Origin of the sequence: Acinetobacter sp. WCHA29 (genome assembly GCF_002165335.1) — a bacterium.
In the GTDB taxonomy this organism is placed as follows: Bacteria; Pseudomonadota; Gammaproteobacteria; order Pseudomonadales; family Moraxellaceae; genus Acinetobacter.
This window is the reverse complement of sequence record NZ_NHRQ01000008.1, coordinates 1-57671: the sequence shown is the minus strand read 5'-3', so window position 1 is coordinate 57671 and position 57671 is coordinate 1. Positions and strand designations below refer to the sequence as shown.

Annotated in this window: 48 protein-coding genes, 1 tRNA gene, 1 pseudogene and 1 riboswitch (1 of these 51 running past the window's edge); of the genes and pseudogenes, 28 read left to right on the top strand and 22 right to left on the bottom strand. The window is 38.2% G+C overall.

What is annotated here, in order from left to right; all coding sequences use genetic code 11:
• The 3 genes in view from CDG59_RS07720 to queA are tightly spaced (at most 31 nt apart) and all read right to left on the bottom strand, a layout consistent with a single transcriptional unit that may run on beyond the window.
• Positions 1–204 carry the 5' end (the start) of a LemA family protein gene (locus CDG59_RS07720; protein WP_005193124.1) on the bottom strand. It extends 366 nt beyond the left edge of the window, so the window shows 204 of its 570 coding nt (coding positions 1–204); its start codon is at positions 202–204; its stop codon lies beyond the left edge, outside the window.
• A 31-nt stretch (positions 205–235) separates the two neighbouring features.
• Positions 236–1264, bottom strand: coding sequence for a hypothetical protein (locus CDG59_RS07715; RefSeq protein WP_087544619.1), 1029 nt, complete (start codon positions 1262–1264; stop codon positions 236–238).
• Between the two features lie 13 nt (positions 1265–1277).
• On the bottom strand, positions 1278–2315 hold the full coding sequence (gene queA, locus CDG59_RS07710; protein WP_087544618.1) for a tRNA preQ1(34) S-adenosylmethionine ribosyltransferase-isomerase QueA: 1038 nt from the start codon (positions 2313–2315) through the stop codon (positions 1278–1280).
• Positions 2316–2496: 181 nt separating this feature from the next.
• Between queA and CDG59_RS07705 the strand changes: the two genes are divergently transcribed.
• The 9 genes from CDG59_RS07705 (at position 2497) to CDG59_RS07665 (ending at position 13135) form a co-directional block, all read left to right on the top strand.
• Positions 2497–2583: transfer RNA gene (locus CDG59_RS07705), tRNA-Leu, on the top strand.
• Between the two features lie 511 nt (positions 2584–3094).
• On the top strand, positions 3095–4366 hold the full coding sequence (locus CDG59_RS07700) for a sensor histidine kinase (RefSeq protein WP_087544616.1): 1272 nt from the start codon (positions 3095–3097) through the stop codon (positions 4364–4366).
• 73 nt (positions 4367–4439) lie between these two features.
• Positions 4440–7187 carry a bifunctional [glutamate--ammonia ligase]-adenylyl-L-tyrosine phosphorylase/[glutamate--ammonia-ligase] adenylyltransferase gene (glnE, locus tag CDG59_RS07695; RefSeq protein WP_087544614.1) on the top strand — a complete coding sequence of 916 codons (2748 nt, stop codon included), beginning with the start codon at positions 4440–4442 and terminating at the stop codon, positions 7185–7187.
• A 26-nt stretch (positions 7188–7213) separates the two neighbouring features.
• A complete protein-coding gene (locus CDG59_RS07690; protein WP_004664837.1) occupies positions 7214–8140 on the top strand; it encodes a branched-chain amino acid transaminase in 927 nt (308 codons plus the stop codon).
• Between the two features lie 143 nt (positions 8141–8283).
• Entirely contained in the window at positions 8284–9444 is a 1161-nt protein-coding gene (locus tag CDG59_RS07685; RefSeq protein ID WP_087544613.1) for a nucleotide sugar dehydrogenase, read from the top strand.
• Between the two features lie 173 nt (positions 9445–9617).
• On the top strand, positions 9618–10373 hold the full coding sequence (locus CDG59_RS07680) for a glycosyltransferase (RefSeq protein WP_087544611.1): 756 nt from the start codon (positions 9618–9620) through the stop codon (positions 10371–10373).
• A 27-nt stretch (positions 10374–10400) separates the two neighbouring features.
• Positions 10401–11396 carry a capsular polysaccharide biosynthesis protein gene (locus tag CDG59_RS07675; protein WP_087544610.1) on the top strand — a complete coding sequence of 332 codons (996 nt, stop codon included), beginning with the start codon at positions 10401–10403 and terminating at the stop codon, positions 11394–11396.
• Positions 11397–11410: 14 nt separating this feature from the next.
• A complete protein-coding gene (locus CDG59_RS07670) occupies positions 11411–12169 on the top strand; it encodes a glycosyltransferase family 25 protein (RefSeq protein ID WP_087544608.1) in 759 nt (252 codons plus the stop codon).
• A 54-nt stretch (positions 12170–12223) separates the two neighbouring features.
• Complete coding sequence (locus tag CDG59_RS07665; RefSeq protein WP_087544607.1) at positions 12224–13135, top strand: glycosyltransferase family 32 protein; 912 nt, start codon at positions 12224–12226, stop codon at positions 13133–13135.
• Positions 13136–13138: 3 nt separating this feature from the next.
• On the opposite strand, the gene CDG59_RS07660 is transcribed toward CDG59_RS07665, so the two are convergent.
• From CDG59_RS07660 to CDG59_RS07650, 3 genes are all read right to left on the bottom strand, one after another.
• On the bottom strand, positions 13139–15067 hold the full coding sequence (locus CDG59_RS07660; RefSeq protein WP_087544606.1) for an acyltransferase family protein: 1929 nt from the start codon (positions 15065–15067) through the stop codon (positions 13139–13141).
• Positions 15068–15105: 38 nt separating this feature from the next.
• A complete protein-coding gene (locus CDG59_RS07655; protein ID WP_087544604.1) occupies positions 15106–16011 on the bottom strand; it encodes a lipopolysaccharide biosynthesis protein in 906 nt (301 codons plus the stop codon).
• A 182-nt stretch (positions 16012–16193) separates the two neighbouring features.
• The gene (locus tag CDG59_RS07650; protein WP_087544672.1) at positions 16194–17102 is read right to left on the bottom strand and encodes a glycosyl transferase; all 909 of its coding nucleotides are present in this window, start codon (positions 17100–17102) and stop codon (positions 16194–16196) included.
• 239 nt (positions 17103–17341) lie between these two features.
• Between CDG59_RS07650 and CDG59_RS07645 the strand changes: the two genes are divergently transcribed.
• The gene (locus CDG59_RS07645; RefSeq protein WP_227519115.1) at positions 17342–18190 is read left to right on the top strand and encodes a glycosyltransferase family 25 protein; all 849 of its coding nucleotides are present in this window, start codon (positions 17342–17344) and stop codon (positions 18188–18190) included.
• Between the two features lie 5 nt (positions 18191–18195).
• Here CDG59_RS07645 and CDG59_RS07640 read toward each other — a convergent pair whose 3' ends face one another.
• From CDG59_RS07640 to CDG59_RS07625, 4 genes are all read right to left on the bottom strand, one after another.
• Positions 18196–19083, bottom strand: coding sequence for a lysophospholipid acyltransferase family protein (locus CDG59_RS07640; protein ID WP_087544601.1), 888 nt, complete (start codon positions 19081–19083; stop codon positions 18196–18198).
• A gap of 5 nt (positions 19084–19088) precedes the next feature.
• Positions 19089–19310, bottom strand: a complete 222-nt coding sequence (locus CDG59_RS07635; protein ID WP_004908914.1) for a hypothetical protein — start codon at positions 19308–19310, stop codon at positions 19089–19091.
• 159 nt (positions 19311–19469) lie between these two features.
• The gene (gene aspS, locus CDG59_RS07630) at positions 19470–21251 is read right to left on the bottom strand and encodes an aspartate--tRNA ligase (protein ID WP_005162225.1); all 1782 of its coding nucleotides are present in this window, start codon (positions 21249–21251) and stop codon (positions 19470–19472) included.
• Positions 21252–21391: 140 nt separating this feature from the next.
• Positions 21392–22165 carry a DUF4184 family protein gene (locus CDG59_RS07625; protein WP_087544600.1) on the bottom strand — a complete coding sequence of 258 codons (774 nt, stop codon included), beginning with the start codon at positions 22163–22165 and terminating at the stop codon, positions 21392–21394.
• 135 nt (positions 22166–22300) lie between these two features.
• Between CDG59_RS07625 and znuD the strand changes: the two genes are divergently transcribed.
• Positions 22301–24352, top strand: a complete 2052-nt coding sequence (gene znuD, locus CDG59_RS07620) for a zinc piracy TonB-dependent receptor ZnuD (protein ID WP_087544599.1) — start codon at positions 22301–22303, stop codon at positions 24350–24352.
• Between the two features lie 79 nt (positions 24353–24431).
• On the top strand, positions 24432–25895 hold the full coding sequence (locus CDG59_RS07615; RefSeq protein ID WP_171295010.1) for a phospholipase D family protein: 1464 nt from the start codon (positions 24432–24434) through the stop codon (positions 25893–25895).
• Between the two features lie 26 nt (positions 25896–25921).
• Here the strand turns inward: CDG59_RS07615 and CDG59_RS07610 are convergent, their stop codons facing one another.
• Positions 25922–26362 (bottom strand): hypothetical protein, encoded by a 441-nt coding sequence (locus CDG59_RS07610; RefSeq protein ID WP_087544668.1) that lies wholly within the window; start codon positions 26360–26362, stop codon positions 25922–25924.
• Positions 26363–26542: 180 nt separating this feature from the next.
• Between CDG59_RS07610 and CDG59_RS07605 the strand changes: the two genes are divergently transcribed.
• Both CDG59_RS07605 and CDG59_RS07600 read left to right on the top strand, forming a co-directional pair.
• Positions 26543–27034, top strand: a complete 492-nt coding sequence (locus CDG59_RS07605; protein ID WP_087544597.1) for an RcnB family protein — start codon at positions 26543–26545, stop codon at positions 27032–27034.
• 150 nt (positions 27035–27184) lie between these two features.
• Positions 27185–27547, top strand: coding sequence for an RcnB family protein (locus CDG59_RS07600; protein WP_087544596.1), 363 nt, complete (start codon positions 27185–27187; stop codon positions 27545–27547).
• Between the two features lie 41 nt (positions 27548–27588).
• On the opposite strand, the gene CDG59_RS07595 is transcribed toward CDG59_RS07600, so the two are convergent.
• The 4 genes from CDG59_RS07595 to CDG59_RS07580 form a co-directional block, all read right to left on the bottom strand.
• Positions 27589–28086, bottom strand: coding sequence for a phosphate-starvation-inducible protein PsiE (locus CDG59_RS07595; RefSeq protein ID WP_005162200.1), 498 nt, complete (start codon positions 28084–28086; stop codon positions 27589–27591).
• 122 nt (positions 28087–28208) lie between these two features.
• Entirely contained in the window at positions 28209–29990 is a 1782-nt protein-coding gene (locus CDG59_RS07590; protein ID WP_087544594.1) for an acyl-CoA dehydrogenase C-terminal domain-containing protein, read from the bottom strand.
• A gap of 161 nt (positions 29991–30151) precedes the next feature.
• Positions 30152–31954, bottom strand: coding sequence for an acyl-CoA dehydrogenase C-terminal domain-containing protein (locus CDG59_RS07585; RefSeq protein WP_087544593.1), 1803 nt, complete (start codon positions 31952–31954; stop codon positions 30152–30154).
• A gap of 330 nt (positions 31955–32284) precedes the next feature.
• Positions 32285–32638: a heavy-metal resistance gene (locus tag CDG59_RS07580; protein WP_087544592.1), complete on the bottom strand. Its 354-nt coding sequence runs from the start codon at positions 32636–32638 to the stop codon at positions 32285–32287.
• 131 nt (positions 32639–32769) lie between these two features.
• Between CDG59_RS07580 and baeS the strand changes: the two genes are divergently transcribed.
• The 4 genes from baeS to CDG59_RS15485 all read left to right on the top strand — a co-directional run bounded on the left by baeS (position 32770) and on the right by CDG59_RS15485 (position 37860).
• Positions 32770–34440, top strand: a complete 1671-nt coding sequence (gene baeS, locus CDG59_RS07575; RefSeq protein ID WP_087544590.1) for a sensor histidine kinase efflux regulator BaeS — start codon at positions 32770–32772, stop codon at positions 34438–34440.
• A 46-nt stretch (positions 34441–34486) separates the two neighbouring features.
• On the top strand, positions 34487–35173 hold the full coding sequence (locus CDG59_RS07570; protein ID WP_004664800.1) for a response regulator: 687 nt from the start codon (positions 34487–34489) through the stop codon (positions 35171–35173).
• A gap of 159 nt (positions 35174–35332) precedes the next feature.
• Complete coding sequence (locus tag CDG59_RS07565; RefSeq protein WP_087544589.1) at positions 35333–36748, top strand: hypothetical protein; 1416 nt, start codon at positions 35333–35335, stop codon at positions 36746–36748.
• Positions 36749–36786: 38 nt separating this feature from the next.
• Positions 36787–37860, top strand: a complete 1074-nt coding sequence (locus tag CDG59_RS15485) for a hypothetical protein (RefSeq protein WP_227519114.1) — start codon at positions 36787–36789, stop codon at positions 37858–37860.
• A gap of 206 nt (positions 37861–38066) precedes the next feature.
• On the opposite strand, the gene CDG59_RS07555 is transcribed toward CDG59_RS15485, so the two are convergent.
• Positions 38067–39509: a protein adenylyltransferase SelO gene (locus CDG59_RS07555; RefSeq protein WP_087544587.1), complete on the bottom strand. Its 1443-nt coding sequence runs from the start codon at positions 39507–39509 to the stop codon at positions 38067–38069.
• A gap of 136 nt (positions 39510–39645) precedes the next feature.
• Positions 39646–40815, bottom strand: coding sequence for an acyl-CoA desaturase (locus CDG59_RS07550; protein ID WP_087544586.1), 1170 nt, complete (start codon positions 40813–40815; stop codon positions 39646–39648).
• Between the two features lie 211 nt (positions 40816–41026).
• Here CDG59_RS07550 and CDG59_RS07545 point away from each other — a divergent pair, with 211 nt between their 5' ends.
• Positions 41027–41554 (top strand): META domain-containing protein, encoded by a 528-nt coding sequence (locus tag CDG59_RS07545; RefSeq protein ID WP_087544584.1) that lies wholly within the window; start codon positions 41027–41029, stop codon positions 41552–41554.
• A gap of 29 nt (positions 41555–41583) precedes the next feature.
• Here the strand turns inward: CDG59_RS07545 and CDG59_RS07540 are convergent, their stop codons facing one another.
• The 3 genes from CDG59_RS07540 to CDG59_RS07530 all read right to left on the bottom strand — a co-directional run bounded on the left by CDG59_RS07540 (position 41584) and on the right by CDG59_RS07530 (position 44881).
• A complete protein-coding gene (locus CDG59_RS07540; protein ID WP_087544582.1) occupies positions 41584–42303 on the bottom strand; it encodes a glycerophosphodiester phosphodiesterase in 720 nt (239 codons plus the stop codon).
• 20 nt (positions 42304–42323) lie between these two features.
• Entirely contained in the window at positions 42324–42911 is a 588-nt protein-coding gene (locus tag CDG59_RS07535) for a cob(I)yrinic acid a,c-diamide adenosyltransferase (protein ID WP_087544581.1), read from the bottom strand.
• 95 nt (positions 42912–43006) lie between these two features.
• The gene (locus CDG59_RS07530) at positions 43007–44881 is read right to left on the bottom strand and encodes a TonB-dependent receptor plug domain-containing protein (RefSeq protein WP_087544579.1); all 1875 of its coding nucleotides are present in this window, start codon (positions 44879–44881) and stop codon (positions 43007–43009) included.
• 36 nt (positions 44882–44917) lie between these two features.
• Positions 44918–45131, bottom strand: a riboswitch (cobalamin riboswitch).
• Between the two features lie 117 nt (positions 45132–45248).
• On the opposite strand from CDG59_RS07530, the gene CDG59_RS07525 reads away from it, so the two are divergent.
• The 4 genes from CDG59_RS07525 to CDG59_RS07510 all read left to right on the top strand — a co-directional run bounded on the left by CDG59_RS07525 (position 45249) and on the right by CDG59_RS07510 (position 49417).
• Positions 45249–45908, top strand: coding sequence for a phosphoribosylanthranilate isomerase (locus CDG59_RS07525; protein WP_087544578.1), 660 nt, complete (start codon positions 45249–45251; stop codon positions 45906–45908).
• Entirely contained in the window at positions 45889–47133 is a 1245-nt protein-coding gene (gene trpB, locus CDG59_RS07520; protein WP_087544576.1) for a tryptophan synthase subunit beta, read from the top strand. The genes CDG59_RS07525 and trpB overlap by 20 nt, the downstream gene beginning before the upstream one ends.
• 483 nt (positions 47134–47616) lie before the next feature.
• Complete coding sequence (locus CDG59_RS07515; RefSeq protein ID WP_227519113.1) at positions 47617–48402, top strand: GGDEF domain-containing protein; 786 nt, start codon at positions 47617–47619, stop codon at positions 48400–48402.
• A 19-nt stretch (positions 48403–48421) separates the two neighbouring features.
• A complete protein-coding gene (locus CDG59_RS07510; protein WP_005162156.1) occupies positions 48422–49417 on the top strand; it encodes a DUF2804 domain-containing protein in 996 nt (331 codons plus the stop codon).
• Positions 49418–49469: 52 nt separating this feature from the next.
• Here the strand turns inward: CDG59_RS07510 and CDG59_RS07505 are convergent, their stop codons facing one another.
• Positions 49470–50345 (bottom strand): metal-dependent hydrolase, encoded by an 876-nt coding sequence (locus tag CDG59_RS07505; protein WP_087544573.1) that lies wholly within the window; start codon positions 50343–50345, stop codon positions 49470–49472.
• A 118-nt stretch (positions 50346–50463) separates the two neighbouring features.
• Here CDG59_RS07505 and CDG59_RS07500 point away from each other — a divergent pair, with 118 nt between their 5' ends.
• The 5 genes from CDG59_RS07500 to CDG59_RS07480 all read left to right on the top strand — a co-directional run bounded on the left by CDG59_RS07500 (position 50464) and on the right by CDG59_RS07480 (position 57404).
• A complete protein-coding gene (locus CDG59_RS07500; protein ID WP_087544572.1) occupies positions 50464–51489 on the top strand; it encodes an AraC family transcriptional regulator in 1026 nt (341 codons plus the stop codon).
• A gap of 88 nt (positions 51490–51577) precedes the next feature.
• Positions 51578–53305, top strand: coding sequence for a caspase family protein (locus CDG59_RS07495; protein ID WP_087544570.1), 1728 nt, complete (start codon positions 51578–51580; stop codon positions 53303–53305).
• 23 nt (positions 53306–53328) lie between these two features.
• Positions 53329–54222, top strand: coding sequence for an OmpA family protein (locus CDG59_RS07490; protein WP_171295007.1), 894 nt, complete (start codon positions 53329–53331; stop codon positions 54220–54222).
• A gap of 31 nt (positions 54223–54253) precedes the next feature.
• On the top strand, positions 54254–55231 hold the full coding sequence (locus CDG59_RS07485) for a caspase family protein (RefSeq protein ID WP_087544567.1): 978 nt from the start codon (positions 54254–54256) through the stop codon (positions 55229–55231).
• A 127-nt stretch (positions 55232–55358) separates the two neighbouring features.
• The gene (locus CDG59_RS07480; RefSeq protein ID WP_087544566.1) at positions 55359–57404 is read left to right on the top strand and encodes a caspase family protein; all 2046 of its coding nucleotides are present in this window, start codon (positions 55359–55361) and stop codon (positions 57402–57404) included.
• A gap of 69 nt (positions 57405–57473) precedes the next feature.
• Here CDG59_RS07480 and CDG59_RS07475 read toward each other — a convergent pair.
• A pseudogene (locus CDG59_RS07475) lies at positions 57474–57671 on the bottom strand (IS701 family transposase); the annotation flags it as partial.

Here is a 57671-nt window from a genome sequence, read left to right as displayed (position 1 = left end):
CAAAGTTGATTTTTCAAACTGAGTATATTGATCTAATGTTGCTTCCAACGCCTCTAAAGTCTTTACTTTTTGACGCTCAAAGTTAGCAACTTCTGACCATGCCCGTTTGGTGGCATTAAAATACCGTACGATGTTGTTGCGAATAGAAACGCCCCATACGATCAGCACCACAAAAATCCCCAAAAAAATCAGTAAACCTGTCATCGCTATTCCCCTTATTGTTATCGCTAAATGATTAGCTAATTAAATTCAGCATGAGCTGTTGAAACTTTTGATATTGCGGCATGGTCATGGTACGTAAATGTCCACGTAATGCTGAAATATCATGGATTTCACTGCGTTTACTGGCAGTTTGGAAAAGGTTTTGTTCGCCGAGGTAACACAAAATTTGCTCTTCATGATGATAAATTAAATCCCCAGTAAAATGTTGAAAAAAATCATTGAGCTTCAAGGTCAGGCTGGGACTAATTTCTTTTGCTAATTGATGTTGATCGACCCCAAAAATATTTAACTCTTGGTTAATTAAAATATCGCTGCTTTGCCATGAACTTGTATATGGTTCAAAAAAACGAGAACGTTTATTGCTGACCGCTATTCCTGAAGCAGGCATTTGAAAAATAAAAGCGCCCCATAGATCTTTGTGAATTTCTTTGGCAATTTTCTGATTGCTATTTTCTTCCTGAAAAATGGGTAGTTCACTGACATAGTGATATTGAAACAATAAAACTTGATGTTCTGTCGTACCATCATGCCATGTAGTTGAAGCATATTGGGTGATTTCGTTAGATTCAGTGCCACGATTAAATAATGGGAAAAATTGCTTCAATCTACTGATCACCAATAATGGCTGTGCTTGAATCGGTAAATAAGCGGGTAGCTGTTGAAATTGCAGACCATAACGTAAGACGGTCATGCGTTGTTCAAGATATGTAATGACCTGTGTGAGTGGCTCTTTCGGCTCATACAGTAAATACGCTAAAAAGCCAGTCAAAAAGGCCGCGAGGAGGCTAAAGATATACTGAATATGTGGATGAAAAAAATAGCCAAATACTAATGTGCAAACGCTCACAATGCCTAAAATAAAAGGCAATACATTAAAAAAGCATAAGCTATGATCATCACGCCACGGATGTAAAGCATCTAGCAAATCTTGATCACTATGTGATTTTTGCCCTATATCCCAAAGCCGAGCAATATTGCGGAAAACCTGCGCATTTTTTTTTCGTCTTATATGTAAGGCTTGTTCTACAGTATCGATCGGCATCGTTCTATTTAAATCAGGTGTTTAATTGATCCACTAGCATAGCATCACCATAGCTAAAGAAACGATAGCGTTGTTCAACAGCATGTTGGTAAGCCGCTAAAATGTGGTCTCGATTTGATAATGCAGAAACTAGCATCAGTAGAGTTGATTCTGGTAAATGGAAATTCGTAATCAAACGATCTACGATACAGAATTGATAACCTGGATAAATAAAGATTTGCGTATCACCTGTCCAAGCTGCAATTTTACCTTGATTGGCTTGTGCAGCACTCTCTAAGGCACGAGTCGCAGTCGTTCCAACAGCTATCACTTTATTACCACGAGCTTTAGTTTCTAAAATGAGATCAATTGTGGCTTGCGGCACATCACACCATTCACTGTGCATAATATGATTGGTGATATCGGTGGTACGTACAGGCATAAAGGTGCCTGCACCTACGTGTAAGGTCACAAAAGTCTTTTGCACGCCTTTAGCGGCTAATTTTTCTAATAAGCCTTGGTCGAAATGTAGGCTTGCTGTCGGCGCTGCAACACTGGCAATTTTTTCAGGATCATGGAACACGGTTTGATAGCGTTCGGTATCAATCTCTTCTGCTTCACGATTGAAATAAGGTGGAATAGGGAGTTGACCGTATTGATCCAGTACCGACAAAATTGGTTGTGAAAACTTCACCACAAACAGATTTTCATGGCGACCTTGTACGGTGACAGGTACGGCATCTTCACCGATATACAGTTCTGCGCCTGCTTTAGGCGAATTGCTTGATTTGATATGGCAATGCGCAGTGTGGGTGTCTAACATGCGCTCAACTAGAACTTCGATTGCACCACCTGTAGCACGTTTGCCTTTTAAGCGTGCTTTCATGACTTTAGTATCATTCAGTACCAGCAAATCACCTTCTTCAAGTAAATCAAGAATATCGGTGAAAACATGATCGTGATACTGACCTTGAGCATCGATATGGAGTAGGCGAGATGCGCTACGGCTATCTAGTGGGTAGCGAGCAATAAGTTCATTAGGAAGATCAAACGAAAAGTCGGAGAGTTGCATACATCTAAAACATTGCAAAAAATTGGGTGTAGTATAGTCTTTTTTGTGTTTTCTCGCTGAGTTCACGTGTTTATAAGCAGAAAAATATCTGAGTGACTTAAAAGTGAGCAATAAGCGGTAGTTAGTGTTTGACAATAAAATCAAACAGGTTATGATACGCAACACAAAGCATCGCACTCTTCCCGAGGTGGTGAAATTGGTAGACGCGGCGGACTCAAAATCCGCTGTCAGAGATGACGTGTCGGTTCGAGTCCGACCCTCGGGACCAAAATTCAAAGACCCCAAGCTGGTATTAAAGGCTTGGGGTTTTTTAATACTTATGGTTTTTAATTAAAAATTATGTTTCAAGAATAAAGGTGAACAAAGAATTGAATCTTAGACTTCATATTGAAAGCATTTATAATTTTGAATTATTTAAATATTTTACATCATAATTGTTTCTAAAGCGTTTAATGTTGATTCTTGGCTCCTTTTAATATGAAATGTAGCCACACTTATTATTGGAATCTTAGTTGCTTTTATTTCAGGAATATTATTTCTGAGTGTGGATGCATTGATTGAGATATATGATGATTTGAAAGTTCAACAAATTTCCAAAAATTAGATTCCCTACGGAATTAATTTAAGTTTAAATTTCATGAAAGTTCACGTTTTGTTGCGAATTGGTTTAAGAATGAATTGCCTTTTATGTTAAATTTTGTTAATAGTGGGTGATGGTTTTGACATTTTTCTTAGTGATTTGTAAATAACCGTATAACGATAATACACGAGAGGCGGGCATGGCTATTCAACTATTAGAATTACAGCAAGCCGATAAGTTAAGTGCTTGTAAAATTTCGCTTTCTTTGGGTTTGAATTCTGAGCAAAATTTACTTGAACAATTTTTACAGTTCGACCGTAAATTGATGCAAGCCGATACTGCTTTGCTCGCATTCCATCAAGAACCCTACCTTTGGCATTGTTGCGCAGAAAAGTTACACGTAGTTGATATTTCAAAAATTAGTAAAAGTCTAAATACACTGTTTGTAAATGGTGATTTGATCGATCAACAACACCCGCAATATCAGAGTTTATTAGCCTTTCTAGCGCCATTTAAACGTAAAATACAAACTGCAATTGCAATACACTTAAGGCATCCAGATCAAACTTCATTAGGATATCTGGTTTTATTTGATGATGTTGCACAAGATTTCAGCGAACTACAAAAACAATTACTTCAAGAGCACTGTATGAGTTTTATGCAGAAACTGGAGTTAAAGGTCAATCATGACCAACTGAAAGAATTATACGAGCAAGAAGCCGCATTAAACTTTAGTAAAACTAAATTCTTTTCGATTATATCTCATGATCTACGAGCACCATTTCATGGTCTATTAGGTTTCTCTGAAATATTGGCAAAAGAGCGTGACACTTTAGATGAATCTAGCATTCAGAATATCGCGGACTATCTTTACGATACTTCTCAGTCGACCTATAACTTGTTGGAAAGTTTACTAAATTGGTCGATGGCTGAAGGCGGGCGCTTTGTTTACCACCCAATTAATTTTAAGCTACGACAGATTACCAATATTGTTACGGATGTCTTAAAAACACTGGCGATCAAGAAAAATATCCAGTTGATTAATGAAGTGGATGAAAATCTTAAAATTTATGCTGATATGAATATGATCACTTCCGTGATTCAGAATTTAGTATCCAATGCGCTGAAATTTACTGATATTGATGGTTCTGGAAAAGTCTTCATTCAAGCTCAAACTCAAGGTAACTTTGTTGAAATTTATATTAAAGATACTGGCTTAGGGATGACCCTTGAGCAGATTGAAACGCTATTTCAGCCGAGAATCACCGTCAGTTTTAAAGGTACTGCGGGTGAAAAAGGGGCGGGTCTAGGGTTATCATTGTGCAAACGGTTCGTTGATCTAAATCATGGTGAAATTAGTGTTAGCTCGAATGAGGGTGAGGGCACAATCTTTAAAGTTGTCTTGCCTGCTGCAAACGAACAAATAGATTTATCTGTAGAACAGCATAAATCTAAAGCGAAATTAGCCTAAAGAGATTTTAAAGATAAGCGTGTAACTGATATAACTAATCCTAGATGATACGAGATTAGCCGAGCCTTTTTATATGAATGCGGAACAGCTACAGAAAACTTTAGTTGCCAGTCAATATGCTGAACAAGTTTTAAATTTATATCAAACACAATTAGAACAAGATTATTGCAAAGATCAATTTCTCCAATCACTTTCTACTGAAAGTATTCATGAAAAAGTTCAACAAGCTGTTGCTGATGTAACAGATGAGCACGCTTGGATGAAAGCATTACGAGTCTTGCGTGCAAAGTTGATGTTTCGCTGGATTTGGCAAGATGCTAATCAACTTACCAATGTGGTGACGCTGACACGTGAACTTTCAGATTTTGCTGATGCCAGTATTTGTGCTGCAAAAGCTTTTGCATTGCCGCCGCTCTTAGCTAAACATGGCGAACCGATTGGTTATTCAGGTCATTTACAAGATTTGATTGTGATTGGCATGGGGAAACTTGGTGCACAAGAACTTAACCTTTCTAGCGATATTGATCTCATTTTTGCCTTCGATGAACAAGGCGAAACCAATGGACGTAAATGTATTGATGTACAGCAGTTCTGCATTCTATGGGGGCAGAAGCTGATTTATCTGCTTGATCATATTACTGCAGATGGTTTTGTATTCCGTGTCGATATGCGCTTACGTCCGTGGGGCGATGGTTCAGCCTTGGCGATTAGCCACAGCGGGTTAGAAAAATATTTAAGTCAGCATGGGCGTGAATGGGAACGCTATGCTTGGATTAAAGCACGTGTGATTACAGGTGAGAAAGCTGGCGCAGAACTCATGGAAATGTCGCGTCCATTCGTTTTTCGCCGTTATGTCGATTATTCTGCTTTCGCTGCGATGCGTGAAATGAAAGCGATGATTGAACGTGAAGTCATGCGCCGTAATATTGAAGATGATATTAAATTGGGCGCAGGTGGTATCCGTGAAATTGAATTTATTGTTCAAGTTTTTCAGTTAATTTACGGAGGCTCGAAACGTGAATTACAAGATCGTCAATGTTTGGTAAGTCTACATCATTTGGGAAATGCTGAATTACTTGATCAACGGGCTGTAATTGATCTCGAAGATGCTTATTTATTTTTAAGACGGATTGAGCACGCGATTCAAGCACTCAATGACCAGCAAACCCAATCTCTGCCGACTGAACCTGAATTAAGACAGCGCATGTTAGATACGTTAGGATTTAACGATTGGACTGCTTTCTTAGCGGTTTTGAATCAAAAACGCGACAAAGTTAAAGTTCAGTTTAAACAGCTTATTCAGGAAAAAGAATTTGTTGAGCCTGTAGATGACTTTGTTCAGCTTGAGCAAAAACTGAATACGGTATTAGATGATGGTGCAAAGAATCTAATTCAAAACTTTTGGCATGGACAAGCACTAAAAAAAATTCCCGCGAGTGCTTTAGAGCGCTTAAAGAAATTCTGGCCACACTTGATCGAAGCGATTTTACAGTCAGATCAGCCACAAGTCGCTTTGTTGCGATTAATGCCTTTGGTTGAATCTGTACTTCGCCGTACGGTGTATTTGGTCATGCTCATGGAAAGCCGTGGTGCTTTACAACGATTAGTTAAGATGGCGACGGTTAGTCCATGGATTTGTGAAGAGTTAGCACAATATCCAGTCCTGTTAGATGAATTCCTTTCTATGGATTTTGGTTTACCGCAGCGTAAAGACTTAGAAGATTCACTACGTCAACAATTATTACGTATCGAAATTGATCAAGTTGAAGATCAAATGCGCGTTTTACGTCTATTTAAGAAGAGCAATGTATTAACTGTTGCTGCAAGCGATGTTTTAGCTGAAAGTCCATTAATGAAAGTGTCAGATGCATTGACGGATATTGCTGAAGTTAGCGTCCAAGCGACGCTTAATTTAGCTTATGAAGCGGTTGCTGAGCGACATGGTTATCCTTTAGGTAATAATAGTCAGCGTTGTAGTTTGGATAATAAAGGTTTTGCTGTGATTGGATACGGCAAGCTTGGTGGAATTGAATTGGGTTATGGTTCAGACCTAGATCTGGTTTTTATCCATGCCTTTGAAGAACATAGTGAAACTGATGGTCGTAAAAGCATTAGCGGGGCTGAGTTTGCAATTCGTGTGGCACAAAAGTTTATGTCTTTAATGACGACGCAAACCTTAGATGGGCGTGTTTATGAAATTGATACCCGTTTACGTCCATCGGGTGAGGCGGGGATGTTAGTCACCAGCTTAAAAGCGTATGAGCAATATCAACAAAAAAGTGCGTGGCTTTGGGAACATCAAGCTTTAGTGCGCGCCCGTTCGATTGCGGGTGATTTCAATTTGTGTCAGCTATTTGAGCAGATTCGTTGTCAGATTTTGACTCAAAAACGAGATGAAAATGTCGTGCGTGAAGAAGTATTGAAAATGCGTCAAAAAATGAAAGACCATTTGGGATCGTCTTCTGAACAAAAAAAACATGGCATTTTTCATTTAAAACAGGATGCAGGTGGTATCGTTGACATCGAATTTATGGCACAGTATGCAGTGCTTGCATGGGGCGGGACGAATCCAGATCTTGCCCATTATTCTGATAACGTAAGAATTCTTGAAGATGCTGCTCGAGCAGGCTGCTTATCCAGTGAAGATGCCACAGCACTCATCCATGCTTATCTCCGTGAACGAGCTGAGAGCCACCGTTTAGCGCTTGCAAATCAATCTATGCAAGTCAATGCTGCGGATTGGCACGATACCCGAGAGATCGTTTGCAAGTTATGGCAAAGGTTAATTGATCCAACTGCAATAGCATTGGAAAGTGAATGATTGTGTAAAAATTTGGAGTATGTGCCATGAATTTGGCTGATCGTGATGGTTTTATTTGGCAAGATGGAAAATTAGTTGATTGGCGTGATGCAAAAATTCACGTCTTAACACACACATTACATTACAGTATGGGTGTTTTTGAAGGCGTCCGTGCTTATGAAACCCCAAATGGTACAGCAATCTTCCGTTTGCAAGATCACACTAAACGCTTATTAAATTCAGCAAAAATTTATCAAATGAATGTACCATTTGATCAAGCGACTTTAGAGCAGGCGCAGATTGATGTTGTGCGTGAAAATAAATTGGTTTCAGCTTATTTGCGTCCTCTCATTTGGATTGGCTCTGAGAAACTAGGAATTGCTGCAACAGACAATACCATCCATGCTGCTGTAGCAGCTTGGTCATGGGGTGCATACCTTGGTGAAGAAGCGATGGCACGTGGTATTCGTGTTAAAACATCATCATTTACGCACCACCATCCAAACGTGACGATGTGTAAAGCAAAAGCATGTGGTAACTATACCGTATCGATTTTGGCACACCAAGAAGTTGCACGTTCAGGTTATGACGAAGCAATGTTGCTTGATCCTCAAGGCTTTGTTTGTCAAGGTGCAGGTGAAAACGTATTCTTAATCAAAGATGGTGTTTTACATACACCTGACTTGGCAGGTGGTGCGTTAGAAGGGATTACCCGTCAAACCGTAATTACCATTGCCAAAGACCTTGGTTATGAAGTGGTTGAGCGTCGTATCACACGTGATGAGTTTTACATCGCTGATGAAGCATTCTTTACCGGTACTGCTGCGGAAGTAACGCCAATTCGTGAATATGATGACCGTGAAATCGGTTGTGGTTCACGTGGCCCGATTACCACTGTTATTCAAAAAACTTTCTTTGATGCAGTACAAGGTCGTAACGATAAATATGCACATTGGTTGACTTATGTAAAATAAGATCAAATCAGATCAATTAAGCGAAGCTCAGGCTTCGCTTTTTTATTGCTGAGTTGTCAATAGATTGCAACTAAATCATCATCAATCTTTCATTTAATTTGATTACGGTAAACTTTAAGTGCAATTAAAACAATAGAGAAGCAATGAAAATTACTGTTGTAGGTGCAGGTTATGTTGGCTTATCCAATGCTTTATTATTTTCAAAACAACATGATGTGATAGTCTACGATATTGATAAAACACGCGTAAAGAACATTAATCAGCGCGTATCTCCGATGAGTGATACTTGCATACAACACTATTTAACTGAGTCTAATATTGAAGCGACTTGTGACCAAGAGCTGGCTTATCAACAGGCTAAACTGATTATTATCGCAACCCCCACCAACTATAATCCTGAAACAAACTATTTCGATACATCGAGTATTGAAAACGTTATTCATAGTATTCAAAAAATAAATCCTAAAGCGTTGATGTTGATCAAATCTACAGTTCCAGTTGGCTATACCAAGGAACTTTCTAAAAAACTTGCGTTAAATAATCTTATTTTTTCTCCTGAATTTCTAAGAGAGGGGCAAGCTTTACAAGATAATTTATACCCGTCACGGATTATTGTGGGGGAAAAGTCAAAGCGAGCTGAGAAAATTGCCAAACTTTATTTGAAAGCAACCATAAAAAAAGATGCGGTATTGTTATGTGTTGACTCAACGGAAGCAGAAGCAATTAAGCTGTTTTCAAATACTTATTTGGCGATGCGAGTTGCTTTTTTTAATGAGCTGGATACCTATTGTCTAAAAAACAAATTGAGTGCTTTAGATATAATTAAAGGGGTGGGATTAGATCAACGCATCGGTGATCACTACAATAATCCTTCTTTTGGTTATGGAGGTTATTGCTTGCCTAAAGATACCAAACAGCTTTTAGCTAATTATGATGATACTCCTCAAGAACTGATTTCAGCGATCATTCGCTCTAACCAGACTCGTAAGCAAGCGATTATTGAAGATATACTGAGTCGAAATGTCACTTGTGTTGGTATTTATCGACTAACCATGAAAGCCGACTCAGATAATTTTAGAGAGTCAGCTGTACATGATGTGCTGAGTGGTTTGGCGGATGCAGGAATCCAAATCGTGATCTATGAACCCACATTGGGTGTGAAAGCGTACCTTGGTCATCCTTTAATGTCGAGTCTACAAAAATTTAAAGCAATCTCTGATTTAATTATTGTCAATCGTATGGTGCCGATGTTTAGTGACGTGATGGAAAAAATATATACACGAGATTTATTTGGGATAAATTAGCGCTTAAATGATTAAACAAAACTATAAACAATCCTCCTAGTTTGGTGAATTAATAATAATTTTTTTGATAACGCCTATGCTAAGATAGCCCAATATTCAGTGCATATTGTTTTAAAACGCGTGGTACGAAAATCGCAACGCGAAAATAATATCTAAGGCATTAAGGTTATCAGATGGTAGACATTCAACAAGATTCAGCAACTCATGTAGACAATATTATTTTGTGCATGAAATGGGGAACGAAGTACGGTCCAGAATATGTTAATCGTCTGTATAACATGGTTAAACGTCATCTGACTTTACCCTTTAAAATGGTTTGTTTGACGGATCGTACAGAGGGAATTGACCCCAATGTACAATGCTTCCCAATCCCACCTTTAGATTTGCCAGCAGGTGCGCCTGAACGTGGCTGGAACAAACTTTCTACTTTCGAGCCAGATTTATATGGTCTAAAAGGCAATGCTTTATTCTTAGATCTTGATGTTGTGATTGTTGATAATATTGACTGCTTTTTTCAGGAGAAAGGTGAGTTTTTAATTATCCACGATTGGAAAAGACCTTGGCGTATAACGGGCAATAGTTCTGTATATCGTTTTAAATTGGGCGGATTTCCTGAAATCTTGCCTTATTTCCGTGAAAACTTTGATGAGATTCGTCAAAAATTCCGTAATGAGCAAGCCTATTTGTCATGGTTTGTCGATGCGCATGGTACTTTAAGTTATTGGAATGAAGATTGGTGTAAAAGCTATAAATACCATTGTTTACAGAAGATTCCATTGGCATATTTTAAGCCGCCTGTAAAACCGAAAGGTGCAAAAATTATTATTTTCCATGGGGAAATTAATCCACCTGATGCTGTAAATGGTGGCGGTGGTAAATGGTATCGTTATGTATTGCCTTCAGATTGGATTAAAGAGGCTTGGCAGTAAATCTGTATTTATGGAAGGTTTTGATTTATGAATCAGGGTTTACATTCGCTTGATATCGTCATCGCATGGGTTGATGGGAATGATATCTCTCTGAAAAATAAACGCCGTCAATTTATGAATCAAAACGAACCATCAAATGCTTTGGATGACACTCGTTTTGCAAGTAACGATGAAATCTATTTTTGCATCGCCTCAATTCTTAAGTATGTTCCATATGCAGGCACGATTTATGTCGTGACGGATCAGCAAACACCTTTGTGGTTAGACCAATTTTCCCAGCAAGGTTTATGTCCTGTTGGAAAAATAAAAATCGTTGATCATCAAGAATTATTCTGTGGATATGAGTTTGCTTTACCGACATTCAATTCATTAAGTATTGAAAGTATGTTGTGGAATATTGAAGGGATTTCAAATCATTTTATTTATCTGAATGATGATTTCTTTTTCAATCAACAGTCTGATTTAAGTGATTTTCTTATTGATGGTCAGATGGTGATATATGGACATTGGCAAGCAACACTCATCAAGAAAATGAAATATATTTTCCGAAAATTCTTACAGCAGAATTTTGGAAGGGTAACTGAAGCGAAATATTCAACGGCTCAAATGTTGAGTGCAGATCGCGTGGGAATGACTAGATATTACGAAATTCATCATCGCCCTCATATTCTCAGTCGTGATTTGCTCAGTACTTACTTTAAGAATAATAAAGAGCTTTTAGAGCAGCAAATTCAGTTCAAATTTAGGAACATTGATCAACTGTTACCAGTGGGATTGTCTAATCATTTAGCAATTCAATCTGATCAAGCCATTTTAAAAGATGATATTGATATTGCTTATTTAAAAGATGGTCGTGATTTGGAAAAATTTATATTAGCTTTATCTAATTCTGAGATTAAATTTGGCTGTATACAAAGTCTAGATCAATTGGAATCATTAGCTGAAGGACGCATCCGAGCCGCACTGATTCAAAAATTTACAGGGTTTTTACCCAGCCAAATTCAACCGACTACTGTGGTCTAAACGAAGGAAAGCAAATGAAAGTTGTGACTTATCTTATTAATTTAGACGGCAGTGATCAACGTTTAGCAAGTGCGACAGCTCAGCTCAATCAAGCGGGATGGGATTTTAGCCGATTCTCTGCTTATGATGGGCGAGGTAAAGCCTTATCTGAATTTGAAAACTACGATGATCTTGCTGCTCAGAAAATATTAGGGCGTAGTTTAATGAATTCTGAGTTGGGTTGTTATCTAAGTCACTACGGTTGTGCTGAAAAATTTCTAGAAACGGATGCCGATTATTTAGTTGTCTTAGAAGATGACATTGAAGTGTTGCCTAACTTTAAACAGAAGCTTGAATCTTTATTAAGTTATTTAGATCAACATAAAGAGTTGGATTGGTATACCGTCAATATTGCTGCTAAAAAGAAAAAATTAGCAAAAGACATTGTTGAGTTTGATCATTATACCTTGTGGCATGCATATTATTTCCCAATACGTGGTGTAGGCTTGGTTTGGTCTCGAAAAGGAGCTGAACAGTTTGTACAACTGGGTAAAATCATGACCGTTCCAGTCGATATTTTCTTCCAAAGTTGGTTAAGTAAAACAGGAAAAGGGCTTGGCGTTTGGCAGCCATTTGTGCAGCCAGCAGGTCTGGATAGTGATATTTTAGGTACTGTTGCTGCTCAAGGTATCAAACGGAAGCAACTTGAGAATCGAAATGCTTCTCATGGATTTAAGAAGCAGAAGCGTATGTGGCGTGATCGCTTTTATGCAATTAAACATTTAATGTCTTGAGTCCTAGTTATAGACTGTAATAAATAATTTTCTTTATTTTGTTGAGTACATTTTATGAAGTTTTTTAAGAAGCTCTTCTATCTTTTGAAATTTTATACAATGTATTCAAACCAAAAAAGAGAAATCAATGAGTCAATAGATAACTACGCGGACTTGATCGTTCTCAATCCTGGTCAAGAAAATGCAGTTATTCCTAAAATTATCTGGATGTATTGGGAAGGTACGCTACCCGAGTTTGTACAGAAGTGCGTTGACAATATAAAAAAGAACAATCCAAACTATGTTGTAAACTTTCTAACACCTAATAGTGTCAAAGAGTTTTGTGATATTGATTATGGTCGTTTAAAGCATGCGACACCACAACAGAAAGCTGATCTCATTCGATTTGAATTAATTTATCAATACGGTGGGGTATGGTTAGATGCCAGTACAATTGTTTATGAAAATCTAGATTGGATTGAAAAGTTAGTTACTCAACATCAAACTAACAGTTTTGCCTACTATCGAAAGAAAAATACTACTTGCCCAGACTTTCCTGTATTAGAGAATTGGTTATTGGCAAGTTCTGCCAAAAATATGTTTTTTAAGTCTTGGTTTGAGGAGTTATTTAAAGCTATAGAATTAACACCAAAGGTTTATATTCAGCAGATTAAAGAAAATAACGAAAATTATCAGGACTATTTTCAAGAGATAGGTCGTTTAGAATATTTGGTTGCTTATGTTGCCTGCCAAAAAATTATGCGTACCACTTTACCGAGTATGACCTTGATTAACTGTGATCGGAATGCTTTTTTCTATCAAGTAAAAAATAAATGGATGAAAGAAAAAGTGTTGATTGATCTTGCCCTCAATTATCCGCCAGTTGAAAAGCCTAAGCTGATCAAACTGGCAGGAAAAGAAAGGGGAATATTAAGTCGTTATTACAGTAAAAAAATGTATTTTAACGACTCGTTTATTGATATCTAATCACTACTTTTTAGCAATAAAGTTTTCTAATACTTTAAATTTTGGTCGTGTTTCAAAGTATTGTTCAGATGCTAATGACCCAACAATTGAGATATGACGTCCATCAAATGAATACGGTGTGTTTTTGGTTGCCATATGATCTGATTTAAATAGATCTGCTTGGCTTAACAAGAGTGTATTCGGATGTTCTGAAACGATTTTATTAATCACACTTGTTGCATATTTTTGCTTTGTAGCGAGTGGATTGTTCATATACTCATTTAGATTAAAGTCTCGCTCTAACCATATTGCACGTTTGAAAATTGAGCTGATGTTTTGATCAAACGTATATGGTTCAGACATTACGATCACTTTTTTATTATTCATTTGTGCAACTTTGAGTAGCTCACTAAATGAATTCTGCTGATTTTGACGAACAATATCAGTCCAACGACCAGCAAAAATAAGAATGTCATAATGAGCTATATGATTCTTCAGATAGTTTCGGTTGATTAAGCACTGCTGATAAGCCGTAGATGACTTGTCACCTGTAAACTCTTTATCAAGACTTGGATAGCACCAATTCGTACTGATCGTATGGATGTTCAAGTTTAGCTTTTTGCCTAGACGATCCCAAAATGGAATATTGTGACCTGCAAATGAATCTCCAAACAAAAGAGCTGATTTAGCATTTGTTGAGTTAGATGCTATATGACATTTTAATCCATTTTTTCCAACAGTCAGACTATGATCATCTTTAATGTTATAGAAACACCAACCATTCGAGACCATAGGCATCTGTATTTTCTCAATACGCTTTAGGTATTCTGCATCGGCTCGATTTTCTAACCCATCCTTACCTAGAAACTTATAAAATGGGTAGAGAATCACAATGCTTAAGATAAACAATAGATAAACATACTTTTTATTGATTTTATTCAGATGAATACGACAGGGTTCAATATGTTTGTAACTCAACCAACCTAAAACAAAAGATAATAAAAGAGCAAAACTGATATTGATAATATTTTTTTGAATTAGGAAATAGCTCAATAAAAATGAGATCGGCCAATGCCACAAATAAATAGAATATGAAGCACTGCCTAAACTTTGTATCAACTTGGGTTTCGTTAGTATAGAGTTTTGACGGTTGGCGATTAGAATTAAAACTGTACCCAAAACAGGAAGGGATGCAGCATAACCAGGCCAAGGCGTATCTTTGGTTAAAAAAATCAAGCTTAGCGCTAAAAGTCCAAAACCTGTATATTCAATAATTTTTTGCTTAATCGATGATAAAGAATATTGGTTAAAATAAAAGTACACCAGTCCACCTGCAATTAACTCCCATGCACGTGTTGAGAGTTTAAAGAAAGCATATATCGGATTTTCTGGTGTAAGTTTTACAGACAACAAAAATGAGCAAGCAAACAATATTAGAAGTAATATGCCTATATATTTAGTTTGTTTCGTAAGCTTTTTAAATGTGTACAAAATGATGGGAAAAAGGATGTAGAACTGCCATTCAACAGCTAAAGACCAGGTATGCAGTAATGCTTTATCATGTGAGCTAGTTGCAAAATAGTCTCCTGATTGTTCATAGAAGAGATTATTTGATAAGAAGGTGAGACTGTATCTCGCATCTTTAGCAAAGTTTTTTAGATCTTCTGGGATAAACACAAATAGCCCCAAAGCCGTTAAAACTAAGACTAAGGCTAATAGTGCGGGATAAATACGAATAATTCGAGATAAGTAAAAATCAACAAAAGAAAAATTATTGTGTTCAAGCTTTTCCACAATGATTTTTGTCATCAGATAGCCTGATATCACGAAGAAAACATCAACGCCCAAGTACCCAGCGGAGAAACCGAATACATTGAAATGGAAAAGAACAACAAAAACTACAGCATATGCTCGAAGTCCATTGATATCCGTTCGAAATTGCGATCCGATCATTAATAATTACTAAAAAGCAAAAATTATATTTTACAGAATCAAGGTTTGATGAGCGAGTTTGTATTAATTTTTTTAAATGATTCAACCGCACTATTTAGTGAAAGATTATAAACATCAATATGATTTTCTTTAAAAAATTCAGAAGCTGCATCAAATGCAGGTAATGTTAAATCTAAATATTGGTCTAACATTGTAGGTTGTTTGTTTTCTTTATCTTCATAAAATCTAGGCTGTGAAAAATTATTCATATCTAGACCAGCAATATAGATTTCTTTGAACCCAATAGAATATGCTACCTGTAATGCAACGTAAGCTACTGTAAAATAATCAAAAACAGCATTAAAAATATTGGTAGAGAAACCGAACTGACCATATAAATGAAAATAAGATTGAGATAGATCAACAGGCGTCTGTTTACCCATAAATAAATCAGTCGTTTTATCTTGTGAAATGGTTTCGATCACTCTGATGGAGCATTTAATTGTATTAGGATGAATTCTTCTCAAGATTACATCAAGGCATCTTGGTGTTGTAAAAAGGGTACAATCACTCTGCAAGACTTTCATCACGAGGTCAAAACGATTACCCGTAAAGTTGTGATCGATAATTACATAATATTTGAAATGAATATAATCTAATGAAATTGCACCATTTACTCCGATGAAATCATATTCTGGATTATTAAAAAACTTATGGTCAATGTTCTTTACTGATGGTCCTGTTGCAACGAGGATACATTTCCTTTTGCTAGTTGTAACTTGATTCGTATTATCTGCGATTAATTTTTTACGGAAAAAGACTTTTTCTAGGTCACCCTGAGCATTACGCTGCACAGAAAAGTATGGCCAATAGCGACGATTATGCTTATATTGTTTAGGCAAACACATTTTATAAATAAACTTAGTGATATTTCTGAAAATATGATGAAAAAGAAAAGGTTGCATTGCTTGGCTCTTGGCAGATTACTTTTAAAAGATGACTATATTATTTAGCTTGCCAATTATATGCCAATTTCTTTAAAACAGTTATTGAATTGACAAAACACACGACAAAAATAAAAATCAACCTAAACACATATATTTAAGTTGATTGTTATTGCTAATTTTGGGATGAGATTGCTAATCTGTTAATCATCCAAAGAAAATTTATTTTTATCTTTAAATTTTGCTTTTAATTTGTGTAGTGAATTACTAAACCAATTTCTTTGTTCGTCAGGGCGTGTAACTTTATTGCCTTGATAATTGATTTGAGTCGCTTTTTGAAATGGACCATAAGCTTTTACTAAATAGTCTTCAGGTTTATAACCCTTATCCAATGCTTCTTGATAATATTGATCAAATAACTCAACTAAGTCTTTTCTTGGATGAGGCATGATTTTTCCATCAAACCAATGTTTTTGATTGTTTTTTTCTAGGCGCGGTAACGAGTATTTATGGCTAAACTGCGTACCCATATCGGAGTAATGTAGAATTTTGATATCTTCTATTTTTAAGCCTTCACCATCAATACAGTTGTATGAACTATTGTAGTTTTGGACTAGATGTGGTTTGTCTTTGATTAATTGCATTAACTTCTTGTGACCATCTGGATCAGATTGCAACGTTTTAAGTGAAGGTAAATATTGTTTAGCTTTTTCACAATCCCAAACACAAGTACATAAACGAGCTGAACTTTTGCCACCTTTGGCGATGACGATTGCATCATCTTTCATCGGATGCGACCATAACTCAGCAATATCACATAAAACGATGACATCAGCATCCATATAGATCGAACGCCCTTCAAAGTTGGATGATTCAGGAATTGCCCATCGAAAACCTGAAAAAGGAGTCGCCCATTTTTCAGTATGCCAACCTTCACTAGCTTCTTGATTACTGTACCATGGACTTTTTGTATCATGGCTTAATTGCATCCAAAAAATTTCAATAGGATGTTGAGTGTGTTTTCGAATACTGTAATCTAAAACCATCATTTGTTCTAAGTCACAGTTGTTGGGATCACACCCAACGAATACTTTAATTACGTCATTGTTCATATCTGCAATCACTTCATCATATATAAATCAATGCAGTATGTAGAAGATAGAATCTTTAAGGAACTGCACGATAAAATTAAAACCAACATTGTAAGTCTATATTCTTTACATGACTAGCATTGAAATGTATTGTGCAATAAACTCCACTATGATTTTGATAGAATAAATAGTGCGTTCTAATTTATTGTTGTATTTACAAGATAGAATATGAATGATAGTTTCTTTGTGTCTTACTTTTAGTGGCTTATATTGTTGTATATGAAGATCAACCTATGAGAATTTATGTAATAAGTCTTTCAAATGAGTCTCAACGTAGAAAGCATATTCATACTGAATTTACTAAAGAGGGATTAGTATTTGAATTTTTTGATGCGATTACTCCCATCACTTTATCTTCAACAGCACTTGATCTAGGCATAACGGTCGATAAAACTGATTTACATCCAAATGAAATTTCTTGCATATTAAGCCATGTCTGCTTATGGAAAAAAGCTGTTGATGAAAAATTAGATTATATTGCCATATTTGAAGATGATATTTATTTAGGTAATTCTGCTCAATTTTTTTTGAAAAATTCTCAATGGATTTCTGAGCAATGTGAAATAGTTAAATTAGAAACTTTATATCGTAAGGTATTTCTTTCTAGAAAAGATGAGCCTTTAACTCTTGAAAATAAACGTGAATTAGTAGTACTAAATGGTCCACATATGGGGGCTGGTGGATATATTTTGTCACGTCGCGCCGCAGAATCTCTAATAGATTTTACGGCTAGGCTATCAGAACTTATACCTATAGACCATATTATATTTAGGGCTTATCCAGAAGAATCCCATCAAAAAATATATCAGTTATCGCCAGCGCTATGTATTCAAGATGTAATTTTAACTGACGGTGAGACAAATTTTCCTAGCTCGTTAGAGGAAGTTCGAAATATTCGTAAAGGAGAGATTAAAGTTAAAAAGAAGTTGAGTTTAAGGGCCAAAGCTCAGCGTGAATTTGGGCGCCCATTTCTACAAATACTATCTTTTATTCAAATTGGAATATTGTTTTTTCAAGGGAAAAAAGTGACAAAAATTAAGTTTAAATAGTAATTTTATATCATTATTGAGTTTTTCTTATAGTGTTCATCTGAGGCATTTATAGCTCTAAACCGCTTATATCCCCACATATATTCCGCAGGGAAGCGGTTGATCATCTGTTCAACTGCTTTATTGAGTGCCGCAGTTGCGATCTCAATATCGCGATCGTATAACTCAGGATCATTCAGATCATCGCAATACACATCAAATCCCTCACCATCCTCACGACGAAAACAGCTTAATCCCACCAGACGACATTGTGTTTTTTGCGCCATTTTACTTGCAAGTGTACTGGTTAAACAGGGAATTCCAAAAAAAGGAACCACGACACCACCAGAGGGTTGCGGAACATGATCTGGCAGAATTACACTGAAACCACCTTGTTTGAGGTTTTTGAATAATGCTTTAACACCGTTGGCATCAGTTGGAACTAGTGTCGCGTTTAACCGTTGACGAGCATGTAAAGCAAAAGCATTAAATCCTGAGTCTTTCATGGGTTTATACATAATGGTAGGAATACCATATTGGTGTACCCAAGCATTCATCATTTCCCATGTACCGAGATGAGGGGTAATAATTAAAGCACCTCGGGGATCATTTAATGCATTTGTTAGTACATCTAAATGATGAACCATCTTTATTTGCTGGATACTCCATTCTGTAGGCATTGCCCAGCATTTCCCAGATTCGATATAACTTAGACATTGCTTTGTCACGCTTTCTTTAGCAAGCTTCTCACGCTCACGCTCAGGAATATCTGGATAAGCAAGACTGAGATTTACCCGTGTTTTCCAAAGCATACTTTTATTTGGATTTTGATTAATAAAGTAAGCCGCCACTTTTGCAATACTGCGCAAAAATGCTAAAGGTAGAATACGGAGTAAAGTGGTATAAAACGACATTGCGATTAATCTTGTTTATTCGCGTTGCCTTTGAGGACCATATAAATGAGGGCGACAAAGATGAGAAGTGCACCTGCTAAGCTACTAACGCAAAAATATAAAATGCGTTCATTGGTCGTCATATTGAAAAGTTCATTTGCTAGGATATAGCGCATAAAAAACCATTGTGCCAAAGAAAACACAATAATCACAATTGCATGTCGACGTACATCAGGACGCATTGCCATAACAATGACCTCTCAATAAAAAGCAGTTCATTATGCCACTAGCATAGATATTCTCAAAGTATAAATTATCGTACCAATGCTCTCCAAAAGGAGGGGATCGGATAGACATAAAAAACCCTGTACGAGACAGGGTTTTTATTTAATCCATAAATCTACAGATTATTTTTCTTCAGCTTTTGCTTTTTCACGTAAACGAATACCCAAGTCACGCAATTGATTCGCTTCAACAGGCGCTGGTGCTTGAGTTAATGGACATTCAGCAGTCTTCGTTTTCGGGAATGCAATCACATCACGAATAGAAGAAGCACCTGTCATGAGCATGATCAAGCGGTCAAGACCAAATGCCAAACCACCGTGTGGAGGCGCACCATAACGTAATGCATTCAATAAGAAGCTGAATTTTTCTTCTGCCTCTTCTTCACCAATACCTAACGCTTCAAAAATCGCTTTCTGCATCTCTAAGGTATAAATACGCAGTGATCCACCACCGATCTCAGTACCATTGAGTACCATATCGTATGCAACAGACAACGCTGCACCAGGATTGCTCTTCACTTCTTCAACACTTGATTTTGGTAGTGTGAATGGGTGATGCACAGAAGTCCATTTGCCATCATCAGTTTCTTCGAACATTGGGAAATCAACAACCCAAAGTGGTGCCCACTCGCAAGTTGAAAGATTCAAGTCATGACCGATTTTCACACGAAGTGCACCCATCGCATCATTTACAACTTTTGCTTTATCCGCACCAAAGAATACGATGTCGCCATTTTCAGCACCAACACGTTTTAATAAATCGAGTACGATTGGCTCGATGAATTTAACGATTGGAGATTGAAGACCTTCGATGCCTTTTTCAAGTTCATTGACTTTGATGTAAGCCAAGCCTTTAGCACCGTAGATGCCTACGAATTTGGTGTATTCATCAATCGCACTACGTGGTAATGAACCAGCACCTGGTACACGTAAAGCGACAATACGACCTTTAGGATCTTTTGCAGGACCTGCGAAAACTTTGAATTCAACGTCTTGCATCAAGTCTGCAACGTCAACTAATTTCAATGGAATACGCATATCTGGTTTGTCAGATGCATAATCACGCATTGCGTCAGCGTAAGTCATACGTTCAAATTTATCGAATTTTACATTCAATAATTCGTTGAACATTTTAACTGTTAAGCCTTCCATTAAATCCATGATGTCATCGTCACTCATGAACGATGTTTCAACGTCGATTTGGGTAAATTCAGGCTGACGATCTGCACGTAGATCTTCGTCACGGAAACATTTAGCGATTTGGTAATAACGATCGATACCACCGACCATCAACAACTGTTTGAACAATTGTGGTGATTGTGGAAGTGCATAGAAGCTACCATTTGAAACACGACTTGGGACTAAATAGTCACGTGCGCCCTCAGGAGTTGCACGAGTCAAGATCGGTGTTTCAACATCGAGGAAACCGTGATCTTCAAAGTAGTTACGAATCAAGTTTGTAACTTTAGAACGGAAGCGTAAGCGATCTAACATTTCTGGACGACGAATGTCCAAGAAACGGTATTTCAAACGAATTTCTTCAGAAATATTGGTGTTTTCGTCATTCAATGGGAATGGAGGTGTTTCAGAAGCAGCTAAAACTTCGATTTCTTTTGCTAAAACTTCGATTTGACCACTCACCATGTTGGCATTTTCAGTACCTTCATAGCGACGACGTACACGACCTGTAATTTTTAACACAAATTCAGAGCGTGCTTTATCCGCAGTTGAGAAAGCTTCTGGTGTATCAGGATCAATGACGACTTGAACTAAACCATCACGGTCACGCATATCAAGGAAAATTACACCACCATGGTCACGGCGACGATGAACCCATCCGCATAAAGTCACTGTTTGATCGATTTGGGCTTCAGTTAAAGAGCCACAGTAATGAGTGCGCATCATATTGAATTATTTATCCAAACTATATTGGCTAGAAGGTGAATGCGTAAACAGCGCATCACCAATGAAGGGGAGATTATGCCTTGTTGAACATATTGTCTCAAGTCTTAATCATTTCAACAGAATTTTAAAGCGACGCTTTTTTAAAAAAATGATCTTGTTTGACCTTTTTGATCAAATAATAGTAGCAACAGACATGCTGCTGTAAAAACACAAAGTGCTGTTTGAGTAAATTCGTTAATTGATTTACCAATAAAAAAATATCGTTCGGTGTACCAGAGTTCTGATGAAATATGACGACTATAGTCCCAAATCGACAACAATCCCGTAACCGTTGAAATGATTAAGTTTGTTGTCATAAATCCTTTGATCTTAATCGGTACAGGTTGAGCTAGTTTATATTTCATGTAATAGCTTTTGCACATCCAAAAGATAAAAGGTAAGGCTAAGATGGATGAACCAATCTGCAAAATAAAATGTAATGGATAATGCAAACCAAAGAGAGAAATATCTTGTGCGAGTAAATCCTTAAAAGCAAAGGTTCGAAAGTCTAGATGGGTTAATCCATCCCAGATTAAATGTGTCGCTGTACCCAGAATAATCGCAAAGCAATTCATAAGAATAAAGCCCACTGCATCATCAAAATTGCTGAGCTTTATTGGGTCTTTTATACCCAGAAAGCGATAACTGACAGGGCGATAAATGAGATACCACAAGAGACAAAAGAATAATCCAATCGGAAGATTGGGAAATAATATGCCAGACCACTGATGTGTTAATGCAATTGTTTCTTGAGTAAATAAACGATGCAGGTCTGGGGTCATACAGCCGATTGCAAGCGCTGCGACAGGCAAATGACCTTTACTCAATTTTGATAGAGGTGGTGCAAGAACAGCGTGAGAAAGAGTAAATGGCATATTCTTGGAGTGTTATAAACATTGAATAATGGATCAGCAGTGTAGCAAATGTTTTTTGTGGTTATGTTTTTTATTGCAAAATAAATGAAATGTTATAATATAACAAAATATATTTAAGCTGATCTGAGACACGGCATGTCATTTTCTAAAAATATTTTGACTTTATCTATTTTAGCAATAGCCAGTAGTACCTCCTTTGCTGAAGAGGAAGCAAAGGTTCAACAACTTGCTACGATTGAAATTAAAGCGCACCCTTTAGAGCGAAATGCGGCCGATTTTGCTGTCGCAGATCATGTGGTTGAGCAAAAAGAGTTAACTGGAAAAAGTGTAACATTAGGTGATGCTTTAGCTGGTGAGATGGGTATACATACCAATCAGTTTGGCGCAGGTTCAAGTCGTCCAGTGATTCGCGGACAAGATGGTGCTCGAGTCAAAGTGTTGCAGCATGCCTCTGAAAATATTGATGTTTCAATCTTATCGCCTGACCATGCGGTCACGGTTGATCCATTATTAGCAAAGAAAATAGAAGTTATTCAAGGACCATCTACTTTACTGTACGGTGCTGGTACTGTAGGTGGTTTGGTCAATGTCACAGACAGCAAAATTCCGACACAGATGCCAGAAAATGGTTATGAGGGGAATGTTGGACTCCGTTATAACACGGGTAGTGATGAAAAGCTGGCAAGTGCAGGTGTAACGCTGGGTTTAGGTGATCAAGTTGCATTACGTCTTGAAGGTCTCAAACGTGAAGCCAATGATTATATTGCACCTGATTATTTCCATGAAGGCGAAAAAGAACGCCGAGTCGATAATACTTTTGCCAAAGGGCAAACTATAAATGTGGGTCTATCGTGGATTTATGATCGTGGCTTTACGGGTATTTCATATAGCAATCGTCAGGATCAATACGGCTTGCCAGGACATAGCCATGAATATGAAAGCTGCCATTTACATGGTCTGAGTTTACATTGTGGTGATCACGGCCCAACTGATGATCATGATCATGACCATGAAGAACATACACACGATGCAGGCCCTTGGATTGACTTAAAATCAGAGCGTTATGACGTGCGTACCGAACTGGATGATCCATTTGCAGGCTTTAAAAAATTACGCGCACAAGCGAGTTATACAGATTATCAACATGATGAGATCGAAGAAGAGACCATCGCGACTCGTTTTAAAAATAAAGGTTATGATGGACGTTTAGAGTTGGTACACAACCCGCTGGGTGCATGGGAAGGGGTCATTGGTACACAATATGGGCAACAAAAATTAAAACTTACAGGTGAAGAGGCCTTTTTAGCGCCAAATACCACTAAAAAATGGAGTGTGTTCGCATTAGAACATGCACAACTTAATGATGTTCATGTTGAATTAGCTGCTCGTGCAGAACAGCAAAAGATTAATATTGATGATGCAACGAAAAAAGATTTTGACGGTTCGGCTTTTTCTGTTTCTGGTGCCGCCAATTGGGAGTTTGCACCAAACTATAAACTCTCGTTTGTTACTTCGCATCAAGAACGTTTACCTTTAGCACAAGAGTTATATGCCAATGGTGGGCATTTCGCCACCAATACCTATGAACTAGGAAATGATCAGCTTAAAAAAGAGCAGTCAAATAATGTCGAACTTGGTTTTCATTACGATGATAACAAGTTCGATTACCATGTACATGTCTACCATAACTGGTTTAACGACTACATCTATGCCCAAACTTTAGGTCATTATAAAGATTTCCGTTTGGTTCAGTATGCGCAAGATAAAGCCAAGTTCTACGGTGCTGAAGCAGAAGTGGGTTATCAGCTCTCTTCAATTTATAAACTCAGTGCATTCGGTGATTATGTTCGTGGCAAGATCGATAATGAAAATGCACCACGTGTACCAGCGGGCCGTTTAGGTACAAAAGTGAATGCAGACTTTGATGATCACTGGAGTGGTTCGGCTGAGTATTATCATGTGTTCCAGCAGGACAAGATTGCGGCTTATGAAACCGATACACAAAGTTATAATATGTTAAATTTGGGTGTGGCGTATTCAGGTAATTATGGCAATGTCGGTGATTACCGTGTATTCCTGAATGCCAATAACTTGTTGGATGATCAGGTTTATCAACATGCATCATTCTTATCAACCATTCCACAAGTTGGACGTAATTTTAGCGTTGGTGTGAACTTTAGTTTCTAATTTATCACTCAAATCTTATTGAAAAATCAAAGTATAAGCTCTAGCCTTAGTCCATTAGGCTAGGGCTTTTTCTGTTTATATGCGCATCTTCCAAAGAATTCATCAAAAATTAAACTGGTCAGGTCGACGTTACATGGCAGTCATATTGAGTATTTTTGCGATTGGGTATATTGCTTCGGCAATTTATCACACTGTAAAACCACTCCCAAAAGGACTGGATTTTACGGGACAACTTCGTCATGCCAATGTGAAATTTTTAGCGGATCAAACTTATATTGATATACAAGGTCAGCAACAAGTTGATCAGCATATTTTCAAAGAAGTATTCCAACTGATTGATCAAGCACAAACCACGATCGTGCTAGATATGTTTCTATTTAATCAGGAAGTTGGTGAATCAAAGGTAAAGCAATTTCCATTGATGCAACAACTCACTGATGCGTTAATTCTGAAACGTAAACTTTACCCCGCAATTCAAATCGTTGTGATTACAGATCCAATTAACTCGGTTTATGGTGGAATAACGCCTCAACACTATCGTCAGCTTCGTCAAGCAGGCGTAGATGTGATAGAAACGGATTTAAAACCTTTGCGTGCTTCAAATCCATTGTGGTCGGGTTTTTGGTATATCTGTTGTCAAAATTTAGGCAATAATCCAGAAGGTGGTTGGTTAAGTAATCCCTTTGGGAAGGATAAAGTGACCTTACGTAGTTATTTAGAATTGTTAAATTTTAAAGCCAATCATCGTAAAACCTTAGTAGTCGATACGGCTGAAGGTTGGAAGAGTTTAGTGACCTCAGCGAATCCTCATGATGGAAGTTCACATCATAGTAATGTCGCACTGGTCGTGGATGGCCCAACCGCGATTGATGTATTACAAACTGAGCAAACTGTCGCGAATATGTCACAAGGTTCAAGCCCTTTTGTGATTATGGGTGGGCTGGTGGAAGATAAGCGCTTGCCACAGGTGCAGCTACTGACTGAAAAAGCGATTTATGATGCGGTGTTGAAGATGATTCAATCTGCAAAAAGTGAAGAGCATTTGGACATGGCTATGTTCTATCTGTCTGAGCGAAATATTATTGAGGCATTAAAACAGGCTAAACAGCGTGGTGTAAATATCCGTATCATGCTTGATCCAAATAAAGATGCATTTGGTCGTCAAAAGAATGGTATTCCAAATCGCCAAGTGGCTTCAGAACTGAATGCGGTAGGCATTCCAATTCGTTGGTGTGATACCCATGGTGAACAATGCCATAGTAAAATGCTACTCAAATATAACGCTCAGCAAGCTGAGTTGATGCTAGGTTCAGCGAACTTCACCGCACGAAATCTTAAAAACTATAATCTTGAGACAGACATGCGCGTTTTAGGTTCGGCACAAGCACAGGTCTTTAAAGATGCGGGACAGTATTTTGATGCTGCTTGGAGTAATGCGAATGGTCGTCAGATCACGGTTGATTATGCAAAATATACTGATGAATCAAAAATCAAATACTGGCTCTATCGTTTTATGGAGTGGTCGGGCTTATCGACTTTCTAAAAGAAAGAGGCTTTAAGCCTCTTTTTTTATTGCGGATTGGGTGGAATCAATTGATCTAAGTCCTTATCAGCCAATTGATCTAATTCACTTAAATCCATTTTGATTTTCCACTGGCTTTCATCTTCCACAGGCGTTGGAAGTCGTGCTTCCAGCCAGTCACACACTACATCAGGACTAAACTCAGCATGATTACATTGAATCACCCAAGCTAAAAAGTCTTTCGCTTCACCATTCATATAAGGAGGAGGAGAGACAGGGAAGAATTGAGTGGGTAAGCGCTCATTGGTCGATAAGTAGTTCAGAACATGCCCAAGCTCTTGAACAGTTTGCCATGCAAGTGGATGTGTAACATCAATATTAAATTTAAACCACCATGCATGTTGACCATCTGTGCCATGTGCAACGATGCGAGCTTCTTGCACACTTGGAACTTTACAAAAGAATTGATAAAGGCGATCAAAATTCATTTCAGCCACAAATGTCGTCTCAAAATCAAAAATATAATTTTAGCATATCTCTATTTAACTATCCGTAGATGTGATTGATCGATGAATTGATTGATTAGATCTGAAAAAATATTATTACAACAGTCATGCTTAATTTTTGTTCTAAAATAGAAAGATACTCTGATTTCACAGGAGATAATCATGAAGCAATCTAAAATTTATATTTATGGCTTGGCGACTATATTGGGTTATCTCCCTATCATGAGTTATGCAGATAATGCTTGGAGTGGCTATAGTGGTGTGGAAAGACGTTCCTCGCATCAGGCTTCGCCATCTTATCAGCAGCCTGCACAAGACTCATTTGCCTTTTCAAATCAGCGCTATACCCCTACTGCACCACCCAAAGGCTATTATTATCAGCCCTATCAAAATAATAACCACCCTTACCCGAACCATCGACCAAGCCTTCGGATTGAATATTATCCAGAAACACAATATGAGCACAGTTATCGCCGTGAGTCTTTCGTGGTGGGGAATGAGCTGCCTGATGCGTTCCGTAGTGAACGCTATGTGATTCGAGATTGGGATTATTATTCCTTGCGTGAGCCGCCACGCGGTCGACATTGGGTCATGGTCGATGGTCGTTATCTTTTGGTGACTGATGATAATTTCACCATTGAAATTATTCGCTGATTTTAAATGTTTTTTTGAATTTTATTCAAAATTGAAATCTCCATAATTTCTTGGTTTTCATTACAAAGTTTTGCAATGTCGCTGGATTTGTTCATGGTTTCTCCTTGAGTTTTTCTTAATCTGGATTCAGGTCAAACAGAGGATCAAACAATGAAAAAGACAGCAATATTACTTGTATCAACCTTAATGCTTGGTGTTTCTGCATCTGCGATGGCAGATTCCAATCGTTGGAACAATCATCACGATCATAAAGATCATTACGATCATCGCTATGACCGCCATGATCATCGTGAAGCCCGCTGGTCAAATGGTGATCGTGGTAACCACTATGGTCAACGCATAAATCTTAAACGTGGTGAACGTTTACCTTCAGAGTTCCGTAGCAACCGATATATGATTTCCAACTATCGTATGCACCGTTTATATGAACCACCACGTGGTTATCACTGGATGCAGGTACAGGGCAAATATGTATTGGTTGATTCGAAATATCGTGTGTTCCGAGTTGCATAAAATACCTAAGAAAAAGCAGGCGAAATGCCTGCTTTTTTTATTTATGCAAGTTCGTCATCTTGTGGTCGTGGTGTCTTATTTGCAGGAAGTTGTTGTTCATGATCTTTACCACGAATCACCGATGGATAGTTCCACGAAGCAAAACGCACCACTAAAATGGCTAGGGCGAGGATTAAAATAGAACCCGTAATAATCACCTGATCCATTGAGGCTTTATGATTATGTTGAATATCTGCAATCAAGAGGCGAGTAAGTGCAGTGATTGCCACATAAATCAAAAAGCGCACGGGCATGTGATTGGTCTTGAAATAAATCCCAACCATCGCGCCCAGTTCAAGATAGATAAATAACAGCAGAATATCGTCAATGCTTGCGTATTGCTTAACGGTCAAAATTTCAATCACCGTGTGCACGGCTGACCATGCGATCATACAGCCGATAATAAACAGCGCCAGATAATGAAATGCTTCAACTGCATAGTGACCTAAACGGTCGAATAGACGTTGCAGGTCTTCAAGTTTCTCTTTAGAACTAGACATGGAAATTTAATGTACTCAACATGATCATGAAAATGGATGCAATTTTTATGCTGATTTTATTATAGCCATAAAAAAACTGCCTAAACCAAATGATTTAGGCAGTTTTTAAAACCGAACTAGAATTAAGCTTGGTTTGTGAAGTAATCTTCGCTGAAGTTCATGATTAAGTCAGAACCTGCTTTGATCTTCGCAAGGCGAGAATCAAGTTCTGGCAAAATACGGTCAACAAAGTACTGTGCCAAAGCAAGTTTGTTTTGGTAGAAATCACCAGACTTATCTTTTGCAGCAGCAGCAATCTTAGCAAACATATAAGCAAAGCTAAGTAGACCAACTGCGCTTAAGTAATCTACTGCAGCAGCATTCGGGAAGTCTACATTTTCAGCAGCTTGCTCAATGATGAATTGAGTGATTGCTTCAATTTCAGTTGCAGCATCTAAAGTTGCATCTTTAATGAAGTTTAAGTCAGTGTCTAATGAATTGGCAAAATCACGGATCTCAGCAATATATTCAGCAATAAACGCACCGCCACACTTAATGGTTTTACGACCAATTAAGTCTTGAGATTGAACGCCGTTGGTGCCTTCGTAAATTTGAGAAATACGAAGATCACGGATACATTGTTCCATACCCCATTCACGGATAAAACCATGACCACCAAATACCATTTGTGCATCTAAAGTTGCTTGGAATGCAGTATCTGTGAGGTAAGCTTTTGCAATTGGTGTTAACAGCGCAACACGGTCATTGGCTTTCTTCACTGCTTCTGCATCAGTAGAGAATTTAGTGATATCAAGCTGTTGACCTACATATACTGCAAATGCACGAGATGCTTCATTATTTGCACGTACATTCAACAACATACGACGAACATCACCGTGAACTAAGATGCTATCCGCAGGTTTATTTGGAGATTTAACACCAGAAGCACTACGACCTTGTAAACGATCAGTCGCATATTGAGCTGCATTTTGGTAAGCAAATTCAGAAGCACCAAGACCTTGGATACCCATTGATAAACGTTCATAGTTCATCATCACGAACATTGCTGCAAGACCTTCGTTTTCTTTACCAACGAGATAACCTTTTGCAGCATCAAAATTCATCACGCAAGTTGCAGATGCCTTGATCCCCATTTTATGTTCGATTGAGCCAGGAGCAACAGGGTTACGCTCACCTAAAGAACCATCTGCATTTACAATGTATTTCGGTACGATGAATAAAGAAATACCACGTGAACCCGCAGGTGCATCAGGTGTTTTTGCAAGAACTAAGTGAATGATGTTTTCAGCGAGATCGTGATCACCACCTGTGATGAAGATCTTAGTACCTGTAATGTTATAAGTACCATCTTCGTTGCGTTCAGCTTTGGTTTTAATAATTCCTAAATCTGTACCTGCATGCGGTTCAGTTAAGCACATCGTACCTGACCATTCGCCAGAGTAGATTTTAGGTAAATAAGTTTCTTTTTGCTCTTGAGATGCATAGCTGTTTAATGCCATACCTGCACCCACAGAAAGAAGCGGGTAGAGCAAGAATGATGGATTGGTTGCGAATAGCATCTCATCAGCAAGAACAGTCAGCATTTTTGGCATTGCCTGACCGCCCCATTCCTCATCAGCGCCTAAGCCGATCCAACCACCTTCAGCGTATTGACGGAATGCTTCTTTAAAGCCGGCTGGTGTGAATACTTCACCGTTAACCCAACGTGCACCTTCTTCATCACCAGTACGGTTAAGTGGGTGAGTTACGTTTTGAGCAAATTTAGCCATTTCTTCTAAAATTGCTTCAGCAGTTGCAGCATCTACATGAGCAAGATTCTCATTAGACTGCCAAAATTGTTCTGCTTTAAATACATCATTTAAGATGAATTTCATGTCTGCTAAAGGTGCATTGTAAATTGGCATAATCGTTCCTTTTTACGCACAGGTTATGTGCAAAGTGATTAAATAAAACGAACAAACAAATTGAATAGTTTAAATTTAGCATTGATTAAACAAAAAAAGGACGGTCAAAACTGACCAGTCCTTTTTTTGTGATGAACGTTGCATCTCACTCTAATCTATGATTAGAACGCAAAGTGTTCCGCATCAAGTTCAAACAATGGCGCAACACCAGTTGAAAGTACATCTACATGCGAGCGAACACGTGGCAAGATCTTCTTGAAGTAGAAGCGAGCAGTCGCTACTTTCGCATTGTAGAAGTCAACATCAGTTGAGCCTTCAGCCAGTTTCTCCTGAGCAACAAGTGCCATACGTGCCCATAGGTAAGCAAGTGTGACATAACCAGAGAAGTACATGTAGTCAACCGCAGCTGCGCCAACTTCATCAGGGTTTTGCATTGCACGCATACCGATTTGCATCGTAATATCGCCCCATTCTTTGTTTGCAGCAGCCAATGGCGCAATGAATTCTTGCATTGCAGCATTGTCTTTGTTTGCTTCAACAAATTTATGGATGATCTTGGTGAAGTCTTTCAACATTGCACCTTGAGTTTGCAATACTTTACGACCTAAAAGATCAAGTGCTTGAATTTCAGTTGTTCCTTCGTATAAGCAAGCAATACGTGTATCACGTACGATTTGCTCCATACCGTGCTCAGAAATAAATCCGTGACCACCAAATACTTGCACACCGTGGTTTGCAGATTCATAACCAGTTTCAGTTAAGAATGCTTTAGCAATTGGAGTTAACAAAGATAAGATGTTGTCAGCAAACTTACGCTCTTCTTCAGTTTCGCCTTTTTCAACGATATCTGCATACTGAGCCAATAAGTAAACAAGTGCACGACCACCTTCAGCAAATGCTTTTTGAGTTAAAAGCATATTACGAACAGCAGGGTGAACAATAATTGGATCTGCTTCTTTTTCAGGTGCTTTAGGACCTGAAAGTGCACGCATTGCTAAACGATCTTTCGCATATGCTAAAGCACCTTGGAAAGAACCTTCAGATGCAGCAAGACCTTGAACGGCTGTACCAATACGTGCAGTGTTCATGAATGTGAACATGCAGTTCAGGCCGCGGTTTTCTGGTCCGATCAAGTAACCTTTTGCTTTATCAAAGTTGATCACACAAGTTGCGTTACCATGGATACCCATTTTGTGTTCGATTGAACCGCAGCGAACAGTATTGCGCTCGCCGATAGAGCCATCTGCATTTACATTAAATTTCGGTACGATGAACAGCGAAATACCTTTAGTGCCTTTAGGTGCGCCAGGTAAACGAGCAAGTACGATATGGATGATGTTTTCAGCCATGTCATGTTCACCAGCAGAGATAAAGATTTTCTCGCCAGAAATTGCATAGCTACCATCATCATTTGGTTCAGCTTTGGTTCGGGTAATACCTAAGTCTGAACCTGCATGAGATTCAGTTAAGCACATTGTACCTGTCCAAACACCTGATACAAGCTTTGGCATATACGTCGCTTTTTGTTCATCAGAACCATGGTGTTCAATTGTACGAACAGCACCATGAGAAAGACCTGGGTACATACCCCAAGACCAGTTTGCTGTACCAACCATCTCAGAAATTGTGATTCCTAGAGAGTTTGGTAATGCTTGACCGCCAAATTCTTCATCAGCAGAAAGAGATGGGAAACCAAGTTCGATATATTTTTGATACGCTTCTTTAAAGCCTGTAGGTGTTGTAACAACACCATCATTCCAAGTACAACCTTCACGATCGCCTGATTGGTTGATAGGAGAAAGTTCATTCTCACAGAAATCAGCTGCTGCTTCTAAATATTGATCAACCAATTCGCGGCTTACGGTGCCTTGAAATGCAGGAAGTTTTGCGTAATGTGCTTCAGCATTTAATAATTCGTGCAATACGAACTGCATATCACGTAAGGGTGCTTTGTATTGTGGCATAGCATTTTCCTCAATACTGGTTAAACCAGAGTTATAATCTTAGTCAATGATAAATGTGCCTAATGGCAGCATTTTGTACCGCTAATCGTGCAGCAAGTCATCGTTCGGTACAAGCTTTAACAGGGCATTTCTTAGTGACTGTAAAGTCAAAGATAATGCTTAAATTATTTTAAAGCGTATTGATTGTAGGCAGTTTGCGTTGAATTCGCTCGTAATAATATGCAAAAAATCGTAAGCAGCTGTGTAATTAAAAATAATTGGCTCTGCAAATAAATTAAAAGGCGCTTGAGACGCCTTGATAACGAAATAATATTATGTTCTTAGATAGGTTTAACGTTTGAATTGCGATTTCTCAGGCGTAAAGCGAACGTCACAAGTACCTTCAATTACACGATTATTCCACTGAACATTCACACGCTCACCGATGCGTTTACCCTGACAGGCTTTCTCGATCTGTACTCTCTGTAGTCGATGTTCTTCACGCATTTGTTCTCGTCGTTCTTCACGTTGTTCGCGTTTAGCTTGCCATTCTGCACGTTGTTCAGGAGTTAGCGGTTGACGTTGCATTTCGTGGCGATGGCGGTCATGATTCATTGCTTGTTCTGAAGGTGTTACTTGGCAGGCAGCCAAACCTAAAACAGAACCGAGAAGAGTTGTCATTAATACGATTTTTGTCTTGTTCATTATTTTATCCTGCTTAGTCAGTTAAGATTCGATTGTTAAAGATTAGATAATAAAGATGAAGAAAGAATGGAGAGTTTTTTTGAACCATGTTGGTTACAATCCATAAATAGAACACTATTGAGATTTCGCTTTTGAATGTTCGTCGCATGCCTTTAGCCATACGTTTATTTTTAACGCTATTACTGACTACCTTAGTGATTGCAACAATCAGTTTAGGGGTATTGCATTGGACCATGCAAAAGAACTTCGCACGTTATGTTGCTGATGTGGAAATGCAAAAACTAGATCGTTTGATTGCGAATCTAGGTAATGTTTATACGGTTTATCATGACTGGGGGAATGCCATTCAGGCGCAGATTTTACAAATTGAAGGGAACGCAGCACCTGATGATTATGATCGCTTGTCTCAGTGGTGGTTGCGCCGTCAGTATGATATTGCCTTACAACAACGTTATTTTAATGACCATACCTTATTAACGCTTTCCCCCACTTTAGCTCAAAACAACACCGAAATAAAAAATCGTCAGATTTTTAACGATGAAGAATTAAAGATTCTTAAACAAAATTTACCCTCAGAATATCAACCCTTTGAAGGCTTACGTTTTCCTTTGAGTCCGAGCCAATTTCGGTTAAAGAAAGATGCGAAAGATGACAAGCAAGAGACCAAATCTAGTTCATCATCTGAACACGTTAAAAAGCGTTTTGTATCAATTCCAGATCGTTTAGGTTTAAGTTCAAGACTGTCTTTATATGATGAAAAACACCAATTTATTGTGGGTGAACCTGCAACTGATCAAATAGCCTACCGTCCAATTCTGGTCGATCAAAAAGTTGTGGGTTATCTCGGCTTAAAACCCGTATTGGATCAAGATGATGCATCAAGTATCAATTTCTTTAGTAATCAAAAGCGTTATTTGCTTTTAGTTTATGCCTTAACCGTGCTTTCTAGTCTGGTGGCGGCATTATTGATGGCAACTTATTTTAAAAAGCCAATTCAACGTTTGCTCAATGCGACGTTGGAATTAACGCGTGGAAATTACCAACATCAGGTTGTGATTAAGCGAAATGATGAATTGGGAGATTTATCGAATCAACTGAATCATTTGGCTGATATTTTGCATCAGCATGAAGAGTCTCGCCGTCAATGGGTCGCAGATACTTCTCACGAATTAAAAACGCCTTTGGCTGTGTTACAAGCACAGATTGAAGCGATGCAGGATGGAATTCGTAAAGCAACACCCGAGCATCTTGATGCAATGATGCGTCAAGTGAGTAGTTTAAAGAAGCTAACACAAGATTTGTCTGATTTGGCGCAGGCAGATGCGCAGCAGTTGAAATGCTATTTTGCTGAAGTCAATCCATGGGATGTCGTACTGCAAGAAGTTGAGAATTTTAAACCTACATTTGAACAAAAGCAGTTTGATGTTTCACTCTCAGGCGAAGGAATAAGCCTATCTTTAGATCGAGATCGTTTTAAACAGATCATTGTTAACTTGCTTGGAAATTGTGTACGTTACACAGAACAAGGTGGAAAAATACAGATTCATACTCAACAAAATGAGCATGAATGGATATTGTATGTGGATGATAGCCCATTTGGGGTAAGTGATGAGCAGTTGGCGCGTTTAGGCGAGCGTTTCTATCGTGTGGATGATTCACGCACACGTAGCACTGGCGGAACGGGTTTAGGTTTGGCTTTGTCTTGTAAGCTTGCGCAGGCTTTAGGTGGTTCACTTACTTTTAATCATTCACCTTTAGGTGGATTGCGTTGTGTGCTGACTTTCCCAAAATTAATTAAATAACTTTTTTGATCCTCTTTGCTTGAGGACGATGGATAGGATGAAAACCATGAAGCATATTATGTTGGTTGAAGATGAAGTTGAACTAGCGCAGTTGGTTCGTGATTATTTAGAGGCGGCTGGTTTTGAAGTCAGTATGTTTCATGATGGTCAGGATGCTTATACCCAGTTTCAACAACGTAAACCTAGTCTCATGATTTTAGACTTGATGGTTCCTCGTATGGATGGTTTAACCATTTGCCGTAAAGTACGTGAACAATCTGATTTACCGATTATTATGGTAACTGCGCGTACTGAAGAAATTGATCGTGTTTTAGGCTTAAATATGGGGGCAGATGACTATATTTGTAAACCATTTAGTCCGAAAGAGTTGGTTGCACGTGTACAAGCTGTTTTACGTCGTTTAGAGCGTAAGGCAGAACCTGATCAAAATGATTTATTTCGTATCGATAAAGCACAGCAACGTATCTGGTATCAACAAAAAGCCCTAACTTTAACGCCAACTGAATTCCGCTTATTAGAATTATTCTTGGAGCATCTCGGTCAAGTCTATTCACGTGCGCAATTATTAGATCATATTAATCCAGATAGCTTTGATGTGGCAGATCGTGTAATTGACAGTCATATTAAAAATCTTCGTCGTAAAATTACTGAAGCTGCTGAAACGGGTAATCGTCATGAATGGATTCAAGCGGTTTATGGTGTAGGTTATCGTTTTGAATATCCTGATGAGTAAAATATAAAAGCCCTTTTGTAAATAAAGGGCTTTTTATTAAATAATAAATTGTCATTATAATTATAAGTAGCTATTATTTGTTCAAAGTCAATATATGACTTTTATTAAGTCCTAAATTTAAAAATTTAGATAATAATTTTATTATAAAAGGGGTGTCAAATGTTTAAAAAAACATTGTTAGTTTTAGCTTGTTCAGCCATTTTAACTGCTTGTGGTGGAGGCGGTGATTCATCATCAAATAATGGTCCTAATAATCCTGAAAATCCAGCTATTCCAGCTATTCCAGCATCAGATCTGGATAAGGCAAAGCAATTGGTAGATACAACAAATACGATTATTAGTTATTTTGATAGTTTTGATGGATTGCAATCACAATACCAGCCAACATTTGATGCAATTAGTGATGCTGGTAGTGATATCGGTAATGCTAGTAGCTTGATTTTGACTTTAGCTTCATTGGCACAACAAGATGCGCAGAATTCAACTCGTGAATATAATGCGGCTCAATTAGAAGCATTATTGAAAGAAGATTCAACGTATGGGGAATATTACTATCCTGATTATCAGTTGAGTAATAATACCCTTAAAGTCAGTGTGACACCGAATTCAGTGACTGTAACAGGTGAAGTTACAGCTAAATATTGGACAGATTATGTTTGGGACTCTAAAACTCAGACAGGTCATGACGTTTTTGGTGATGAAGCCAAAGTGACTGTAACCAATTTGAAATTAGAAGCACCATTCTCTGCATCTCAATCAACTTACGATTTTAAATTGGTTGCTGGTGGAAAAATTGCCACTAAGAATGTTGTGAATGAAAAAGAAGCAATTTTGGCAGTAAATAGTAATAGTACTGCTCAGGTTGTTTATAACAATCCAGCAAAATTGGGTGATCGTTCTAGTGATCAACTTCCTAATACTGCGCAATTTAAGTTTTCGAATGTTGTATTGACTGCTGTAGGTACAGGCGCAGAGTTGAGTTTAACTGAGTTTTCAAGTAAGGCGACGCAAGTTCAATTTAAAGATGGTTTAAGTACATCCACAGAAATTATTCCTACTGAACTGAACTTAAAAGGTAAGGCTGTTGCTGGAACTGAGAACCTGAACTTAGATGCAAGCATTAAATTAAACAATGATTTGTCAAAACAGATTGATGTGACTAATGGTGAATCTGCTGCAGCATTTATCAATGCGGACCTTAATGTGAAACTCAGTGGTAATGTCAAGGGTGGTGGCACAAGTATTAAACCATTTAGTGTTGATTTAACTGCTAAACGTAATGAGTATCAAAAAGGTACAGCAACGATTAAGGTTGCTGTAGATAAAGATGCGCTTACGGCTGACTTTAAAACAGATAATTTGATTGGTAATGATCCTAATGCGGCGCATGAGCCAACTGTATGGGCAAAACTGTCTCATGCCAATGGTGCTTATGTTGAAATTGCTGATCTTGACAAGTTTACGTCAGCACAGATCAAAGTGGGTAACACCTCATACGCTACAGTAAGTAAAGTCTCAAATAACGTATATTCTGCAAAATTCATAGATAATACTGTTAAAGCGATTGCACCATAATCATGAAAAGGAGAGGGGGAGTAATATCCCCTTTTTTTATGCTCAAAAAAAGTCTAGCTGTATTGGGAATGCTAATTCCTTTCTATTCCAATGCCCAGGAAAAAATCTATTATCACGTACTGGCAGATGTATATAGCCAACCTTTGTCGATTCACGCATTTACAGATGATTGGGATGACCCAAACTTTAAATCGGGAAAAAATGCATTTGCCCATGGCCTAATGCAGTTGGGTGTTAAACAGGGACAATGGGATTTTAGCTGGATTTGGCGTTACGATTATGTACTGCGATTTAGTCCAGACACTGCGAAATTATATTATCAAGTTAAAAATGATAAACTGATTGATGCCAATACCCAATATAATTTGCAACTTGAGGCACAGCACGTTGATACGGTTGGGTCACGTTTGGCCTATACATGGCAATTGAGTCCGAACTGGAGTTTAACAACGGGTGCAACTGCATTAATTGGGCGCCATTATGTGGATGGTCAAATTAATGCTTTGGCTCAAACAACTGATCAAAAGCAACTCATGGATCGCGTTAAATGGCTAAATGGCCAAATTGACTATAGTTATGATCAGCCTGCATTAAAAGAAGACAAAATGGGCTGGAATGAGCGAGCGAATCATGGATATGGTTTTGCATTTGATACTTCATTACAAGGGACCATTGCGAATCACTGGAAAGTAAATATCAATATTCAGGATGCTTTGGCTTATTTATATTGGCAAGATGCACCCTACACCCAATATCAGATTGCTTATGATCAGGATAAGCGTCCACGATTTGATATTCAGGGACAATTTAATAAGTATCATCAATATACGCAGAAGCTGCCTTTTAAAATTTATACTGATCTAAATTATCAGTCAGATCAGAATTGGCGTTTAGGTATGAGTTCAATCAGCAATCAATATAGTAGTCTTTGGCAATTGAACGCTTATTGGGATACAGGTGTAGAATTGGGAATCCATTTTGAACCTCAGACCCATGCTTTAGGCTTATCAGTACAGCATCAAAATTTTGGCTTGAAATATATTGCAGATGATCTAAATACCAATCAGGCCAAGAGGATGGGCGCTCAATTTTTTGCCCAGTATCAATGGTAGAGACTAAGCAAAATAATAATCCACATCTAAGCTCAAACCTAGCATAAACAATTGTCTAGGCTCTAGACCAGCAGAATAGATATGTTAGTCTAGAGCCATAAAAATATTCACTGTAGCTTTGTTGTTGTGACACTATTTTTTGACTCTTAAATGAACAACTCACCTGAACCGCGATAGCGGCGCAAGGGAACTCAAACTGTTTAGAATTAAGATGAACAACTTACCATCACCTCAGGCACATCACTTGGTAAAGGTGCAATATCCTGTTCAGTTTCCAACTCTGGCTGTTTTTGATAAGGTTGATTGAGTAGCTTAAATAAACGATCAACTTCACTAAAATCACCACGTTCGGCTTGTTCAATCGCTTTTTGTGCCATGTGGTTGCGTAAAATATAATGAGGATTAGCGCTTTGCATAACTCGATCTAATTCGTCTGTATCTTGAGTTTTGCGTATCTCCTGATATTGATGGAGAAAAGCATCAAACTGACGTAGATCTAAGCAATCATCACGGAGTGTTTTATATTCCTTGTTCTGTAGCCGAATAAAACTTTGCGTATAGTCGAGTTGTTCCGCTTGTAAAATTCGCAAGAACGCAAAACTACAATCTAAACTGTCTTTATGAAAATGGGGGAGTCCCATCTTCTCGCAGAGTCCTTGACCATAATGATGTAAAAAGATTGGTTCAAATTGTTCTAAGCAAGTCGCTAAATCTTGTTTGAATTGTTCTTTATGCTCAGGCTTAGCTAAAGGAATAAGATTGTTCAACCATGTCCACAAATTCCAGTGTCCAACACTGGGTTGGTTTTGATAGGTATAACGACCTTGGTAATCGGAGTGGTTATTAATCCAGTTCGGGCGGAAACGCTCCATAAATCCATAAGGACCAAAATCTAAGGTTGAGCCTGTAATATTTAAATTATCGGTATTCATTACACCATGTGCAAAACCGACTAATTGCCATTTGGCGATCATGATTGCTGTACGTTCAATGACAGCTTTAGCGAAACCCAGAACAGGGTTCTCAGCTTCTAGGCATTCTGGATAATGCCATTCGATACACTTTTGCGTAAATTCAGTTAAAAGTTCAGGTGCATATTGGTTGATCCACTCAAAATGACCTAAACGAATATGACATTCAGACGTGCGTAATAACATTGCCCCAAGTTCTAAAGTCTCACGTTGTACGCCTTGTGTCGATGTGGTGAAACCAACCGCATGACTAGATGCTACGCCAAGAGCATTGAGTGCATGTCCAGCTAAGTATTCTCGAATAACTGAACGAAGCACGGCACGACCGTCCCCCATACGAGAGTAGGGCGTTGAACCTGCACCTTTCAGATGTAGATCAATGGTTTGTCCATGTTGATTTAGAATTTGTCCAATCAATAAACCACGCCCATCCCCTAATTGTCCTGCCCATTGTCCAAACTGATGTCCTGCATAGACCATGGCCAAAGGGGAAAATTCGGCAAAGGTTTTTTGCCCGCTACAAATCTCAACCCAATTGGCCTTGTCTTCATCACTCCATTGCAACTCATTTGCCAAGGCCTCATTGAAATGACCTGCCTTTGCGCCACGTAAAGGGCTGGGCTGTTGCTGATGATAAAGCTTTGAATTGAGAGATGAATAGCGAGGATTGAAATGCATAGGTCAATATCATGGCAAGGAACTGAATGATGACTATAACAAAGATAGGTCTAAAATAGTGAATTGTGCTTATGAGCGAAGCCTTTAAATAGGCATAAAAAATGGCCTCTAAAGAGACCATTTTATTGAATGTTTTTTATTCCGAAACTGGTGCTTTTTTGATATTACGCACTAATGTTTCTAAACATTCGCGATGGTGTGCAAGGCGATGTTCAAGGAGTTGGAAATCAACTTTAAGCTTATGATCCATTTGATGGATTTTTTCAGCCATTGCCGCTTTTTTCGCTTGTAGTTCTTGCTCTTTCAATTTAGCCCAATCATTTAATGTATTGGTAAATGCTTCATATTCTTGAGCAATACGTTGTTTCATCTGAGCGATATCAGTATTTACATCGTGACCATAAATCGCGAGGTCTTGTTCAGCATATTTAAACTTCATCGCAAGCTCTGCTTTTTGGATATTAAAGCTTGGAATACGACGTAAGTTTTTCGCTAAGCCTAACTGAGAACTCGTCCAAATTAACCATTTTGTAGGATCATATTGCCACCATTTTACGCCGTTACGATAATCGTATTGGAAAATATGGTGATAGTTATGATAGCCCTCACCCCAAGTGAGGATGGCTAAGATGAAGTTATCACGTGCAGTATTTTCGTCAGTATAAGGGCGTTTACCCCACATATGACAGAGTGAGTTAATGAAGAAAGTGACATGGTGACTCAGGAATAGACGAACTAAACCGCCTAAAAGCAACACGCCCCAAATATCATTCACCAACCATCCAATCGGTAATAAAATACCGGCATGAACAGCAATAACTAAAGGAACATAATATTTATCTTGGAACATGACTAATTTGTCATTTAACAAATCAGGTGCATTTTTATAATTTGGTTCGGCAGCAGGGTAGTTACGTAACATCCAACCCATATGTGCATACCAGAATCCATTATTAATCGAATATGGATCTTGGTCTACATCGTCAACATGACGGTGATGTGTACGATGACCTGAAGCCCAAAATAAGATACTATTTTGAACTGCAAAAGTACCCATAATCATAAGAATGATTTTTAAAGGTAGGGTTGCTTCATAAGCACGGTGTGCCCATAAGCGATGATAGCCAGCAGTGATACCTAAACTGCTTACACCTAGTAAGACAAACATGCTAATCCATGCGCCCATACTAAAGTCATGATAATAGGTATAAATTGGAATCGAAATGAGCGCAACAACTGGTAAGAATACCAGTGCGAAAATTGCAATCCAATTAATGGGTGCTTTCTTGAGTGGGGCGGAAGTCATATCCGTCAGCGCTCCTAAAAACCTTGTTTACACAAGATATAAAAACCAAACGAGATAGCAAAACCAATCATGACGATATATTGCTATTTTATGTTCGATATTAGCATGCTCAGATTAGATAACACTAGCATTATTCTACAGTTGTACTGAAAGAACAGTAACAGAATTCGTTTGTTGAATTAATCAATAAATTAAAAGGCGAAATAAATCAATGTCAGAACAAATAAGCGTGAAAAATACAATTTATTCTTTGAATAAGTTTTTTCACAAAACTTTAATATTATCTTGTGCTTTGCTACTTACTTCATGCCAAAGTCAACCGACACAGATCACTAAAAATAGCTTACATCCAAAACGTGTAAGTGAATTGCCTCCTATGCAAGTTCGTAAAAGCAACGATGGCATTCAAGAGGTGAATTGGCAAATAACCATGATTCAAAATAAACGTGCTTTATTCTTCAATCAATACCCAAGTTTTATGCTGAATTCAGTGACTAAAACCATTTCAGGTCATACGGGCTGCAATAACATTTATGGAAGTTATCAATATGATCTTAGCCAAAGGAAAATGAGTTTTGATGTGAGAGCGCAGCACTTAAGTTGTGATAAAGCATTAGCACAAGAAGCAGATCTGATGGATGCGATGCAGCGGATTGAACGTTTCCAAATTGAAGGGACGAATTTGTATTTATTAGATGCGAAAGGGCAGCGTTTAATTCAGGCGCAATCTAAAAAATAAAATTAGTTGTCGGAATAAATTCCATACTTTTATAAAGTTAGATGTTGCAACATGGTGCTCGGGAAATCAGTGATTAACCCTTGAATGTCCAATTGTTGTAGATGTTTGGCACGTTCAACGTCATTAACTGTCCAGACACTCACAGCAAGTTCTGCTTGCTGTGTAAACTGAATGATTTGATCAGTTGCCAGTTGATCTTTCCAACCAATTTGGTGGCACTCATATTGTTGAGCAAGCTCGATTGCGTATTCCCCAATTGGAATTTCAACCAATAGACCACGTTTAAAATGACTTTGATGTTGTTGTAATGCCGCTAAAATTTTTACATCAAAACTCGTGATTGTGGCAGTTTGTTCAAAGCCGACTAAATCTTGGTGTAATTGTAGAATTAAACGCTCAGCCGCTACTTCATCTGCAACTGCTTTAATTTCAACTTCAATATGTTCAAAATCAGTTAAACAATCCATTACATGGGGCAGGCTAGGTGTGTATTCTTCAAATCCCCAAACCTGCCATTGATGGCGATGATCAAATTGCTGAGCTTCAGACAAATTACAGCTTTCAACATGCTGTGATTTACCCGTGGTACGAACAAAATCATCATCATGAATCACCACCAATTGGTCATCTTTGAGTTGACGCACATCAAACTCAACTGCACGTACACCTAAATCATGCAAGTAACGGAAGCCTCCTAACGTATTTTCAGGAGCTTCACCACGTGCGCCACGATGACCAATGATTCGCATTTTGATTTACCGTAAAATAATTATGCTTGATCAATACTATCATTAATGTTTTTTTGCCAAAGCACTTCACTACCGCCTTCTGCACGTTGCAAAGCACGTGAGGCAACAAATAACCAGTCGGATAAACGGTTCAAGAGTTGTAATGCAGTAGCTTGAATATTTTGATCACGATTGTGTACTGACATCAAAGTGCGTTCTGCGCGGCGGCATACAGCACGAGCTTGATGTGCATAACTACATGCTAGGCTACCCGAAGGCAAGATAAACTCTTTGAGCATCGGTAGAGATTCATTCATATGATCAATTTCTTTTTCGAGAAATTCGATACAAATTGGCTGGAGTAAGTGATAGTTGGGAATACAAACTTCGCCGCCTAAATCAAATAACCAATGTTGGATCAAGCTTAAACTTTTATCCCAATCAGCTTTATTTTCAATTTGAGATATACTGATTTGTGCTCTTAATACGCCAATCGTGGCATTGAGTTCATCTACATCACCTAGCGCATTAATTCGTAAGTCATCTTTAGCGACACGTGAGCCATCCCCAAGCCCTGTTGTGCCTGAATCACCTGTACGTGTATAGATTTTACTTAAACGATGTCCCATGAAGCTGTCCTACAAATAAAAAGGGGATAATGTCGGTCAGAACATTACCCCGAAATTGGAGTTAAGAAAATATTTTTATTGTCTAGATTGCACGATTAATAACGAAGAGTGACACCCACAGAAGCTTGGCGACCACCGTTTACATACCAACCATCACCAAAATTATCAGCAGTTCTGTACTCAACATCACCCATATTCTCAATATTACTGAAAACTTTAATATTAGGGTTGATATTCCAGTACATGTTTAAATCAACGGTTGCATAACCAGGAGCTTTAACTTTATTGGCATTATCTGCATAAATATCTGAGCGTGCGATAATTGAGGCGCTTATTCCATAAATTGAATTTTCAAGTCCAGTCGTTAAAGTAAGGGTCTGTTTAGGCTTATATGCAACTCTCAGATCAGTCTTTTTATCTTTTGAATCAACATAAGCGTATTCTGTGTTTAGGAATAGGTCATCTTTTTTCCATTTAAGACCTAGCTCACCACCATTGATTTCAGCTTTATCTATGTTGATATACGTTGAGTTCGGGCTTGAGTATTTATAGCTGATTAAATTTTTTATTTCAGTATGGTAAGCAGATAAAAAGGCATTTAGGTTTTGCCCAATTCTTTGATCTACACCAATTTCATAGGAAATACTTTCTTCTGGTTTGAGATCAGGATTACCATAGGTATTTCCATAGGACTTTTCTGAAAAATAATAGAGTTCTGTTAGGGATGGGGCTTTAAAAGCTGATCCGATATTGGCATAAATACTTGTTTCGGATAATACTTGATAACGAACAGCTCCTTGACCGATTGTATGTGTACCGAATAGTTCATTATCTTCAGTACGAACACCAACCTGAGTATTTAGCTTATCTGTCTTATACTGATGTTGAACATAATAACCGGTAGAATCGATACTTTGTTTTTTATCTTTTACATCATTACTTTTAAAATCTGATTTTAGATAAGTTACACCTGCGAGTAAATTATTCTTAGAGTCTATATTCCAGTTTAAGTTTAGATCACCTTCATTGTTTTCTGTATCAAAGTGGTTTGGATCACTATCTTTTACTTGTTGGTTATCAATAAAGTTTGAATAACGTGCAGATAATGTAAGATTTTCAGCAAAACCATATTGAATGCTTGAATTAATCAGGCGGTTCTCAAATATACGCTCTGCATTATTTTTGATAGTCATGTAATTGTAGAATTGACTCAGCCCTTCATTTTGACTGATTGACAGGTCAGTTTTAATATTCTTTTTATTGTCGTAACCTACTTTCGCACTATAACCTTTCTGATCATAAGCGGCTTTTTGATCTTTGCTTTGATTATCTAGTACTCGTGTTCCATCACTTTCTAAGCGCTGTCCTCTAATTTGTGCATAAAAACCATCTTGAATGAGGTCAGCTCCTGCAATAGCTTTATATGTATTATTTTCCCCATAGATACCTGTAATAAAACCGCTATTTTTTGTTGGAGTTGAGGTTATCATTTGAGCCACTCCACCAATTGCATCTGTTCCATATTGTACAGAGGCTGGACCTTTAAGAATTTCTATCTGTTCAAGATCAGATGAATCAAGAAATGATGGATAAATTGCAGCAAGGTGGTTTTGGCTATTTAGACGAGCGCCATCTTTTAATATGAGAGTGTGATTTGGTCGAGTTCCACGAATTGAGATTTCCGTGATCTGACCTATTCCGCCACTTTGTTTGACAAAAACAGAAGGATCACGCTGAATTAAATCTGATAAGTTGAGAGCAGGATTCTTTTCAATCGTTTTTTGATCAATCACAGTCAGACGTGCAGGAACATTCTTTAACTTTTCTTCAGAACGAGATGCCGTCACAACAATCGTATCTAGCGTCGCAGTTTTCGCGCTTGATTGATCTTGAGCAAAAGTAGTTGAAGAAAACCCCATCACAATAGCGATAGCACCAACTAAACGTGTCGGTTGAAAAATAGTAGACATGATGTCGCTCCATACATTCACCCGTCGTGAATGTTAAAGTGGAAATAAACAACAAGCAGGTCTCCGGACTTCACTATATCATCACAATGACGATGCTATTAATCATCTTCCCACATCATTCAGATGCAGTGATTTGGCGTTTAGCTAAGATTAATAATTCGGTGTTACCGTTGCGAGGGCAGTGTTGGACTTACACCAACTTCCCTATAAGCAAAAGAATGTGCTTTAGACTTGTTGCGAGATGATGCGAAGTATAGAGTGTTCACGTTTTTTAAACAATTGCATTTGGAAATGAACTTTGACCAAAGTATGTCAAATTGCTTTACAATGTGAGAGTAGTAAATAGTCATCTCAAATTGGACATCAAATGCGTCAAACCCAACTCCGAACTCGCGCCAAGATTTGTGGAATCACGCGGACTCAAGATATTGATGTTGTTGTGCAAGCAGGAGCAGATGCGATTGGATTGGTATTCTTTCCCCCAAGCCCGCGTCATGTCAGTATTGAACAAGCGCAAATTTTGGCAAGCTCAGTACCCGCTTATGTTCAGTTGGTCGGTTTATTTGTAAATGCAAGCGCAGAAGAAATCCAAACAGTGCTTGATTCAGTTCCGTTGGATGTATTACAACTACATGGCGATGAAACACCTGAACAATGCCAACAAATTGCGTTGCATTGCAAACGCCGTTGGTACAAAGCCATTCAGGTTAGACCTGATTTAGACATTTTGACCGAAATTCAACGCTATCAAGCTGTGGGAGCCAGTGCGGTTCTACTTGATGCGTGGCATCCTGATTTAAAAGGTGGAACAGGTCACTGTTTCGATTGGAATAAATTTCCAAAACTTGATATTCCACTAATCTTGGCAGGGGGCTTAACCCCTGAAAATGTGAGTGACGCTATTGATACTACAGCAGCTTTTGCTGTGGATGTCAGCGGAGGCGTAGAGTCCGCTAAAGGTATAAAAGACCAACAACTCATTGAAAAATTTATGCAAGGAGTCCAACGTGGATCAGCAAAACCTTAGTCAACAAAATCAGGCGATTGACTACACCCAGTTTCCAGATGCTCAGGGGCATTTTGGTATTCATGGTGGGCGTTTTGTGTCAGAAACGCTTATGGCTGCACTTGAAGACTTAGAACGTCTTTATGGTCGTATGAAAAATGATGCTCAGTTTTTAGCAGAGTTTGACCGTGATCTTGCGTTTTATGTTGGTCGTCCAAGTCCACTTTATCATGCTGAACGATGGTCTCAGCATCTCGGCGGTGCGCAAATTTACTTAAAACGTGAAGACCTAAACCATACTGGCTCTCATAAAGTAAATAATACGATTGGTCAGGCTTTATTGGCAAAACTGTCGGGTAAAAAACGAATCATTGCTGAAACAGGTGCAGGTCAACATGGTGTTGCGACCGCAACCATCGCTGCTCGCTTGGGTATGGAGTGCGTGGTGTACATGGGTGCTGAAGATGTAAAACGTCAGGCGATGAATGTCTATCGCATGCGTTTGCTTGGCGCAAAAGTTGTACCAGTGCAAAGCGGATCCAAAACTTTAAAAGATGCATTGAATGAAGCGATGCGCGATTGGGTCACCAATGTTGATACGACTTATTATGTCATTGGTACGGTTGCTGGTCCGCACCCATATCCACAGCTTGTACGTGATTTCCAATCAATCATTGGTCGTGAAGCACGTCAACAGATCCAAGCACAAGCAGGACGTTTACCTGATGCCTTGGTTGCTTGTGTGGGCGGAGGTTCAAATGCAATGGGCTTGTTCTATCCATTCCTGAATGATCAGGATGTGAAAATGTACGGCGTTGAAGCGGCAGGTTTCGGCATTGAAACAGGCAAACACTCAGCGCCATTGAATGCAGGCCATGTGGGTGTATTACATGGTAACCGTACTTACCTCATGTCGGATGAGCAAGGTCAGATTATTGAAACACATAGTATTTCAGCAGGTTTGGATTATCCAGGTGTTGGTCCAGAGCATAGTTTCTTAAAAGATATGCATCGTGTTGAATATGTTCCAATTAAAGACGATGAAGCCTTACAAGGCTTCCGTGATTTAACACAGATTGAAGGCATCATTCCTGCGCTTGAAAGTTCACATGCGATGGCTTATGTCACTAAACTTGCCCCAACGATGTCGAAAGACCAAATCATTATTGCCACCGTTTCGGGTCGTGGCGATAAAGACTTAATGACTGTTGCAAAAATTGATGGTATTCCGATGGTCGACTTATAATATCGAATATTTGTATGATAGTATTGTATAAATAGTGTCCCTAGACAACATCGATATTTATGTTGTGACTGGTTGTACATGGACGTATAACACGATAATAATCATACAGGACTGCGGAGGATGAAATACCCTCTACTCAAACATATTAATAAAATTTTTCTTGCAATGTTGGACTGGGATTTGGTTAAAAAATCTCAGGCCATATTGTGGTATGCCAGTTTTACCGGCCTTATCATCTATTTTATGCAAATAAAATATATGTATCATCCTTTGGCAAATACAGGGTTGTTACTTAAATTTCAGTGGTTATATCCTGGTATATTTTTTCTAAATACTTTCTTAATTTTATTTGGCTTTTTTATTAAAAATAAACCAGAAGCACATATTTATTATGTGTTGTTTTTGTCTGTTTATTATCCATGTTCATTGTTGGGTTTACCTATAGGTATTGGGCTGTTAAATCTCCTTAATGGGGTGATCTTCATGGGGATTATACTGACTGCATTATTATTATATCCCCGATTTGTGGTGTATTTTGGCCTGATTGTCTATGTTGCCGTATATTACCTTTTATCTGTGCTGACGGTGACTGGGTATTTGGATTATGCAATTGCGTATAAACCTTATACCTTGATGCATAAAGATGTGCAAAATGCTCAGATTATTTATTCCATGTTTTATACAACATTATATGCAGCATTTACGATTACTTTATTTGATATTAGTGTAGAGCGTTGGCGCAGATATAATTCAAAAATACAAAAGCTAAGCTGTACCGATGAGTTGACAAGTTTGCTTAATCGTCGTGGGGTGAATCAAATTATTGATTTACAGATGCAACAGGCACAAATTACCCATCGAGAAACATCATTGATTATGGTGGATATTGATAATTTTAAAAATATTAATGATCAATATGGACATCATCAAGGAGATTTGGTTTTAAAACATGTCGCAAATATACTGCGAAAAAATTTACGAGCCAGTGATGTGATTGGACGTTATGGTGGTGAGGAATTTGTCATTTTATTACCATTTACCTCTATTGAAAATGCAGTGTTGGTGGCAGAAGTATGTCGTAAAGCATTAGAGCAAACCGCAGTTGAAGTGAAAGAAAATGAAATGCTTTATATCAAGGCGTGTTTTGGGGTAAGTAGTACAGCTTTTAGTGGTTTTGATTATACAGGCTTGTTTGAGCAAGCAGATAAGGCGTTGTACGAGGCGAAACACAATGGTAAAAATCAGGTCAGAACGGCATTTACGTTATAATTGAGTTGGGGAAAATCTTGTGAAATTGATACAGAAAAATGGTCAGCCTCGTTATGGGCGTTTTGATCAGATACCTTCACAGATCAATTTGGACGACTATATTTATAAAACGCCTTATGGCCAAGTACTAAAAGGCTGGCGCAAGCAGCTTAAATATAAGAAATTTAAATTCTGTGGTTTACAACATGAGCATTACAGCATTGGTATTGCAATTGTCGATCTATCATGGGCAGGGCATGGCTTTTTCTATGTTTATGATCATCTTTCTAAAAAAGTAATCGAATGGAATGCGATTCAGCCATTAGCTTTAAAAACCCAACTCGATGAACAACCTTTATTTAGTCAAAGCTATTTTAAAAAATCGGCTTATCAATTTGATATGCAACACGCCAATGGTGTGCGTTATATCCAAGTAACCAAACATGGTGAAGTACAACTGAAAGCGCGTATTTTTTGTGCAGGTACGGATGTACTCAGTTTATGTAGCCCAACAGGGATTAATGGTTGGACATATACGCAAAAACAAACCACTTTGGCAGTAGAAGGCTTTTTCATTAGCCCAGATCAACAGCAGATCGAGTTCAATGCGCATAGTCTTGCTGCACTCGATGATACCTGTGGTTTTTTACGACCTGAAACCGCTTGGTTTTGGTTGTCTTGTCAGTTCCGTGATGCAAATGATCGCCGCATTGGCTTGAATCTCGCATCAGGTGTCAATGAAAGTTTTGGTAATGAAAATGCATTGTGGGTTGATGGTCGTTTATATCCACTCACTGATATTTTATTTGAGCAACAAAATGAAAATTGTTGGTCAATTCGTTCTTTGGATGAGCGATTAAATTTGCTCGTTGAAACAGGTTGGTGTCGTTTTGAGAATATTAACCTACGCCTGATTGGTAGTCAGTTTAATCAGTGGCAAGCGAAAGTCTGCGGTACGATTGAACATGAAAATGTTGAACTGGTGATGTTAAATCAAGAATATGGGTTGTTAGAACAGCATTATGCGAAGTGGTGATAATGACAGAAAGAATCCCCTAAATTCAAAGGGGATTCTTTTGATACGTGAATTAAAGCCCTGCTTGCCAAAAAGCTTCACCCGCAGCAATTGGATCATTGGTCTTCGCTAAAGTATTAACCCAAACATCGTACTGACGAATAACAGGATGTTGATTTGGATGGAAATCCTTTTTAAACCAGTCACTATATTGAGATCTTTTTGCAGTCAAAATACCGTTACGACCGAAGAACCACGGTAAACCTTTACGTGCCATATCAAAGCGTTGTCTTAAATTAAAACCATCAGTTTTTAGCATTACATCCGTACGATACAAAGTAAAACCAAACATCATGACGGTGGTAAAGAGCAGTGCAAAACGTCGAGTTGCTTCTGGTACATCACCGACTTGCTTCATCACATCAAAAGCAACATCACGATGTTCCATTTCTTCAATCGCATGCCAAGCGAATAGCGCACGAACAAATGGATCTGCCTCCGCTAAAGTCTCTTTTTTACTATAAAAAGTATCTGCCATTAACGCAGTTAAATGCTCTGCAGCTGCGGTCATGGCAATGTTGTATTGAGCTGAACGGTTTTTTAATTCAAATCTAAAAATCTTTTTCAACCGTGCAGTGAATTGATCTACAGGCATGCCTTGCTCTTTCATGATCTGATTCATTTTGTCATGTGCAATACCATGCTGCGCTTCCTGACGGATAAAATCAGCCACACGTTCTTGCAAGTCAGGATCATTAATTTTGTCACGGAATAAACGCACACATTCAATAAAATAGCGTTCGCCATCAGGGAAGGTTAGGCTTAATGCATCAAACATACGAGTACGAAATGGATCACCACCAAACCAAAAACGTGGTGCCTGATCTAAATGGAAATCTAGTTTTGTTCTAACAACTGGCTCAACTTGATAGGAAACGTGTGCATTCATTTTTTGCTATTCCTTGTCTTTTCTTCATGAACTCAGTATGGAAAAAGTCCGATGAAATGTTTTGACAGTTACAGCCAAGTTTTATACAAATAACGACAGATCAGGATGAGATCGGCATATGTCAGTTAAAATTATTATTGGATACCTGCGATTATTTAATCGTGTTTTACAACAAGAACAAATTGATTTGTCTAAAGTTGTTGCGCCTGAGCTTTGGCAAGCTTTTCATACTTGCTTGCAAAATCCAGATGAGCATGATTTTGATGTCGAACGTTATGCGTTGCTTTTGCAATCTGCACAAGCTTATTTCCCTCGACCGATTACATTAGTATTGGCTGAACATGCCAATTTGCAAGATTTGGGTTTAATGGGTTATTTGGCTTCAACCAGTTTAGATCTGCAACAAGCGTTACAGCTTTTACAACGTTATTATTCTTTGGTTTTTAAACAGACCAATTTAGAACAACTGAATGTTCAGCAGTTTTCTGATTATATTCAAATTGTTTGGGGAGCATCCTATAGTGATTATCGGGAAATGTATGAGCTAAATCTGGCGCTGATCTTTAAAATTTCTCAGTCTATTGTACAAGATGCCCTCATTCCACCACAGATGATTCAATTTGGTTACGCACCACATACAGCTTTATATCATTTTGAAAAATTTTATGGTTGTCCGATCCAAATTCAAGCTGGACAATATGCAATTTGCTTTTCAAATCAAATTTTAAAAGCAAAAAGCATCGCTGCAGACCAACAATTAAACCATGTACTCTCGACTCAAGCTCAGCAATCACTGAATAGCATTGCTTCTTTTGAGATTCAGCAACAACAGTTCCGTCAAAAAATACAAACGCATATTGAACAAGGACTTTTACAACAAGAAGAACTACTGCTCAGTTATGTTGCTAAGCGTTTACATTGTTCAGAACGAACATTACAACGCCAACTCAAAACCTATCAGCTTAATTTTCAAAATATTTTAGATCAGTACCGTTTGGAACAAAGTAAACTGTATTTGCAACAGGGCAAATCATTGTCAGAAATTGCGGAACGTTTAAATTATGCTGATCAAAGTGCGTTTGGGCGGGCGTTTAAGCGTTGGACAGGTGTCACACCGAAGCAGTTTTTGAAATCTGTGAAATGATAAGCACAGAATATTGGTGAAATTTTTAACCCGAAATGTAGTTTGTAACGTTTATAACATTATCTAATTTGGGATTTGTGAGGTTGCTATGTGGGGGAAGAAAATATGGATAGGTATTTTTTCCATTGCTGGATTATTGACACAAAGTTCAGCGTTTGCTGCCAATATTGCGTTACTGGTGGGCATAGCGGATTATCCGCATGTTACCCACTTGGCGGGGCCAATCAATGATGTGGATGCCATGCAGCAGGTATTGAGTCAAAAGTGGGGCTTTAAAAAGCAGGATATGGTGATTTTAACTAATCAACAAGCCACGCAAAGCAATATTGTGAAAGCATTAAATGATTTAAAAAACCGTAGTCAGGCAGGTGATCAGGTTTTTATTTATTTTTCAGGGCATGGCACAAGCCGACAAGACAATAAAAATAAATTGCCACTGCCTTATAATAGTGGTGCATTTGTACCCTATGATTTTGATCTTGAACCCATTAAAAAGATGTTAGCAAAAGGGCAGGACACGACAGCACAGCTCAATCAGAGTCTGGTGATTGGGCGTGAACACATATTGCCTGTGATTGCGGAACTAGAGAAAACACGGGATGTGGTAATTGTGATGGACAGTTGTTTTTCTGCCAATGCAACCCGCAGCATTTCTTTAGCTCCAGTTAAAACTGTAAGTCGTCATATTCGCTTACCAACTCGGGCGATATCTGACGCTGATTTGCTAGCGATGGATATTGCACAGTTGCAGGCACAAATTAACCATAAACCAGAGCCTTATCCTTATCAAAATACCATTTCGATTGCAGCATCAGGTGAAGATGAAGAAGCTGCAGATTTGCCAGCAGTCGATTCAAAATTTGATGGCAAGGCACATGGTTTATTAACTGATGTTTTGTTAAGGGTGTTGGATGGCAAAATTGCCGCAGACCGTAATCAGGATGGTAAAATCAATTATGCTGAGTTACGTGAAGTCTTGACCAGTGAGGTGGGGCATTATTCTGACAAAAATCCGCAAACGCCAGTCATTCAACCCTTGATTAGTGAAGACCATGATAATATTACTTTCAAAACCTTGTTAAAACCACGCAAGATTGCGCCTGAAGCGACACAACAGACTGCACCATCACCTGTGGTTGAGGTATCAAATGATGCCCTGAATATTGGTGTGCAACAGGTTCAAAACCGTCAGGCACTGAATGAAATGTTGTCTGATCTTGGTTTAAGCGTTCATCAACAAAATAATGACTTTGTGATCATTGAGCATCCTGATTTAAAATTATGGACATTAGCCAATACTGCTTTAGAACCAATCACTGCAAAAACTACCCTCAGCGTCATACAACAACGGCTGAAAACAGAATTATGGTTAAGAACATTACAACAGCAACTGAAAAATCCTGCCCAATTACAGTTCACTACCACGCCTGAGTTAAAAGGAAATGGTTTTAAAATTGGGGAACAATTTAAATTCTTAAGTAAAGCTGCTCAAGATTATGCTTTGATTCTCTTTAATATTGATGCACAAGGTCAGTTCCACTTGCTTTACCCGATTGAAACACACGAGCATCGCATGTTTAAGGCAAGTCAGATTTTTACCACACCAAGTATTAATGCCCAAGCTCCAGTGGGCTTAGATAGTGTTGTAGCAGTGGGGGTGTCTCAGCCTTTATCTGAAGCACAGTTACAGCAACTCCTTTCGATTGCGGACAAAGATGTCAGTATTGAACATCCTGTGGTTCGGGCTTTGACCCAATGGTTGCAGCAAAGCCCACAAGCAGGGTTTCAACACATTACGTTGCGTACTTATCCTTAATCTTGAGTAAAAGGAAAAATTTGATGAAAAAAACAATATTGATGTTCGCTGGATTGGTGATGACATTTAGCGCAGTGAGCCACGCTGAAGATTGCCAGCAAGCCATCACTTTATATACCAGTAAAGCTATTCAAACGGCAGCATCGCCACAATTAGCCATTGAAAAAGCCAAACAAATTGCAGATTTATGCCCACATGTGGCTGATTTGCAAATGGCGTATGCCAGTACCTTACAAAAGGCAGGACAGTACTCTCAGGCATTGGCTGTATGGAAAACAGCGAAAGGGTTGACCTATTCCGCAGGACTAAATGCACAAGTACAACAGTATAAACGGGCTGAAATTGCGTTAAATACCTTAGAGGTACAATTGCAATTAAAGCAACGTATAGATGCCCAACTGAGTCTGGATGATTTAAAGGAAGATTATTTTAATACTACAATGTCACCTGAGTTGACAAAATTTGTACCACGTTATCAACAGCTTCGTCAGCAGTTTAATGACCAGATGACAACACAGCCTTTTAATGCTCAGGAATTGCAAACTTTTGTACAGACCAAACGTACACTTTCGGTTGAAGCCCCTGAAATTAGTTATCAAATTGCTTTTGATTTTAATCAGAGTCAGCCCAATATTAAGGGAATGCAGGTACTTGATCAGGTCGCAAAAAGTCTGGCAGATAGTCAGTTTCAGACCATTCAGGTGATAGGGCATACCGATCAACAAGGGGATGATGCCTATAATTTAAAACTTTCACAAAGACGGGCAGAGAGCGTGGTTCAACTGTTACAACGCAGCCAACCACAATTAAAGGGGCATTTACAGGCAATTGGTAAAGGTAAAACAGAATTACTGGCATATGGCACAACTGAACAGGATTATCGTTTAAATCGTCGGGTGGCTTTTATTTTTAAATAATGGCTGATAGATACTAAACTGGAAAAAACCTATGCGACAAAAAATAATGATGGGATGTGTGTTGATCATAGGGGTAATGACTTTATCAATAGCTCATGCCAAACGTGTGGCACTCTTGATTGGCAATGCGACCTATCAATATGAAAATCGGCTCAGTAATCCGATCAATGATGCGCTGTTATTACAAAATGTCCTTAAAAATGATCTTAAATTTGATGAGGTCAGACTGGTCAAAGATGCAGATATTCGGACTTTAAATCGGGAAGTTGAAGCCTTTAATCAGACGGCTCAAAATGCGGATGTCGCTGTGATTTATTTTTCAGGGCATGGGCAACAAGGAGAAAATCGCCAAAACTATTTATTGGCAACCGATGCCAAAATTGAGCAAACGGCTGATTTACGTTTAAGTACGGTAAGTTCTGATGATCTGGTCAGTGCGACTGAGGGGGCAAAAGCTCGTGTGGTCATTTTGGATGCGTGTCGTGACCGCCCGAACAGTGGTTTTAAAAGTGCGACCAAAGGTTTAAGCCGTGCTCCGATAAGTGGACAGGGGGTGTTGGTGGCGTATGCAACTGAAGCGGGTAAAGTCGCACAGGATGGCTCAACAGGTAATAGTCCGTATGCCAAAGCCTTAGCTCAGGCAATTCGTAAAAATGATAAATCTATTTTTGCCATTTTTGATGAAGTCGCTGATGAGGTTAAGGTGGCAACCAAAGGGCAGCAGTCACCTACCCGTGAGGGAAATTTGCGTATAGATGTTTATTTTGTCAATCCAGCAATTACGGTCACTCAAAATAATAATAAGAGGATAACGTATTCTGATGCTGAACTGATGTTTTGGGACAGCATTAAAGATGAAACTGAAGCTCGTGGTTATGTTGCCTATTTGCAACAATATCCAAATGGTCGTTTTAAAGCCTTAGCCAAAACTCGCATTCAAAAGTATTCGCCTGTTTATGCTTCTTTAATGTTGGATGATGATACAAAACTAACATCTCCTACACCATGATCATCTTGCTGTTTTTGCATAGTTTGCGGATTTCAATCATGGTATCTCAGGTAGCAGTGTAAGAATGCTAAATATCTTATTTAAGCCGTTCGCTTTGGTCAGTATTTTTTTATTTAGGGGTTAAATTATGGCAATTATGAATAAATTAAAACGATTATGTTATATCGGTAGTTTTTTGATATTAACTGGTTATCAACAAGAGGTTTATGCAGTCAATCGAGCACTTATTATTGGCAATAGTCAATATACTCATATGAATGCTTTAACTAACCCTGTACATGATGCGGATGCCATCAATAATACCTTGAAGAAATTAGGTTTTCAGACCACTGTCGTTAAAGATGCACCAAAACGTAAAATGTTAGAAGCTATTGATAGTTTTAGTCAGAGTATTGGTGCTGGAGATACAGTTATCTTTTTCTATGCAGGGCATGGGGCATCCATCAATGGCAATAACTATTTAATCCCAACCACTGCCAGTTTACCTGAAAAGGATATTTTCTTTGATGAAGAGTTTATTAATTTAGACAATAAAATTGCAAGTCGTTTATCCAGTAGTCCAGCCGCTTATAAAATTATGATTATGGATGCTTGCCGTAATAATCCAGTGGCACAAACCCGTAGCACAGGTACACGTGCCTTAGCAAGAATGGATATTTCACCGAATGCCGCAGGATTATCTATTTTATATTCAGCAAGTAAAGGACAAGAAGCAGCGGATGGTCAAACAGGGCAAACGAATAGTCCCTTTACCTTATCGTTATTAAAATATCTAAATACTCCAAATTTAACATGGGCAACTTTGGTTGAAGATGTCACCAATGATGTGGCTAAACAAACCAAAAAACAACAACAGGTTTGGCAAGAGGGTAATCCTTTAGCTCGTTTAGTGTTAAATGTTCAAGAGATTAAACCGCCTATTGAACCAGAAAATCCTGAGATTACAGCATGGAATCAAATTAAAAATAGTCAGGATATTGATGATTTTAAGAAATTTATTCAACGCTATCCAACGGGGTTATTTACTAGTGCTGCACAAGCGTTAATCATCCAACTTACTTCTTATCCTAATCGAGTAGAAAATGTCGTTGATTCCTCTCAATATGTTATTTTTGTAGAAAAAGATTCACCCGTCCTAAGAGAAAAGGATAAACAGCTATTGGCGCAGATTGCAGAAAAATTAAAACAATTACCCAATAAAGAACTTTTAATTCAAGGTCATACAGATGATACAACATGGACACGTCCTATAGCTGAACGTTTGTCACTGGCCATAGCAAGCTCTGTCAAGAATGTATTGGTCAATCAATATAAAATAGATGCCAGTCGTTTAAGTTCACAGGGCATGGCATGGAGTCGCCCAATTGCGTCTAATGAAACAGCAGCAGGACGTGCGCAAAATAATCGTATTGAAATACGTTTGGTTGATCAAACTAAAATCAATACAAAACCTCGTATTCATGCCGTTATTGTTGGGGCTGATGATTATAGTAGTATAGGGCGAAATCTTCGTTATTCCGTATCAGATGCTCAAGCAGTTTATCAACAAATGAAAAAACAGGTAGGACATTTATATAATGAAGGAGATCTAATCTTATTAACTAGTTATGCTCAAACCACTAAGCAAAGTATTCAGGATACATTGTTAGACATGCAGAAAAAAGTAAGTTTAGAAGACATTTTTGTATTTTATTTTGCAGGGCATAGTCATTATTATTCAAATGCAGATTTATATTTAATCCCCTCAGATATTGCATCATTGAATGAAAACCAAATTAAAAAAGATTCAATTTCTACGATGGAATTACAAAATTTATTGGTGAAAATTCCTGCTAAACAAAAAATGGTTTTTATTGATGGTATGACTGCCCGAGATCCATTTATTGCCCAAGCAACAGTTGACAGAATACAACGATCAACAGGAGCAAGTGTTTTTACCCCAGTTGAGATTGCAATAGAGTCATCAACGCTGAATGGTGGTACATTTACTTATACCTTATTACAGGCTTTAAAAGGTGATGCTGATCAAAATAAAAATGGTTTTGTTGATCATAGAGAATTAGGGGACTTTGTTAAAAAAGCTTACCCTCAGTATATAAAAATGGATGGTGGAAAAGAAGGAAGAGCTGCAATTAGTTTGGGTCAACAAAATTTACAGTTTAAAGTCAATTAAAGAATGTGGTCTAGTGGCTGTCGTGGTATTTGAGTGGAGACTGTAGTTGTCTGTAGGACTTACGCACTATCATTTATAGATTCTCTGTGGTAGCAGATGGTTTTTATCGAGAATAAAGTCATCAATGAAGTCTTTGATGATTGGTCTAAATAATTTCTTCTGCCAACGATATACATTTTCAAAGATCTGATCAAACTGGTTCTTTTGTATCTCGACGTAGGCCATCAAGGCTGAAAAAATATGATTCAAAATCAGTTTAGATCGTCT

What these genes read in the sequence shown, in the direction of transcription:
- CDG59_RS07505 (WP_087544573.1), bottom strand. Translation starts at nt 50,345, where the DNA reads ATGAATGCACACGTTTCCTATCAAGTTGAGCCAGTTGTTAGAACAAAA.
- CDG59_RS07660 (WP_087544606.1), bottom strand. Translation starts at nt 15,067, where the DNA reads ATGATCGGATCGCAATTTCGAACGGATATCAATGGACTTCGAGCATAT.
- CDG59_RS07570 (WP_004664800.1), top strand. Translation starts at nt 34,487, where the DNA reads ATGAAGCATATTATGTTGGTTGAAGATGAAGTTGAACTAGCGCAGTTG.
- znuD (WP_087544599.1), top strand. Translation starts at nt 22,301, where the DNA reads ATGTCATTTTCTAAAAATATTTTGACTTTATCTATTTTAGCAATAGCC.
- CDG59_RS07640 (WP_087544601.1), bottom strand. Translation starts at nt 19,083, where the DNA reads ATGTCGTTTTATACCACTTTACTCCGTATTCTACCTTTAGCATTTTTG.
- CDG59_RS07595 (WP_005162200.1), bottom strand. Translation starts at nt 28,086, where the DNA reads ATGTCTAGTTCTAAAGAGAAACTTGAAGACCTGCAACGTCTATTCGAC.
- CDG59_RS07515 (WP_227519113.1), top strand. Translation starts at nt 47,617, where the DNA reads ATGGGGATTATACTGACTGCATTATTATTATATCCCCGATTTGTGGTG.
- CDG59_RS07590 (WP_087544594.1), bottom strand. Translation starts at nt 29,990, where the DNA reads ATGCCAATTTACAATGCACCTTTAGCAGACATGAAATTCATCTTAAAT.
- CDG59_RS07700 (WP_087544616.1), top strand. Translation starts at nt 3,095, where the DNA reads ATGGCTATTCAACTATTAGAATTACAGCAAGCCGATAAGTTAAGTGCT.
- CDG59_RS07555 (WP_087544587.1), bottom strand. Translation starts at nt 39,509, where the DNA reads ATGCATTTCAATCCTCGCTATTCATCTCTCAATTCAAAGCTTTATCAT.
- CDG59_RS07580 (WP_087544592.1), bottom strand. Translation starts at nt 32,638, where the DNA reads ATGAACAAGACAAAAATCGTATTAATGACAACTCTTCTCGGTTCTGTT.
- CDG59_RS07500 (WP_087544572.1), top strand. Translation starts at nt 50,464, where the DNA reads ATGTCAGTTAAAATTATTATTGGATACCTGCGATTATTTAATCGTGTT.
- queA (WP_087544618.1), bottom strand. Translation starts at nt 2,315, where the DNA reads ATGCAACTCTCCGACTTTTCGTTTGATCTTCCTAATGAACTTATTGCT.
- CDG59_RS07550 (WP_087544586.1), bottom strand. Translation starts at nt 40,815, where the DNA reads ATGACTTCCGCCCCACTCAAGAAAGCACCCATTAATTGGATTGCAATT.
- CDG59_RS15485 (WP_227519114.1), top strand. Translation starts at nt 36,787, where the DNA reads ATGCTCAAAAAAAGTCTAGCTGTATTGGGAATGCTAATTCCTTTCTAT.
- CDG59_RS07670 (WP_087544608.1), top strand. Translation starts at nt 11,411, where the DNA reads ATGAAAGTTGTGACTTATCTTATTAATTTAGACGGCAGTGATCAACGT.
- CDG59_RS07565 (WP_087544589.1), top strand. Translation starts at nt 35,333, where the DNA reads ATGTTTAAAAAAACATTGTTAGTTTTAGCTTGTTCAGCCATTTTAACT.
- CDG59_RS07665 (WP_087544607.1), top strand. Translation starts at nt 12,224, where the DNA reads ATGAAGTTTTTTAAGAAGCTCTTCTATCTTTTGAAATTTTATACAATG.
- CDG59_RS07545 (WP_087544584.1), top strand. Translation starts at nt 41,027, where the DNA reads ATGTCAGAACAAATAAGCGTGAAAAATACAATTTATTCTTTGAATAAG.
- CDG59_RS07675 (WP_087544610.1), top strand. Translation starts at nt 10,401, where the DNA reads ATGAATCAGGGTTTACATTCGCTTGATATCGTCATCGCATGGGTTGAT.
- CDG59_RS07625 (WP_087544600.1), bottom strand. Translation starts at nt 22,165, where the DNA reads ATGCCATTTACTCTTTCTCACGCTGTTCTTGCACCACCTCTATCAAAA.
- CDG59_RS07525 (WP_087544578.1), top strand. Translation starts at nt 45,249, where the DNA reads ATGCGTCAAACCCAACTCCGAACTCGCGCCAAGATTTGTGGAATCACG.
- glnE (WP_087544614.1), top strand. Translation starts at nt 4,440, where the DNA reads ATGAATGCGGAACAGCTACAGAAAACTTTAGTTGCCAGTCAATATGCT.
- CDG59_RS07635 (WP_004908914.1), bottom strand. Translation starts at nt 19,310, where the DNA reads ATGGCAATGCGTCCTGATGTACGTCGACATGCAATTGTGATTATTGTG.
- aspS (WP_005162225.1), bottom strand. Translation starts at nt 21,251, where the DNA reads ATGATGCGCACTCATTACTGTGGCTCTTTAACTGAAGCCCAAATCGAT.
- CDG59_RS07715 (WP_087544619.1), bottom strand. Translation starts at nt 1,264, where the DNA reads ATGCCGATCGATACTGTAGAACAAGCCTTACATATAAGACGAAAAAAA.
- CDG59_RS07535 (WP_087544581.1), bottom strand. Translation starts at nt 42,911, where the DNA reads ATGGGACATCGTTTAAGTAAAATCTATACACGTACAGGTGATTCAGGC.
- CDG59_RS07540 (WP_087544582.1), bottom strand. Translation starts at nt 42,303, where the DNA reads ATGCGAATCATTGGTCATCGTGGCGCACGTGGTGAAGCTCCTGAAAAT.
- CDG59_RS07615 (WP_171295010.1), top strand. Translation starts at nt 24,432, where the DNA reads ATGCGCATCTTCCAAAGAATTCATCAAAAATTAAACTGGTCAGGTCGA.
- CDG59_RS07685 (WP_087544613.1), top strand. Translation starts at nt 8,284, where the DNA reads ATGAAAATTACTGTTGTAGGTGCAGGTTATGTTGGCTTATCCAATGCT.
- CDG59_RS07585 (WP_087544593.1), bottom strand. Translation starts at nt 31,954, where the DNA reads ATGCCACAATACAAAGCACCCTTACGTGATATGCAGTTCGTATTGCAC.
- CDG59_RS07650 (WP_087544672.1), bottom strand. Translation starts at nt 17,102, where the DNA reads ATGAACAATGACGTAATTAAAGTATTCGTTGGGTGTGATCCCAACAAC.
- CDG59_RS07480 (WP_087544566.1), top strand. Translation starts at nt 55,359, where the DNA reads ATGGCAATTATGAATAAATTAAAACGATTATGTTATATCGGTAGTTTT.
- CDG59_RS07690 (WP_004664837.1), top strand. Translation starts at nt 7,214, where the DNA reads ATGAATTTGGCTGATCGTGATGGTTTTATTTGGCAAGATGGAAAATTA.
- CDG59_RS07605 (WP_087544597.1), top strand. Translation starts at nt 26,543, where the DNA reads ATGAAGCAATCTAAAATTTATATTTATGGCTTGGCGACTATATTGGGT.
- CDG59_RS07680 (WP_087544611.1), top strand. Translation starts at nt 9,618, where the DNA reads ATGGTAGACATTCAACAAGATTCAGCAACTCATGTAGACAATATTATT.
- CDG59_RS07600 (WP_087544596.1), top strand. Translation starts at nt 27,185, where the DNA reads ATGAAAAAGACAGCAATATTACTTGTATCAACCTTAATGCTTGGTGTT.
- CDG59_RS07655 (WP_087544604.1), bottom strand. Translation starts at nt 16,011, where the DNA reads ATGCAACCTTTTCTTTTTCATCATATTTTCAGAAATATCACTAAGTTT.
- CDG59_RS07530 (WP_087544579.1), bottom strand. Translation starts at nt 44,881, where the DNA reads ATGTCTACTATTTTTCAACCGACACGTTTAGTTGGTGCTATCGCTATT.
- CDG59_RS07610 (WP_087544668.1), bottom strand. Translation starts at nt 26,362, where the DNA reads ATGAATTTTGATCGCCTTTATCAATTCTTTTGTAAAGTTCCAAGTGTG.
- CDG59_RS07490 (WP_171295007.1), top strand. Translation starts at nt 53,329, where the DNA reads ATGAAAAAAACAATATTGATGTTCGCTGGATTGGTGATGACATTTAGC.
- CDG59_RS07485 (WP_087544567.1), top strand. Translation starts at nt 54,254, where the DNA reads ATGCGACAAAAAATAATGATGGGATGTGTGTTGATCATAGGGGTAATG.
- CDG59_RS07495 (WP_087544570.1), top strand. Translation starts at nt 51,578, where the DNA reads ATGTGGGGGAAGAAAATATGGATAGGTATTTTTTCCATTGCTGGATTA.